Genomic DNA, 56,149 nt, shown 5'->3' with positions numbered 1-56,149 from the left:
CCCAGTCTCATGGGGTGTCGGGATTACTCGGCTAGAGCGCTCAGAATCTCATGGGCAATTTTGATTCGTTCCGGGTTCGGGTAGTTTTTGTTGGCCAGGATCACGATGCCGATGTCCTTCGCCGGGATAAAGGCGACATAGGCGCCAAAGCCACCGGTTGAGCCGGTTTTGTTGATCAGCACGGTGTCGCGCTGCGGTTGCGGTGGGTTCAGCCACCGGACTTCATGAGCCTCAAACGCCATTTGCGACGAGTTGCCCGCCAGCAATGTATCGAGCGTTACCGGGTAATTGTAGAGCTCCCATCCCAACCCTTGAGTCATCTCGCCGACGGTGTAGTAACCGGTGTGAGTGATGGCGATGGCTTGCTGCAGGGGCTTTTCCAGCGACGCCGGATTCATATTCGCTTCAACATAGCGAAGCAGGTCCGAGGCGCTGGTTTTCACGCCATACGCTTCGGAATCCAGTGCGCCCGGTCCGACCCGCACAGGCTTGTCGTCCTTGTTGTAACCCTGGGCGTAAAGCGCCATCTGATCCTGCGGCACCTTGAGGTAGCTGTGCCTGAGGCCGAGTTTCGGCAGCAAGGTTTTTTCCATCAGCTTATCGAACGGCGCCCCCATGCTTTGCGCCGCCAGATAGCCGAACAACCCAAGGCTGGGGTTTGAATATTGGCGATGAGTGCCAGCGGCGTAGGTCGGTTTCCATTGTTTGAAGTAGCCAAGCATTTTGTCCTGATGGTCTGCCTCACTGGGGAATTGCAGCGGCAGGCCACCGGCGGTGTAGGTACCGAGTTGCAGCACGCTGATGCTGTCGAACGCGCTGCCACGCAATGTCGGTAGAACCTGACTGGCGTTGTCCGACAGGGCCAGTTTGCCTGTCGCCTGCGCGTAGGCGGCGAGGGTGGCGGTGAAGGTTTTGCTCACCGAACCGATCTCGAACAGGGTGTCTTCGGTGACGGCTTTGCCGTTTTCTTTCGAAGCCACGCCGTAGTTAAAGTAATGAGGTTGGCCATTGACGGTAATCGCGACCGCGACACCGGGGATCTGCTGTTGCTGCATCACCGGTTCAATAGCGGTCTTGACGACGGCTTCGATGCGATCGTCAGCAAAGCTGTGGCTAACGCCGAGCAGAAGTGCGAAAGCGCTGTAAGACGCGAGTTTTCTCTGATTCTTTTTAGGCATGATTGAATTACTTTCCATGAGTTTCTGTGGTGTTAACCGCTACACTCCGAGTGGTTTTCAAGCTGGTCCGTCGCTGGGCGAGCCAAATCTATGCAGTTTGGCGAAGACCGACAAACGACGATATTTCGGATGAGCCATTAGAAAATTTTGGGAGTGGGCATGATTCGACCTCATCTGCCGTTGAATGCGCTGCGCGCTTTCGAGGCTTCGGCACGCCATTTGAGTTTCACACGGGCGGCGGTGGAGTTGTGTGTCACGCAGGCGGCGGTGAGTCATCAGGTCAAAAGCCTTGAAGCCCAGCTTAACGTGACTTTGTTCAAACGCCTGCCCCGAGGCCTGATGCTGACCAGCGAAGGTGAAACCCTGCTGCCGGTGTTGCGCGAATCCTTCGACCGGATCGCCGAGACCCTGGGGCGTTTCGAGGGCGGGCATTTTCGCGAGGTGTTGACGGTAGGGGCGGTGGGGACGTTTGCGGTCGGTTGGCTGTTACCGCGGCTGACGGATTTTCAGGCGAAATATCCGTTCATCGATTTGCGCCTGTCAACCAACAACAACCGGGTGGACGTGGCCGCTGAAGGCCTGGATTACGCCATTCGCTTTGGCGCGGGGGCGTGGCATGGGATCGAAGCGGTACGGTTGATCGAGGCGCCGCTGTCGGTGCTCTGCGTTCCCGAGATTGCGCGACAATTGCACACACCGGCCGATCTGTTGCCGCAAACGTTGTTGCGCTCCTATCGCACGGATGAGTGGCCGGAGTGGTTTCAGGCTGCCGGGCTCTCAATCCATGCGGCACCGCCGAGAAGCATCGTCTTCGACTCGTCGCTGGCGATGATGGAGGCTGCGCTGCAAGGGGCAGGCGTTGCATTGGCGCCGCCGCTGATGTTTGCCCGGCAACTGGCGGCGGGCGCAATCGAGCAACCGTTTGCCATCGGGATTACCACCGGCAGCTACTGGCTGACCCGCTTGCAGTCGCGCCCTGAAACGTCGGCGATGACCGCGTTCAAGGACTGGTTGCTGCAAGCTTCGCTTTAATACAAAACCCTGTGGGAGCGGGCTTGCTCGCGAAGGGGGCATCACATTCAACATTAATGTTGACTGACACACCGCCTTCGCGAGCAAGCCCGCTCCCACAGGGATTGAGGTGCTTTCAGAAGCCTACCGCACCAGACACGGCCGCTTGTTATCGAACTTCCACCCCGGAATCAGAAACTGCATCGCCACGGCGTCATCCCGCGCGCCCAGCCCCATGCCTTTGTACAGCTCATGGGCCTTGGCCAGTTGATCGATGTCCAGCTCAACCCCCAGGCCAGGTTTTTTCGGTACCTGCACACAGCCATCGACGATTTGCAGCGGCGCTTTGGTCAGGCGTTGGCCGTCCTGCCAGATCCAGTGGGTGTCGATGGCGGTGATTTCACCCGGGGCGGCGGCCGCGACGTGGGTGAACATGGCGAGGGAAATATCGAAGTGGTTGTTCGAATGCGAGCCCCAGGTCAGGCCCCATTCGTGGCACATCTGCGCGACTCGAACCGAGCCCTGCATGGTCCAGAAGTGTGGGTCCGCCAAAGGAATGTCCACCGATTGCAGCTGAATCGCGTGGCCCATTTCCCGCCAGTCGGTGGCGATCATGTTGGTCGCGGTTTTCAGGCCCGTGGCCCGACGGAACTCGGCCATGACTTCCCGGCCCGAATAACCATTTTCCGCACCGCACGGGTCTTCGGCGTAAGCCAGAACGTGATGCTGATCCCGGCACAGGCGGATCGCTTCTTTTAGCGACCAGGCGCCATTCGGATCAAGGGTGATGCGCGCGTCGGGAAAGCGCTCGGCGAGGGCGGTGACCGCTTCGATTTCCTCGTCACCACTCAACACGCCGCCCTTAAGTTTGAAGTCCTTGAAGCCATAACGGGCGTGGGCAGCTTCGGCCAGGCGTACCACGGCGTCGGCGCTCATGGCTTTTTCGTGACGCACACGGAACCAGGCGTTGTCGGCATCCGGTTCGCTACGGTAGGCCAGATCGGTTTCGTTGCGATCACCGACATAAAACAGATAACCAAGCATCTTCACTTCGTCGCGCTGCTGGCCTTCGCCGAGCAGGGCCGCGACTGGCACATCCAGGTGCTGACCGAGCAAGTCGAGCAGGGCGGCTTCCAGGCCGGTGACCGCGTGAATGGTGATGCGCAGGTCGAAGGTCTGCAGGCCGCGACCACCGGCATCGCGGTCGGCAAAGGTCTGGCGCACTTGATTGAGGATCTTCTGGTAAGTGCCGATCGGGCTGCCGACCACCAGTGCGCGCGCATCTTCCAGCGTCTGGCGAATACGCTCGCCCCCCGGCACTTCGCCGACGCCGGTGTGGCCGGCGTTGTCCTTGAGGATCACAATGTTGCGGGTGAAAAACGGACCGTGGGCGCCACTCAGATTGAGCAGCATGCCATCGTGGCCGGCCACCGGCACAACCTGCATGCTGGTGATGATCGGGGCTTTTGCGGTTTCTTGTGGGTTCATTTTTATGTCCTTAAAAAGCAGGTATTCAGGCGTGACGAGGCGAAGGCTTACCCAAGGCAGCGGCCGGAGCTGGTTTCGGTTTATTGCGTGCGGCGAAGACGATGATCGCGGCGATGATCGAGGTGGCGGCCAGTCCGTACAGCCCGCCCTGAATCGACCCGGTGTGTTCTTCCAGCAGGCCAAAAGTGGTCGGTGCAACGAAACCACCGAGGTTGCCCACCGAGTTGATCAGTGCGATCACGCCTGCAGCAATCCGCGCATCCAGATACGCCTGGGGAATCGGCCAGAACAGCGACGATGCCGATTTGAAACCCAGCGCGGCGAAGCAAATGGCGACGAAGGCGAAGATCGGCCCGCCGGTGGTGGACATGAACATTCCGGCGGCAGCGATCAGCAGTGCACCGGCGACCCAGGCTTGCTGGTGTTTCCATTTGGCCGACAGCGTGGCGAAGGCGTACATGCCGACGATCGACAGCAACCACGGAATCGAGTTGAACAACCCGACCTGAATGTCGCTCAGGTCGCCCATCTTCTTGATGATGCTCGGCAGCCAGAAGGTCGCGGCGTAGATGGTCAACTGGATGAAGAAGTAGATCAGGCAGAACAGGATGATCTGGCGATCCTTGAGCAGCGTGCCCAGCGACGGTTTGATTGGCGTCGCGGCTTCGCGGGCCAGTTGTTCGTCATCGATGGCTTTGACCAGTGCGTCCTGCTCAGGGCGGGTCAGCCATTTGGCGTCGTGAGGCTTGGAGTCCAGCCAGAACCAGACGAACACGCACAGACCGACCGAGAACATCCCTTCAATGAAGTACATCCACTGCCAGCCGTGCATGCCCAAACCGCTGATTTGCAGCAGCAGCCCGGACAATGGGCCGGAGATCAGCGACGCGATGGCCGAACCGCTGAGGAAGATCGCAATCGCCTTGCCGCGTTCGACGCCGGGTAGCCAGCGAGTGAAGTAATAAATCACCCCAGGGAAGAAACCGGCTTCGGCCACGCCTAGTAGAAATCGCAGGATGTAGAAGTGGGTTTCGTTCTGAATGAACGCCATGCAGGCGGCCACCAGGCCCCAGGTCAGCATGATGCGGGTCAGCCAGATTCGCGCGCCGACTTTTTGCAGGAGGATGTTAGAGGGGACTTCGAACAGCGCGTAACCAATGAAGAACAGACCGGCGCCGAGGCCGTAGGCGGCAGCGCCAATTCCTAAGTCGTGTTCCATATGGGCGCGGACGAAGCCGATGTTCACACGGTCGATGTAATTGACGATGAACATGATCACGAACAGCGGCAGGACGTGGCGTTTCACTTTCGAGATGGCGGACTTCAGGACCGAATCGGCGCCATCGTTCATCCCGGATATGGATGTATTCACTTCTTTTTCTCCCACTCGTTATTTTTATGCGGGGTGTGGCTGGGTGCTGCATTGTTGATAGACATCATACAACTAGATTTTTCGGACCGACAAGTACTGTCTCTCAACAAAATGGCGTTAGGCGGGCGGGTTTTTATTCTTTTTTTGATTTTTTGTGCTGCATTTGCTGGGTTTTGTCGGGATTTATTCAATCGGTGATGTTCTCTTTATCTCGACGAGGAGTCTGGGTTCTATAGGTCTAAATCGTCTGTTTCAGCATGATGATTGAGTGTTGTCATACAAGCTGAGCGGCTTTTTGTTGAGATTCCCGTCACCAAGAAACGAGCGCAGTGCTACGATCCGGATACCCGCTCTACGGATAAATCACCATGCAAGAAGACATCGACGCACCTGCCCGCAAGCGTGCCCACAACCTGGCCCATGATCTGGTGAGCAAACTGACCCAGAGCATCCTGCTCGGCCAGATGGTACCGGGGGACAAGCTGCCGTCGGAGAACTCGATTGTTCAGGAGCATGGCGTCAGTCGCACGGTGGTGCGCGAAGCGATCTCGAAGTTGCAGGCTTCGGGATTGGTGGAAACCCGTCATGGCATTGGCACTTTTGTTCTCGAGCGTGCACCGGATCAGGGGCTGCGACTGAATGTCGATACCGCACTGGGCGTGCGCAGCATTCTGGAGTTGCGCATGGGGCTGGAAACCCAGGCAGCGGCGCTGGCAGCGGTTCGTCGCACAGACCAGCAGTTGGCGCAGATGCGTGAAGCGCTGGATGACTATCAAAGCCTGTTGGCCAACAACGACAGTTGCGTCGAGGCGGACAAACGCTTCCATCTGCTGATCGCCGAAGCCACCGGCAACGTGTGCTTCACCGAGATCATGCAGCACCTGGGCAGCGCCATGATCCCCCGGACCCGCGTCAATGCCGCAGAGCGCGGGTCGGCGGATTTGAGCAAGCTCGGGCACCTCGCCAACCTTGAACACGAGGCGATTCTCAACGCCATCAAACGCCAGGATCCAGATGCGGCGCGGGCGGCAATGTGGTTGCACCTGACTAACAGCCGCGACCGCTTTTCGGCTGATCGGTAGCCGCCGTTTGTCTCCTCGATAGCACCCCGTTTGCAGGCTCGTTTCCAACCTGTACGGCCCAGATTCGCTGGACCTCATCAGTGAGGTGCGTCATGGCTAACGAGCAAATCCTTCAAGGTGGTACTTTTGATAACGACCCTGTCAGACCCACTCCCGATGTGGACGATCCATCGATGGATCAAGACGCACCACCCGGCATGGACCCTTCGCGAGACCCGACCGATACGGATATTGATCGTCCTGAAGACTGGAGGGACCCGGCTCTGGACCCGGCTGTGGATGACGACATTCCAGCGCCGGATGAAGAAACGCCATTGTCCGACGACAGGCGATAAACGAAACCCGGCCGATGTGCCTAATGCTGGTCAGTTAAGCGCAATCCATGTGGGAGCGGGCTTGCTCGCGAAGACGGCGGTACAGTCAACATTGATGTCGCCTGATACATCGCCTTCGCGAGCAAGCCCGCTCCCACAGTGACCTCATGAACATTGGATATCACCTGTAGGAGCGAGGCTTGCCCGCGAAGGCGCCAGACGCATCAGCACCGATCAGCGATCAAACACTGGCCACTTGAATCCCAAAAAACCGCCGCTCCAGATTCAACGCCAACACACTGACCAGCACCACCACCGCACCCATCACCACCATCAACGTCGGCTGCTCGCCCAAGCCAACAGACGCTATGGCCATCGCAGCAGGCGGAATCAAATACATCGTCATCGTCGCCCGGCTCAAATCCACATGAGCCAACACAAACGCCCAGGCCAGGTAGGCGAGGGCGCTGGGAAACACGCCCAATGCAACCACTGCCCATTGCACATGAAGCGGCGCGCTGACGATTTCGCTGGCCAGCCCCGGCAGATAAACCAGCAATAACGCCGTCCCCGACCAGACGGTGTAGCAGACCAGCGTCAACCCGTCGTAGCGCCCGGACTGATGCTTCTGCAACGCAAAGTAGAAACTCCAGGACACCGCCGCCAGCAAAATCAGCAAGCCGTGAGCGTCGATGCTCCCCAATCCATGATCACCAGCCACCACAATCACCACGCCGGTCAAACCCAGAAACACGCAGCCCCAGCGCCAGACACTTACCCGGTCCTTGAAGACGAAGCGCGCCAGCAGCGTGCTGAACAAGGGCGTGGTTTGCGCGAGCACACTGGACGCCCCGGCGCTGACCCCTTGCTGGCCGAAATTCAGCGCGACGTGATGCAAGCTCACGGCAAAAAAACCGAGCACGATCAGCAACGGCCAGTCGCGTATGTTCGGCAGGCGGATACCCCGGAACACGGCGACTACTGCCATGAACACCGAGGCCACCAGAAACCGCAGCAGCGCCAAATGCCCCGGGTCATAGGCCTGCAAACCGATATGAATACCGGTCGGGGAATACCCCCAGCAGGCGACGACAAACGCCATCGCCAGAATAATTTTGACGGAGAGATGAGAGGAGGGTGTGAGTGGCTTCATGGTCGGCACCTGTGGGCGTATGCACCGAGTATCGGAAGCCTGACCGTTCGCCACAACTGACTTATACTGCGTCAATTGTTCACTTTAGGTGATGTATGGAGCTGGCGCAGATTCGCATGTTCAAGACCGTCGCCGACGTCGGCAGCATCGCCCGGGCGGCCGAGTTGCTGCACTGTGTACCGTCGAACATCACAGCGCGCATCAAGTCGCTGGAAACCGAGCTGGGTGTCGCGCTGTTTCTGCGTGAGGGACGAGGGTTGCGCATCAGCCCGGCGGGGCAGACCTTTCTGGCTTACGCCTCGAAAATTCTCGCGCTGACGGCTGAAGCCAAACGCGCGCTGGACCCTTCGGCCGAGCCATCCGGGCCGTTGCGCATTGGCGCTATCGAATCGTCGGCGACCGGTCGATTGCCGCGGTTGCTGGCCAAGTTTCACAAGCGCTATCCGGGCGTTGCGCTGGAACTGACCACCGGTAGCTGGGGCCAATTGCTCGATGACACGCTCAATCACCGACTCGACGGCGCAATCGTCGCGGTGGATGTCGAGCGCTCACACCTCAAGCGCACGCCGATGTACCGCGAAGAGCTGCTGCTGATTGCTTCGACATCATTGGGGCCGGTGCGCGATATCACGGATTTGCAGGACAAGACCGTCTTCATGTGGCCTCAGGGTTGTCCTTACCGGGCGGCGCTGGAGCATTGGTTGTTGCATCAGGGGCAGGCGTTGCCGATCGTCAGTCTGGCCAGTTATGGCGCGATTGTCGGCTGTGTCAGCGCCGGGGCCGGCGTCGCGTTGGTGCCTAAAGGGATCTTCGATCAGTACGCTAAAGGGGCGGGGTGCGCGGGGTATGAATTCCCCGAGCTGACGGCGATCGACAACCTGTTTTACTGGCATGAAAACGCTGGTGTTCACCCGGCGCGAGAGGCGTTTGTGGGAATGTTGCGGGAGGAGTTTGTGTGATTACTCAAGGCTTGCTCCAATGCCAGTCAGTCGAGCGCAATCCATGTGGGAGCGGGCTTGCTCGCGAAGGCAGTGTGTCAGGCGATATCAATGTTGACTGTGCCGCCGCCTTCGCGAGCAAGCCCGCTCCCACAGGTTTTATGCCTTGCCTTTGATGATTTTCAACTCTCGCCGACATCCCGCATCAACAACCCAAACTGCAAATCCACCGCATCCGGTATCGGCAAATACACCGTGTGCCCATCCCCCGGCGCCACTTCAACCGCCTTGCCTTTGGCGTTCTGCAGTTGATGCAAATCGAAGTGGAAGTTGCCCTGGGGCGTCATTAGTTCCAGGTGATCGCCCAGACCAAAGCGATTCTTCACCCGCACCTCGGCCAGCCGATCCCGGCGTTCGCCGGTCAGCTCGCCCACGAACTGCTGGCGCTCTGAAACCGAGCTGCCGTTCTGGTAATTCTGATATTCGTCATGCACGTGCCGACGCAGAAAACCTTCGGTGTAGCCACGCTGGGCCAGGGATTCCAGATCGGTCATCAAGCTACGATCAAATGCCCGACCAGCCACCGCATCATCGATCGCGCGGCGATACACTTGAGTGGTGCGCGCGCAATAGAAGTGCGATTTGGTCCGACCTTCGATCTTCAATGAATGCACGCCCATCTGCGTCAGGCGTTCGACGTGCTGGACGGCGCGCAGGTCCTTGGCGTTCATGATGTACGTGCCGTGTTCATCCTCGAATGCCGGCATCAGTTCGTCAGGGCGATTGGCTTCTTGCAGCAGGAACACTTGATCGGTCGGCGCACCGATGCCCAGCGTCGGTTCGGGTCGGAACTGCTGAACGATTTCGCCGAGCTGATTTTCGCTGGCCGGCGTCGCCGAGTATTTCCAGCGGCAGGCATTGGTGCAGCTGCCCTGATTGGCGTCGCGCTTGTTCATGTAGCCCGACAACAGGCAGCGCCCGGAATAGGCCATGCATAAGGCGCCGTGGACGAACACTTCGAGCTCCATCGCCGGGACGTGCTGGCGGATTTCGGCGATCTCTTCCAGCGACAGTTCACGGGACAGAATGATCCGGCTCAGGCCCTGTTGCTGCCAGAACTCGACGCTGGCCCAGTTCACCGTGTTGGCCTGTACTGACAAGTGGATCGGCATCTGCGGGAAGTGCCGGCGCACCAGCATGATCAGGCCCGGATCGGACATGATCAGCGCATCCGGCGCCATGGCGATCACCGGTTCCAGATCCTTCAAGAATGTTTTGAGCTTGGCGTTGTGCGGAGCGATGTTCAGCACCACATAGAAACGCTTGCCCTGAGCCTGGGCCTCGGCGATGCCAAGCGCGAGGTTGGCGTGATCGAATTCATTGTTGCGCACCCGCAGGCTGTAGCGCGGCTGGCCGGCGTACACGGCGTCGGCGCCATAGGCGAAGGCATAACGCATGTTTTTCAGGGTGCCGGCAGGGGCGAGCAGTTCTGGAGGCGTAAGCGTCATGGCGCAGGTCATGGCAGTGTCGATCGCAAAGCCGGCAAGGGTAAGCGGCTTGCCCGCGGGGTTTATTGATCTGGATCTATGCTTGATGAAAAACGGATGGCACTCGCGCGAGCCGTGGCGGACTAAATATCAGGATGCGCAATCGGCGCCCCTGCGCACTGACATGGATCGGACATGAACGAAACGAAACTGCAAAACACCTCGTTGATGGTCTTGCTGACGCTGGTGAGCATCGCCTTCATCTGGATTCTGCTGCCGTTTTATGGCGCGGTGTTCTGGGCGGTTATCCTCGGCATTCTGTTTGCGCCCTTGCAGCATCAGCTGCAACGCAGGTTCGGCTGGCCCCACAACCTGACGGCCCTGTTCACTTTGTTTCTCTGTGTGGTGATCGCGATCCTCCCGGTGATCACCATCAGTACCTTGCTGGTTCAAGAAGGCGCGGCGCTTTACAACAGAATCGAAAGCGGTGAGCTGGACATTGCCGGGTATGTGTCGCAGTTCAAACAAAGCCTGCCGCCGTACGTTCAGTACTTGCTTGATCGTTTCGGTATGGGCGAGCTGAGCGGGCTTCGAGAGAAAATCATCAAGAGTACGATGCAAGGCAGCCAGTTTGTCGCGACCAAGGCGTTCAGTTTTGGTCAGGGGACATTCCAATTCGTGGTGAGCTTTTTCGTCATGCTCTATCTGCTGTTTTTCTTCCTGCGGGACGGGTCTGAACTGGCGCGCAAAGTACGCGCGGCGATACCGCTGGAAGATACCCAGAAGCGCCGTTTGCAACTCAAGTTCAATCGCGTGGTGCGGGCCACCGTGAAGGGCAATGTGGTGGTAGCGATCACGCAAGGGGCATTGGGTGGTTTTATTTTCTGGTTTCTGGACATCCCGAGCGTGCTGCTCTGGGCGGTGTTGATGGCATTTCTGTCGCTTTTACCGGCGGTGGGGGCGGGTATCGTCTGGATACCGGTGGCGGCGTATTTTCTGTTCAGTGGCGCGATGTGGCAGGCCACGGTGCTGACCTTGTTCGGAGTGTTCGTGATTGGCCTGGTGGACAACGTCCTGCGACCGATCCTGGTGGGCAAGGACACCAAAATGCCAGACTACTTGATCCTCATCTCGACCTTGGGCGGCCTGGCGCTTTTTGGTCTGAACGGTTTTGTCATCGGGCCGTTGATCGCGGCGCTGTTCGTGTCGAGCTGGGCGATTTTCATCGATTCCAAGCCCAAGGTTCAGCTGCCTTAAGCGCTGAGCTGGCCTGAGTCGATACGTTGTGACAAGGCTTGGGCGGCGGGAAGCGAGGTGAGCGGGCCGCTGATCGGTTCGCCGTCCTGCACCAGATACCAACAGGCAAGCAATCCTCGCGCTCTGAGCTGTGCGGGAACGGCGCTGCCGATAACTGACATGATCTGAACCTGGGCCATAAGTACCTCCATTAAATCTATGGAGCTACCTTACGGATCGGACGCTTGAACGGACAATCAACGCTTTCGATAGTCGTCATTGATGCCAATGAGTTCTGCGGTCAATCCACCACTAGATCGAGCATATGTACTACTTCCTGCTCATTGAGCAGGCCTTTGCGCACCAGGTTTTCTGCCAGCAGCGAGAGGAATTTTGCGCTGCGATGGCCTTCCAGGTGTTTGAGTTCGGTCAGTGCGTTGTACACCTTGCTGGAAGTGCACAAGCCGACAATGCGATGCGGGTTTTGTGTGGGCATGAGGTCGTCCTTGTTTTTATCAACCTGTTGTTTACGGACAGGTCCAAGCTTGCGGACCGGACATGACATAAATATGACCAACTTTACCTGTCGGTACTGTTCCGACAGCGACCTTGACGAGATTTATTCAGACTTCGTCCAGCCCGTGGTCATAAAAAAGGCCCCGCTGTTACAGCGGGGCCTGATGAGCGTGTTACCAGCGGTCGCCACGATAATAACCATGGGGAGGGCCGTAATAGCCGCGTGGTGGACCATACCCGCGTGGCGGACCGTAATAGATCGGTGCCGGGCGGTAGTACATCGGTTGTTGAACGTAGACCGGCGCCGGTTGGTAATAAACAGGCGGTGGCTGCACGTACACCGGTTGTGGCTGAACGTAAACCGGTTGTTCCACATACAATGGCCGGTCACGACCGATAATTGCTGAGCCGATGATTGCCGAGCCGACGATCGCACCAAACACAGCCGGACCTTCCCAGCCACGACCACCTGCTTCTGCCTGCCCTGCGATAGCGAGAGCACCGATCAGCAAGGCTACTGTGGGGATTTTACGGATCATGATAAGTCCTCGGTTCTTCGACCCGGCGCTCGCGTCTGCAATAGACACAAGTTGTCGCGGGGATACTTCTAAGACAGCATTTTTTTGAAAATCAGCACAGCCGTTGGGTAAATTTTGTGTAAGGTCTGTACCGGCTTCTTTACGGCTGTGTGCCAGGTGCAGACTGGCTTTTATGATCAATCAGAACCGGTGGAGTGGCTAATCCCGTCCATCCGAAAGTGCTATTGAAGGAGATTCCAATGCAGATGAACCCCAACAGAGACACTCAGCTGTGCATGTCACTCTCGGGGCGTCCCGGCAATTTTGGCCTGCGGTTTCATAACCATCTGTACGAACAACTGGGCCTGAATTTCTACTACAAAGCCTTCAGCAGTCAGGACTTGCCGGGTGCCGTTGGCGGCATCCGCGCCTTGGGAATCCGGGGTTGCGGGGTGTCGATGCCGTTCAAGGAAGCCTGTATCGCCTTGGTCGATGAGCTGGATGCATCGGCTGAAGCTATTCAATCGATCAACACTATTGTGAATACCAACGGTCACCTCAAGGCTTACAACACCGATTACATCGCCATTGCCCAGTTGCTTGAAACCCATCAGGTTCCCAAGGATTCGACCTTTGCCCTGCGCGGCAGTGGCGGCATGGCCAAGGCTGTGGCCAGTGCCTTGCGCGATGGCGGCTACAAAAACGGCCTGATCGTGGCCCGGAACGAGCGCGCCGGGCGTGCTTTGGCTGAATCGTTGGGTTACTCATGGCAGGCAGAACTGGGGGGGCAGCGCCCGCAAATGCTGATCAACGTCACGCCCATCGGCATGACCGGCGGGCCGGAAGCGGATCAATTGGCGTTTGAGCCTGACGCTATCGCTGCGGCCGAAACTGTCTTTGATGTAGTCGCGATCCCCTCGGAAACACCATTGATCGTGCGCGCTCGTGCCGAAGGCAAGCGGGTGATCACCGGGCTGGAAGTGATTGCGATCCAGGCGCTGGAACAGTTCGTGTTGTACACCGGCGTACGGCCGACTGATGAACAATTCCAGAAAGCCGTGGCGTTTGCCCGGGGCTGATCATTCCCAAATATTCGTTGGATGTCCCGGCCCTTTCGCGAGCAAGCCCGCTCCCACACTTGACCGCATTAGTCTGAATCAACTTGGTCACCTGTGGGAGCGGGCTTGCTCGCGAAGGCGGAGGCACATCCTGCATCAATGCAACTGGCGGATCGCCGCCCGAGGATCAGCGCTGAACCTGTGGGCGAGCCTGCTCGCGATTGCCGCGACTCGGTCTCCTGCCAATCCCCATTCACTTGTCCTCGAATAACCCCCGCCTATACTGGCCACCAGCAAGCGCAGACTTGCTCTCCAGCCACCGTGACCGAGGTTTTCATGCATCCCGCCATTCTCAACCTGGATCAGGCCGAACTTTTACCGCTGCCCGAAGACTTTGCCCCCACCGGTGATGCCGCCGGCCGCTATCAGCAACGCCTGGCCCGCATCGGTCAGCAATTGGGCGCGCAAAAACTGGGTTATCGGTTGTATGCCCTGGAGCCGGGCATGCGTGGCAGTCCTTTTCATAACCATCGGGTCAACGAGGAGATGTTCTACATCGTGGCCGGGGAAGGGGAGGTTCGCCTTGGCGCCGAACGTTTTCCGATCCGCGCCGGTGACGTGATCGCCTGCCCGGCGGGCGGTCCTGAAGCCGCGCACCAGATCATCAATACCAGCAACGGCGAATTGCGCTATCTGGCGGTCAGTAGCCAACACTCGCCGGATATTTGCGAATACCCGGATTCCGGCAAATACGTGGTGATGGACGACTTCAAGGTCGATGCGCAGGGCAATGCTTCGGGCTTCGTCGCCGTCGCCAGGCAGGCTGATGGTGTGGATTATTGGGATGGTGAGTAGCGTAATCGGTGGGAGCAGCTGTCTTAATTACTCTTGTGATCACTGAAGATCCAATGTGGGAGCGGGCTTGCTCGCGAAAGCGGTCTGTCAGTCATATTGATGCAAGATATGCCGCCGCCTTCGCGAGCAAGCCCGCTCCCACATTCAGAATGTCGCGACCAGTCTATTCGAGGCGTGCCAGTCGCTCTTCCAGCGCCGCAATCCGCGCTTCAAGCTCTTCGATTCGCTCAACCGACACACCGCCACTGGTGCCGCGTTCCGCCGGATTCTGCCGGGCAGCCAGGATTGCTTCGATATCCGCCGGATCGCCCAGTGCATGCATGTAACGGTCTTCGCGCTGGCCAGCCTGGCGCGGAATCAAAAGCGCCAGCCCTCTGGCGATCAAACGTTCCAGCTGGTGCACCACCTGCTCGGCATCTTCGAAGTCATGCATGCGGCCGCTGCGGGTCAGCAGTTCGTTGACCGTCTGCGGGCCGCGCAGGAACAACAACCCCGTCAGAATCACCTGCGCCGGCACCAGTTCCAGCGCCTTGTCGACCCGATGCTCCCAGCGGTCGGCACGGCTGCCCATCACCAGCCTGGTAAAACCGCGACCTTCCAGAACGCGCAGGCTCTGGCCGACCTGGCCCTGGCTGAGGTTCATCACCGGTTCGCGGCTGGTTTTCTGATTGCAGGCAATCACCAGCGCATTAAGCGTCAGCGGATAGGTTTCCGGGCTGGTGGCCTGTTTCTCGATCAACGAGCCCAGAATGCGGATTTCCGTGCTGTTGAGCCGCGGTTCGTCGGAGGTCGTTTCTTGCTCAGTGCTCATCGCGCTTTTCCCTATGCAGTCGAAGCATGCAGTCGAAGCCGCCTAGCCTAATCCTTGCAGGATAAAAGACAAGCCGCAGGGCGGTCGGGCATGGCTATAATCGCTCCACGTTTTTACTCCTGTCACCACACGAGACCATCATGACTATTTCCCTGTACGCCGCTTCCGTTCCGGTTTTCCAGCAAATGCTCAATGCCTTGAGCAACAACCTGAGCAAGGCCGAAGCCCACGCTACCGCGAAAAACATTGATCCGAACGCATTCCTGCAAGCCCGTCTGTACCCGGACATGTTCCCGCTGGTGCGTCAGGTGCAGATCGCCGTTGATTTCGCCAAAGGCGTTTCGGCGCGTCTGGCTGAAGTCGAACTGCCGAAATATGACGACACCGAAACCACCTTCGCCGAACTGCAAGCGTTGATTGCCAAGGTCCTGGCCTTCATTGGCGAGATCAAGCCTGAGCAGATCGACGGCAAGGAAGGCATCGAGATCGTTACCCGTCCAGGCACGCCTAAAGAGAAGCGCTTCACTGGCCAGGCTTATCTGCTGAGCTACGGTTTGCCGCAGTTCTTCTTCCACGTGACCACCGCTTACGCACTGCTGCGTCACAACGGTGTGGAAGTGGGCAAGCGCGATTACATGGGCGCGTTCTAAACCGCCCAGGTACAAAAAAGCCCGCCAAGGTGTAAGCCTTGGCGGGCTTTTTTACATGCGTTGCTGCGGCGATCTTTTGATCTTTTTATGCCAGACGCTGGGCTTCCCGGGCTTTCTGGGTCTTCTGTTCCTCACCCTGGCATGCCGCCGCGGTGAACAGCACGTCGGTGGAGGAATTCAGCGCGGTTTCCGCCGAGTCCTGCAACACACCGATGATGAAGCCGACCGCCACCACCTGCATGGCGATTTCGCTCGGGATGCCGAACAGGCTGCACGCCAGCGGAATCAGCAACAGCGAACCGCCTGCCACGCCCGAGGCGCCACAGGCACAGATCGCCGCGACGATGCTGAGCAGGATGGCTGTCGGAATATCCACGGCGATGCCCAGGGTATGCACGGCAGCCAGGGTCAGCACGGTGATGGTGATCGCAGCGCCGGCCATGTTGATGGTGGCGCCGAGCGGGATCGACACCGAATAGGTATCTTCATGCAGGCCCAGACGCTTGCTCAACTCCAGGTTGACCGGAATGTTCGCCGCCGAACTGCGGGTGAAGAAGGCAGTGATACCGCTCTCGCGCAGGCAGGTGAGTACCAGCGGATACGGGTTGCGACGTAGCTTCCAGAACACAATGGCCGGGTTCATCACCAGCGCCACGAACAGCATGCAGCCCAACAACACGGCCAGCAGATGCATGTAGCCGATCAAGGCACCGAAACCGGAGGTGGCGAGGGTCGAGGCCACCAGGCCGAAGATCCCCAGCGGCGCAAAGCGAATCACCAGACGCACGATCAAGGTCACGCCATTGGACAGGTCGCCCAGTACTTCGCGCGTCGTCTCGCCTGCATGGCGAATCGCAACGCCCATGCCGATCGCCCAAGCCAGGATACCGATGAAGTTAGCGTTCATCAGCGCGCTGACCGGGTTGTCGACCACGCTGAGCAGCAGGCTTTGCAGCACTTCGCTGATGCCGCCCGGTGCGGTCACCGCGACGTCCTGGGCCGACAGCACCAGACTCGACGGGAACAGCGTACTGGCGATCACCGCCACCACGGCCGCCGCGAAGGTGCCCAGCAAATACAGAAACAGAATCGGCCGGATATGGGTTTCCTGGCCGTGCTTATGGTTGGCAATCGAGGCCATGACCAGCACGAACACCAGAATCGGCGCGACAGCCTTGAGCGCCGACACGAACACTTTGCCAATGAAGGCGGTGGATTTGGCCAGCTCAGGCGCGAACAACGCCAAGGCAATCCCGGCGATCAGGCCGATGATGATTTGCGTGACCAGGCTACTGCGTTTCAGGCGTTGCAAAAGAGAAGGGGATGAAGCGGTCATAACGGCATCTCTGATTTTATTAGGGTGCAGGGTTCTGTTCATGCAGCAAAAAGCCGGGCAGGCCACATGGAGGGAACCGAAGGGTCGCTGCATCAATGCCAATGAATGGCCGATGAGCAAAGTGTAAGTACCGCAGGCCGCGGACTTTATCACAGCGTAGGCGTGATCCTTCAGACCTGTGACGATCTGCCACCCGATTGCTCAACGCGATTTGCAGGTTCGTGCAACTTCGTCCGGAAACACTCTGTTAAGCTTCGCCATCCTCATTTTCAAGTTCTGCCAGTGAGCCTTCGGGCTGTCGCTGGTGTCGTCGTTTTCCTGGAGTTCTGCATGCTGTTGCCCATTCTTCTGTTGTCCGCCGCCGGTTTTACGGTGCTGACAACGGAATTCATCATCGTCGGCCTGTTGCCGGCAATCGCCCGAGATCTGGACGTCAGCATTCCTCAAGCGGGTTTGCTGGTGACCCTGTTCGCCTTCACCGTGGCCGCTTTCGGGCCGTTCCTGACGGCGTACTTCGCAAGATTTGAACGGCGCAAACTGTTTATCAGTGTGCTGATCATGTTCGGTCTGGCCAACACGCTGGCGGCGCTGGCGCCGAACATCGGGGTGATGGCCATTGCGCGACTGATTCCGGCGCTGGGGTTGCCGGTGTTCTGGGCGTTGGCCAGTGAAACCGCAGTGGACATCGTCGGGCCGGACTATGCCGGGCGGGCCATCTCCAAGATCGGTTTCGGCATTGTCTGCGCCACGGTGTTCGGTATTCCGGTGGGTACGCTGATTTCCGATGCGTTCGGCTGGCGCAGTGCCTTTGGCATTCTGGCGGTAATCGCGTTTGCCAAGGCGTTGCTGCTGTTTATCTACTTGCCGAAAACCAACCTGCACCAACATCAAGTGAGCTTCCGTTCGCAGTTCAGAATCCTGCGTAGCCCGTTGATGCTGGGGCATGTGCTGTTATCGATCCTGGTGTTCAGCGGCATGTTCACCGCTTACACCTACCTGGCAGACATTCTTGAGCGACTGGCCGGTTTCAACGGCACCGTCGTCGGCTGGTGCCTGATGGGCTTCGGTGCGGTCGGCTTGATCGGCAATTCGTTGGGCGGTCGCGCGGTGGATCGGCATCCGCTAATTGCTTCAGTAACGTTCTGTGCCTTCATGATCGCCGGCATGGTGGCCTTGGTGCCGAACATTCATTCGCCCCTCGGTCTGGCGGCAGCGATGGGGATTTGGGGCGTGACTCAGGCCGCGCTGTTCCTGGTCAGCCACGTGCGTCTGATGAAGGCTGCGCCTGAGGCACCGGCCTTTGCTGCATCGCTGAACATCGCCGGGGCCAATCTCGGCATCGGTCTGGGCGCGATGGTCGGTGGGCGGGTGATCGACAGTGTCGGCCTGGGCGGCCTGGGTTTCGCGGCGGCTGGTTTTATCCTTGTCTCGATCCTGTTGGCGATGGCGCTGATGACCTTTAAACCTCGCGAAATCTGCGCCTGACACCTCATATCGCGGTAAACAGCTCGCGGCGAGCACCTTCGGTAATGGCGACAATGCCGGGGTGCTTGACCTTGCGCTCCACCGAGATGGCGTAGAACGACTCGCGCACCGCGTCGGTCTGGCCAATCAACTCCACGCCGCATTGGCGTCTCACTTCGTCGGCAATCACGCTCGGGCCGATGAATATCCCGCTGCCGGATTGGCCGAAAGCCTGCATCAAGGCGCTGTCGTCGAACTCGCCGACGATCTGTGGCTGGATCTGCTGTTCGGCAAACCAGCGTTGCAAGCGACTGCGCACCACGGTTTCCGGCCCGGGAATCAGCAGCGGGGCGCCGTGCAGGCTGCGGGGGAAGTCCTGGCCATATCGCGCCGCCAGTTCGGCTGTGGCGAAGAAGCTGATGCCGCATTCACCGAGTTTCTGGCTGTAGCCCTTGATGTCCAGATGCGAGGGCATCGGGCTGTCGGAAATCACCAGATCAAGGCGCTGAATCGCCAGGTCGGCAAGCAAACGTTCCAGTTTGTCTTCGCGACAGGTGATACGCAGGGGCTCGCTCAACTCCATGGTCGGAGCGATCAGGCGATAGACGATGGATTTGGGCACTACGTCGGCGACTCCTACCCGAAACAGGATTTGTTGTTCATTGGGCTGCGCCCGCAGCATCAACTCCAGTTCGCCCCCGAGCTGAAACATCTGCTCGGCGTAGGGCAGGGTCTGACGCCCGGCTTCGGTGAGTTCCAGCTGCCGGCCGACCCGACGAAACAACTCGATGCCATAGGTTTGCTCGAGCAGGGAAATCTGCCCGCTGATGGTCTGTGGCGTCAGGTTCAGTTGCTCGCAGGCGCGCACGATGCTGCCCGTCTTGGCCACCACCCAGAAGTAATGCAGCTGTCGATAATTAAGCATCTATTTATATTCCGGGGCAGGAGCTGCAGATGAAGATATGGATTCGTTAAAACCGAAGTATAGCCGCTAAAAATACGAATTTTCCTGAAGTGTTTACTTCCTTAGAATGCCTCGCTATCGACGGATCGCCTTTCCGGTTCTGTCTGTTCTATTTGAGGGAAGCATCATGAAGCTTAAAACCACGGCACTGCTGATCACGTCTTTACTGGTGTTGGCCGGTTGCGACCAGGCCGAGAAAAGCGCTCAGCAATTGATGGGCAAGGCTGCCGAAACCGCTAAGCAGGCAATTGACGATACCCACAAAGCGGCCGAGCAAGCGCTCAGCGATGCCACGGGCGGTTTGATCACCAAGAAAGAACAACCGGCCAAAGAGACGGACAAATCCGAATCTTCGTCCCAGGAAATCTAAACCGTCTACAACGAGTCAGGACTGACCCATGGAATACCTTTTAGAACTTGCTGCAAGCCCCACTGCCTGGGTCGCCTTGGCCACGCTGGTGGTGATGGAAATCGTGCTCGGCATCGATAACCTGATCTTCATCTCGATCCTCACCAACAAACTGCCCGAACAGCATCGCCAGAAGGCGCGGCGCATCGGTATCGGCATGGCGTTGATCCTGCGCCTGGCACTGTTGAGCACCATCGCTTTCATCGTCCAGCTGACGGAGCCTGTGATCGAGATTCTCGGCCACGCGTTCTCCTGGAAGGACATGATCCTGATCGCGGGTGGCCTGTTCCTGTTGTGGAAGGCGACCACCGAGATCCATCACAGCATGGATCCGGCGCCGGATGATCCGACGTCGGCCACCTCGACTGTGACCCTGGGTTTTGCCGCTGCGATCGGTCAGATCCTGCTGCTGGACATGGTGTTCTCCATCGACAGCATCATTACCGCTGTCGGCATGACCGAGCATTTGCCGATCATGATCATTGCGGTGGTGGTGTCGGTACTGGTGATGTTGTTGGCAGCTGACCCTCTGGCCAAGTTCATCAACGACAACCCGACGGTGGTGATGTTGGCGCTGGGCTTCCTGATCATGATCGGCATGACGCTGATCGCCGAAGGTTTTGGCGCCCACGTACCGAAAGGCTACGTCTACGCGGCCATGGCGTTCTCGGCCACGATCGAAGGCTTGAACATGCTGTCTCGTCGGGCCAGGCAGAAGCGCATCGCCGCAGAAGCTTAACCTTCGTTAAACGAAACGGCCGCCTGAACTCGAAAGAGCCCAGGCGGCCGTTTTTGTTTGGGCGACCGAAAAGCGCCGGTCAGTGCGCGGTGGCGGGGTGGGCAGCCGGCTGATCGGTTTTCGCCACAGGCGCCGATTGAACCGGGTGATGATGGTGCCGGCGGGTAATACGTAAAACGCCCCACAGCATGGCGGCGGCCACGGCCAGCCAGCCGGAAATCAACATTACAATGGTCATTGTCAGGCTCATCAGTGCCTCCTCTTTGCCCTGCATCGGGCACACACTCTTCCTTGGTAAGTGACAGTTTAGCCGCTGCTGTATTTCAGACTATTGACCAAAGGTCGCCTGTCACCAACCAGTTCGCTCTATCGAATGTAATCAACTGCCCGTTAAGGCTATACCGCTGCCGCGCGGCATCCTATGATCGACGGCCAAGCCGGGAGTGTGAATACCTGGCGTCTGAACAAGAGAGTGATGATGGTGCGGGTAGTTTCTCGAATTCGATCTTTGGTATTGATCGTTGGCTGCGTTGCCGGTCTGGCTGGTTGTGCGGGGAGCGTGGCGCCTGAGATCAAGCGTCTTCCTGAGCGGGTCGAACTCAGCGGTACGTTCTACCGTGGGCAAAGTTATCAAAGCGGGCCTCAGGTTCTGGCCAGCCTGCTGTCCCAGCAAGGCATCGTGATAACCCCAGGCTTACTAGACAAACCTCTGCATTTGCCGGGTGCCGAAGACCGCTTGCAGCAGAACATGCAGGACCTCGCGCGCGAGTACGGGATGGTGGTCTATCCCCTCGACAGCCATTTGCCAGCGCTGCTGGCCCAGGTTGCGGCCGGTTATCCGGTAATGGTGCGCTTCACCGAAGGCTCGGCGTTTTGGGCAGAGCCCCGATACGCCATTCTCGCCGGTTACAACCGTCAGAAGCAGACCGTGCTGCTGCGCGCCGGGATGGATCGTCGGTTGCTGATGGGGTTCAGCGCCTTTGAATCGGCGTTCGAGAATGCCGGTGGCTGGGCCGTATTGATCCAGAAGCCGGACCAGATTCCGGCCAATGTTGATCAGCAGCGCTGGCTGAAAGCGGCGAGCGATCTTGCCCAGTCAGGTCAGGAGCAGGCGGCAGCCAGGGCGAAGAAGGCGTTGAGCGCGAAGTAAGTTCCGCTCGTCATCGGCATGGCACTGCCACGCTATGCTGGAGTCTCACGTAGAGGGTCCGGACTTTTCCGGGACCATGATCAGGAGGCGCCATGGCACATTCCAATACCCCCACTGGTCCGCACTCGTCTGAGCATTCGTCCGATAATGAGTTGGGGTTCGACCCCGATTCCCCGGACGTTGCCGATCCTCAGGTCGATCCCATCGGGCCCGCCAAGGCGCCCAGGGATGTAAAACCGGGTGAGGAGGGCAAGAAGGCCCCGGCAAAGCCTTACGATCCACTTGGCGATCTGAAACCCAAGCCCTAGTGTGAGGTGCATATGTCTACCGATTCGAGCTTCGACGACAAACGTCCTGATCCTCCTGACAGTGTTCCAACAACCCCCGAAGAAGATCTGGATCCGGTGATGGATCCGGACAGTCCGTTACGGGACCCCTTGGCCAGACCGACCGTGGTACCAACAAAGCATCCGCAAGGCTGGAAAGACCCGAGTGCCGGGGATGGCATTCCGGATGACGATCAGATGCCGTTGCCTAATGATTAATCCGGACAAAAAAAAGCCCCGAATATTCGGGGCTTTCTTTTGGAGGCGTTTCGACTTATTTCGATGCTTCAACCACGCCGCTCTGGCGATGCTTGAGATTCTTGTCGGACTTGTACTGCAGGGCGACGGACGGCACGTTGGCGCTCTTGCCGGTTTCGACCCAGCTACGAATCCGGCTGGCATCGGCAAAGTGCGTGTACTTGCCGAAGGCGTCGAGAATCACCAGCGCCATCGGACGATCACCCATGTGGGTGACCAGCACCAGGCAGTGACCGGCCGCGTTGGTAAAGCCGGTTTTGGTCAGTTTGATGTCCCAGTTAGGCTTGTTGACCAAATGGTCGGTGTTGCGGAAGCCCAGGCTGTAGTTGGGTTTACGGAACGAAACGGTTTTTTCCTTGGTGGTGCTCAGCTGAGTCAATAGCGGGTGCTTGTGTGCGGCGATCAGCAGTTTGCTCAGATCGCGGGCGGTGGACACATTGCGAGGGGAGAGGCCCGTCGGTTCGACAAAGTGGGTGCTGGTCATTCCCAGCGCTTTGGCTTTGGCGTTCATGGCGGCAATGAACGCGACATAGCCGCCCGGATAGTGATGGGCCAGACTCGCAGCGGCACGGTTTTCCGACGACATCAGGGCAATCAGCAGCATCTCTCGGCGCGGCAATTCGCTTTTGAGTTTGACCCGGGAAAACACGCCTTTCATTTCCGGGGTGTCGCTGATGTTGATGGAAAGGTATTCGTCCATGTTCTGCCGGGCTTCTACCACCACCAGGCCGGTCATCAGTTTGCTGACGGACGCGATTGGCACTACCACGTCAGGATTGCTGGCATAGATCACTTTGTTGGTTTGCATATCCATCAGCAAGACACTGCCGGAAGCGATCTTCAGTTGTGAAATGTCTCGGGGTGCGGCGGTGGTTTCTGCGGCGTTGATCGTTGGCGCGGTGAAAGTCCCTGTAAATGCAAAAAATAGACTCAGGATTGAAAGACGGATTTTCACGCTGGCGGACTCATAAAGGGTGGATATGCCGTTTTGTAACGGGCTGTTTCTTTAAAAAGCGACGCATTTTAGGAGTATGGCTGAAGAACTGTCGATGGTTGTTCTATGTTCAGGGGAAAGTGCTTGGAAGCACGCTTTTCCGGCAGATGGTCGAGCTTTTTCTGCAGGCAAAAAGAACCCCGCGATGGCGGGGTTCTTTTATGCGGCGCTGCAAGCAAGCGTGAACTCAGCCGTGCAGGGTTTCCGCGGCGTACAGCGTGTTTTCCAGCAGGCAGGCGCGGGTCATCGGGCCAACGCCACCCGGAACCGGCGTGATCCAGCCGGCGCGGGGCAGGGCGGTTTCGTAGATCACGTCACCGACCAGCTTGCCGTCTGCCTGGCGATTGATGCCAACGTCGATCACGATCGCGCCTTCCTTGATCCATTCGCCTTTGACCAGGCCCGGCTTGCCGGCTGCAACCACCACCAGGTCGGCGCGACCGACATGGCCCGCCAGATCCTTGGTGAAACGGTGGGTAACGGTCACGGTGCAACCGGCCAGCAGCAGTTCCATCGCCATTGGACGGCCAACAATGTTGGAAGCCCCGACAATGACCGCGTCCATCCCGTAGAGGTCGGCACCGGTGCTTTCCAGCAACGTCATGATGCCTTTAGGGGTGCACGGACGCAGCAGCGGAATGCGCTGGGCCAGACGGCCGACGTTATAAGGGTGGAAACCGTCGACGTCCTTGTCAGGACGAATGCGCTCCAGCAATTTGGAGGCGTCCAGGTGTTCAGGTAAAGGCAGCTGAAGCAGGACGCCGTCAATCGCCGGGTCGTCGTTCAGGCGATCGATCAGGTCGGTCAGTGCTTCTTGAGTGGTTTCGGCAGGCAGGTCGTAGGCTTGGGAAAGGAAGCCGACCTCTTCACAGTCTTTACGCTTGTGCGAGACATAAACCTGAGAGGCAGGATCGCTGCCGACCAGGATCACCGCGAGGCCGGGTGTGCGCAGGCCTTGCTGGCGACGCTCGGCGACTCGTTTGGCGATCTGCTGGCGCAGGCTGGCGGCGATCGATTTGCCGTCGATTAGTTGTGCAGTCATTGCGCGTGATTAACCATCGAGAGGGGAAAAAAAGAGAGCGCATTCTCGCATGTCATGAGGTGAGGGCAAAGGCGCTTGGTCTGCAAATTCCCCTAACCCCTTTAATTAAATGAATTTTTTTTAAAAAAGAGTTGACGACCTTCAGGCTCACCTATAACATTCGTCGCACTTGTCGGGCACAGCCTAGCACTGGTTAAGAAGGTCGAGCAGAGTTGATGTTTAATTCGGTGAGACTGAAAGCACTTAGTTTGTAATCGTCCAAGAATACAGATTAACAAGGCGCCCGTAGCTCAGCTGGATAGAGCATCCGCCTTCTAAGCGGATGGTCGCAGGTTCGAGTCCTGCCGGGTGCGCCAATTAGGCAGCTTTGGCACAAGTAACGCAACATGGCAATATGGTGGGCGTAGCTCAGTTGGTAGAGCACGGGATTGTGACTCCCGTTGTCGAGGGTTCGATCCCCTTCGTCCACCCCATATTTAGAAAGGCGCCAGATTAACAGTCTGGCGCCTTTGCTTTAAAAGTTTGATGCGGATGTGGTGGAATTGGTAGACACACTGGATTTAGGTTCCAGCGCCGCAAGGTGTGAGAGTTCGAGTCTCTCCGTCCGCACCATTACAAACAGCTATTTAATAGCAGAAAACGGCGCAGCACCTGAAAAGGGCTGCGCCGTTTTTGTTTTAGAAATCTGAATTTTCAAAACAACCGCATGTTCCGGGTTGAAAGGGCGGGTAGGGTCGTCGAATTTATGTATCTCGATGATGCTGATTCGCCCGTCGGTCCCCTCGTGGGGTCGGCTGTCAGGGATGGATTGCCGATTTCTTCTATATATAGAAGGATTGGCGCAGAGCCCTGGCATGACTGGCTGTATTTGCTAATAGGGCGAGGCACAACCGTTTGTCCCCGCCTATAAATTGCCTGCTGCTTTTTTACCCGTTTTCAGTAGGGTGACTTCTTGAGTATGACCCACTAGAATGCATGCCCTTGGTGCGACACGCGTGGCGTGTCTCCTAAACTTCGAGGTGTAGAGTCATCTTGAAGGGTTTTCGAAAGAGAACCGAGAGCTTGGGTGCCCAATCCCAAGAAACAAAACCCTCCCAGAAGTCCAATGCCTTCAAGGACTTGCCGCAGCGGCGGTGGCAGACCCAAGGTCGATTAGCGCTCGGTGGCTCGACCACAGTACTGGATTTCCGGTATTGGAGTGCCTACTACATATCAGCCCTATTCAGGGCTAAACCCATGCGGGAGAGAATCCCCGCTGGGGTTCCCTCCTGCTTTTGAAACAGGAGGTAACAATTCTTTGAGCATGCTGCCTCGGCAGTCCCTGTTCACATCAAACCGGAGACATGAGCGAAAGCTCTGTCTGTCATTGTCCAACCATTGCCTGTTTGGAGTGGCAGCGGACTCGTTGTGCGACCAACGATAGCCTAGGAAGACATGCGTCACTGGTAACGGTGGGGTGTGAAGCTCTTCCAACAATGTAGCCCCCTGTATGGGTGCGTCTTCGCCGTGAGGCGGAGCGCAGATGCTCGGAGCAGTACCGGGTTGAGGCGCTAGGCTGGCTGGTATGGGTAACACAAGTGAACTGCTAATAAACGTCGTCAGCATTACGGTGCCTAATCTGCTGATAGGCATTAACCAAAAAGGTGATGCGACCGGTTGTTCTGGTCAAGGGTCGGAACACGTCGTCACAAAAGGTCGCCGGCGAATAGGCAGACTCTAACCCAGTCGTGTGACAGGCAGGGAACGTGGTAAGCCCGTATAGCTGCCTTCGGGCAGGTGAGCCGCAAGGTGATCCGTTGGCTGTGCGGGTATGGGATCGCAGAGAAAGCGAAAGCCGGGCTGTAATGGCCCGGATAGGGGCTGGAACATTGCTTCACGGGAAACCGGGCAGACTTCTGCGTGGTCTTTCGTCGCATGAACTCTGAGTGAACCTGTCTCAATAAACCTAGAGATCCAGTTGTAACGGATCTTCTATTAATCCAACCCTGGCGGGAGCGTCCATTCCCGTCAGGGGATGTGTGCGTCTTTCGCTTGGGGCAACTTGAGAGGAAGGCAGCATGTTAGAACATAGCCAATTGGCCGTGTCTGCGCCTTCCGGCGCTCCGCAACAATGGCATGACATCGATTGGTGGCGTGTTCAGCGGAATGTCCGGGCGATGCAGATACGGATTGCGAAGGCTTGTCGGGAAGGCAACTGGCGCAGGGTGAAAGCCTTGCAGCGGATGCTGACCCGCTCACGCTCGGCCAGATACTTGGCCGTACGGCGAGTCACTGAAAACCAGGGTAAGCGCACGGCGGGAGTCGACCGCGTGCTCTGGGATACACCCGATGCCAAATGGAAGGCGGCAAATGGGTTGAAGCGCCACGGTTATAAGCCACGGCCTTTACGACGTGTGTTTATTCCGAAGTCAAATGGAAAGGAGCGCCCTCTGGGCATTCCGACCATGACGGACAGGGCAATGCAGGCGTTGTATTTGCTTGCTCTGGCACCCATTGCAGAAACCACCGGCGATCCAAACAGCTACGGCTTTAGGATCGAGCGATCTACGGCGGATGCAATGGGGCAGTTGTTCGTATGCCTATCCAAGAAGGTTTCGGCCCAATGGGTTTTGGAGGCGGACATCAAAGGCTGCTTTGACCATATCAATCATGATTGGCTTATCACCAACGTCCCAACGGATAAGGTGACTCTCCGAAAATGGTTGAAAGCTGGCGTGATTCATAAAGGCCAGCTACAGGCAACGGATGCCGGTACGCCACAGGGCGGGATTGTCTCGCCCAGCTTGGCGAATCTGGTGCTGGATGGGCTGGAGTCACAACTTAAGCAACATCTGGGTGTGACCAAGGCCAAGAAGCTGAAAATCAATGTGGTGCGTTACGCGGATGACTTTGTGATAACCGGAACCTCGCGAGAGGTGCTGGAAACTGAAGTCAGACCTTGGGTAGAGCAGTTCCTAGCAGTGCGGGGGCTGCAGTTGTCACTCGAGAAGACGCGTGTCGTCCATATAAAGGAAGGCTTTGACTTTCTAGGTTGGAATTTCCGCAAGTACGATGGGAAGCTTCTGATCAAGCCAAGCAAGAAAAACGTGAAAGCGTTCTATAGCAAGATAAGGGAGGTCATCAGTACCAGCAAAACGGTAAGGCAGGAGGATCTGATCCGACAGCTGAATCCGATACTGCGTGGCTGGGCGTTCTATCACCAGCCTGTGGTAGCCAAGAAAGCGTATAGCCGCATGGATTACATGATCTTTCTGGCTCTATGGCGTTGGGCAAAACGGCGACACCCTAAGAAAACACTCCAGTGGATCGGAGCAAAATACTTTAAACCCATGAAGGGGCGGAAAGGGGTGTTTGCTACCGCGACGATGAATGACAAGGGAGAGATGCGAACGATCGAGTTGTACTCGCTAGCGAGCACTCCGATCGAACGACACAAGAAGGTGAGTGGGGAGTACAACCCCTTCGATCCTTCTATGGAGGAAATGGGTGAGAAAAGGCGTATGGAACAGATGCTCAAAAGGCTGGCGTACCGTAAGCAAATTTTGAGCCTTTTCCAGAGTCAGAAAGGATTGTGTCCAATGTGTAAGTTACCGATTACGAAGGAGACGGGGTGGCATGATCACCACATTCTGTACCGCACAAAAGGCGGTGGAGACTCCCTAAATAACCGGGTACTATTGCACCCCCTTTGTCACCAGCGGCTACACGCTCGCGGATTGACAGTGAACAAACCGGCTCCCCTTACCGGGGGTTTTGATTAGGCCCGAGCCGTATGCGGGGAAACTCGCACGTACGGTTCTTAGGGGGAGGTGGGCCAGTAATGGCCCATCTCTACCCGACATTCTGGGGTCGGAAACGGCCGGCTAACGTCTGTGCAACGAGGAATATCCATGCAAGTTTCTGTTGAAAATACTTCTGCTCTTGAGCGCCGCATGAGCATCACCGTGCCGGCTGAGCGCATCGAGACTCAGGTCAACAAGCGTCTGCAGCAGACTGCCCAAAAGGCCAAGATCGCTGGCTTCCGTCCAGGCAAAGTGCCTATGAGTGAAATCAAGCGCCGTTTCGGTGCTGATGCACGTCAAGAAGCCGTGGGCGATGTGATCCAGTCTTCCTTCTACGAAGCTGTTGTCGAGCAGAAGCTGAACCCGGCTGGCGCTCCTTCGATCGAGCCTAAATCGATGGAAGCTGGCAAAGATCTGGAATACGTCGCAATTTTCGAAGTTTTCCCGGAGTTCACCGTTGCCGGTTTCGAAGGTATCACTGTCGAGCGCCTGAGCGCTGACGTGGCTGATGCCGATCTGGACAAGATGCTGGAAATCCTGCGCAAGCAGAACACCCGTTTCGAAGTTGCCGATCGCGCTGCTCAGAACGAAGATCAACTGAACATCGATTTCGTCGGCAAAGTCGACGGTGAAGTGTTTGCTGGCGGTTCCGCCAAAGGCACCCAGCTGGTACTGGGTTCCGGTCGCATGATCCCTGGCTTCGAAGACGGTCTGGTTGGCGCTAAAGCTGGCGAAGAGCGCGTTCTGAACCTGACCTTCCCAGAGGACTATCAGAACCTCGACCTGGCAGGCAAAGCCGCTGAGTTCACCGTAACCGTGAACACCGTTTCCGAGCCTAAACTGCCTGAGCTGACCGAAGAGTTCTTCGCTCAATTCGGCATCAAGGAAACCGGTCTGGAAGGCTTCCGCACCGAAGTTCGCAAGAACATGGAGCGCGAACTGCGTCAGGCGATCAAATCCAAGGTCAAGAATCAGGTTATGGACGGTCTGCTGGCCACCAACCCGATCGAAGTGCCAAAGGCTCTGCTGTCCAACGAAGTTGACCGTCTGCGCGTGCAGGCTGTTCAGCAGTTCGGCGGCAACATCAAGCCTGACCAACTGCCGGCCGAGCTGTTTGAAGAGCAAGCCAAGCGCCGCGTTGTGCTGGGTCTGATCGTGGCTGAAGTGGTCAAGCAATTCGACCTCAAGCCTGACGAAGCCCGCGTTCGCGAGATGATTCAGGAAATGGCTTCGGCTTACCAGGAGCCTGAGCAGGTTGTGTCTTGGTACTACAAGAACGACCAGCAACTGAACGAAGTCCGTTCGGTTGTGCTGGAAGAACAAGTTGTGGATACTGTTCTGCAGAAAGCTAGCGTGACCGACAAATCGGTCTCTTACGAAGAAGCGGTCAAGCCGGTAGAAGCTCCACAAGCCGACTGATTGTTTTTGCGGTAAGAAGTACACACCATAAGCCAGCCTTCGTGCTGGCTTATGCGTATTCAAGACATAACTATTTGGGAGTGACTGCAGAGCATGTTCCGTAATTCGTATATTCAGCAGAACTCTGATATCCAGGCCGCAGGCGGCTTGGTCCCGATGGTTGTCGAGCAGTCTGCTCGTGGCGAGCGCGCCTATGACATCTACTCGCGCCTTCTCAAGGAGCGAGTGATTTTTCTGGTTGGTCCGGTAGAGGACTACATGGCCAACCTGATCTGTGCGCAACTGCTGTTCCTTGAAGCGGAAAACCCGGACAAGGACATCCATCTCTATATCAACTCGCCGGGCGGTTCGGTGACGGCGGGCATGTCGATCTATGACACCATGCAGTTCATCAAGCCAAACGTGTCGACCACCTGTATCGGTCAAGCGTGCAGCATGGGCGCGTTTCTGCTGACGGCCGGTGCCCAAGGCAAGCGTTACTGCCTGCCGAACTCGCGTGTGATGATTCACCAGCCACTGGGCGGTTTCCAGGGCCAGGCCTCGGATATCGAAATCCATGCCAAGGAAATCCTCTTCATTCGTGAGCGTCTCAACACGCTGATGGCCAAGCATAGCGGGCGCACTCTTGAAGAAATCGAGCGCGATACCAACCGCGATAATTTCATGAGTGCAGAAGCGGCGCGTGAATACGGGTTGATCGATGAAGTGATCAACCAGCGCCCCGCTTAAAATAAGCAGCTCAAAATAGGGTTGGTCAGCTGGTCTGATCACCGGCGGGCTTGAAAAAGCCCGCAATAGCCTTCATCTTGTGTTGCAAGCCTATCGGATTTGGATCGAACGAATGACTGACACCCGCAACGGCGAGGACAACGGCAAGCTGCTCTATTGCTCCTTCTGTGGCAAAAGCCAGCATGAAGTACGCAAATTGATTGCCGGCCCCTCGGTCTTTATCTGCGACGAGTGCGTCGACCTGTGCAATGACATCATCCGTGAGGAGGTGCAGGAAGCCCAGGCCGAAAGCAGCGCGCATAAATTGCCTTCGCCTAAAGAAATCAGCGGCATCCTTGATCAGTACGTGATTGGTCAGGAACGTGCGAAAAAGGTTCTGGCCGTAGCGGTGTACAACCACTACAAGCGTTTGAACCAGCGTGACAAAAAGAATGACGACGTCGAACTCGGCAAAAGCAACATCTTGCTGATCGGCCCGACAGGCTCGGGTAAAACCCTGCTTGCCGAAACACTGGCCCGCTTGCTGAACGTTCCGTTCACCATCGCCGACGCAACCACCCTCACCGAGGCGGGTTATGTCGGTGAAGATGTCGAGAACATCATTCAGAAGCTGCTGCAGAAGTGCGATTACGATGTAGAAAAAGCCCAGATGGGCATCGTCTACATCGATGAGATCGACAAGATCTCGCGCAAGTCTGACAACCCGTCGATCACCCGGGACGTTTCCGGTGAAGGCGTGCAGCAGGCCCTGCTCAAGTTGATTGAAGGCACGGTCGCTTCCGTTCCACCTCAAGGTGGTCGCAAGCACCCGCAGCAGGAATTCCTTCAGGTCGACACCCGTAACATCCTGTTCATCTGCGGTGGTGCGTTCTCCGGTCTGGAAAAGGTTATTCAAAACCGTTCCACCAAGGGCGGCATCGGTTTCAACGCGGAAGTTCGTAGCAAGGAAGAAGGCAAGAAAGTCGGTGAGTCCCTGCGTGAAGTCGAACCTGACGACTTGGTCAAGTTCGGTCTGATCCCGGAATTCGTCGGTCGTCTGCCGGTACTTGCCACGCTGGACGAGCTTGATGAGGCTGCGTTGATGCAGATTCTCACCGAGCCGAAAAATGCTCTGACCAAGCAGTATGCCAAGCTGTTCGAGATGGAAGGCGTGGACCTGGAATTCCGGGCCGACGCGCTGAAATCGGTCGCCAAACGTGCTCTGGAACGCAAAACCGGTGCCCGTGGACTGCGCTCGATCCTCGAAGGTGTATTGCTCGACACTATGTATGAAATCCCCTCGCAGTCCGAGGTGAGTAAAGTAGTGATCGATGAAAGCGTTATAGAAGGTAAGTCCAAGCCACTGTATATCTACGAAAACAGTGAGCCGGCTGCCAAGGCAGCGCCAGACGCCTAAGCGTCACACTGCTGAAATAAAGAAGGGGCCTTCGGGCCCCTTTGCTTTTAACGCGTTTTAACATTTTATTTGCGCTTGTTTTTTTTGAAAACAGCCCCCATCTTGGTTTCAAGCTTACATCCATCTGTTTACGGCCTTATGGCCGCCGTAGAGGCGAAATCATGAAGACAACCATCGAATTGCCTCTCCTGCCATTGCGTGATGTCGTGGTTTATCCGCACATGGTTATCCCGCTGTTCGTGGGGCGCGAGAAATCCATCGAAGCCCTCGAGGCAGCGATGACGGGCGACAAGCAAATCCTTCTGCTGGCTCAGCGAAATCCCGCTGATGACGATCCCGGTGAAGAAGCACTTTATCGCGTAGGCACCATCGCTACCGTTCTGCAGCTGCTCAAGCTGCCTGACGGCACGGTCAAGGTTCTTGTCGAAGGCGAGCAGCGGGGCGCCGTGGAGCGCTTCAGCGAAGTCGACGGCCACTGCCGTGCCGAAGTTTCGCTGATCGACGAAGTCGACGCGCCTGAGCGCGAGTCGGAAGTGTTTGTCCGCAGCCTGCTGGCTCAGTTCGAACAATATGTGCAGCTGGGCAAGAAAGTCCCCGCTGAAGTCCTGTCGTCGCTTAACAGCATCGACGAGCCAGGTCGCCTGGTTGACACCATGGCCGCGCACATGGCCTTGAAGATCGAGCAGAAGCAGGAAATCCTCGAAATCATCGATTTGTCGGCCCGGGTCGAGCACGTTCTGGCGTTGCTGGATGCCGAGATCGATCTGCTGCAAGTCGAAAAACGTATTCGCGGCCGCGTTAAAAAGCAAATGGAGCGCAGCCAGCGCGAGTACTACCTGAATGAGCAGATGAAGGCCATTCAGAAAGAGCTGGGCGACAGCGACGAAGGCCACAACGAAATCGAAGAGCTGAAAAAGCGTATCGATGCCGCTGGTCTGCCGAAAGATGCATTGGCCAAGGCCCAGGCCGAACTGAACAAGCTCAAGCAAATGTCGCCAATGTCCGCGGAAGCGACGGTGGTGCGTTCGTATATCGACTGGCTGGTTCAAGTGCCGTGGAAGGCTCAGAGCAAGGTGCGTCTGGACCTTGCCCGTGCCGAAGACATTCTCGACGCCGACCACTATGGTCTGGAAGAAGTCAAAGAGCGGATTCTCGAATACCTCGCCGTGCAGAAGCGCGTGAAGAAGATTCGTGGTCCTGTGCTGTGCCTGGTGGGTCCTCCAGGGGTGGGTAAAACCTCTCTGGCGGAGTCGATCGCTCACGCCACCAACCGCAAATTCGTCCGTATGGCCCTCGGTGGTGTGCGCGATGAGGCGGAAATTCGTGGTCATCGCCGGACTTATATCGGTTCGATGCCAGGAAGATTGATTCAAAAGATGACAAAGGTGGGTGTCCGCAACCCGCTGTTCCTGCTCGATGAAATCGATAAAATGGGCAGTGATATGCGTGGCGATCCGGCGTCGGCGTTGCTGGAAGTGCTCGATCCCGAGCAGAACCACAACTTCAACGATCACTATCTGGAAGTCGATTACGACCTGTCCGATGTGATGTTCCTGTGCACCTCCAACTCGATGAACATTCCGCCAGCACTGCTGGACCGAATGGAAGTGATTCGTCTGCCGGGTTACACCGAAGACGAGAAGATCAACATCGCTGTCAAATACCTTTCGCCGAAGCAGATTACGGCCAACGGTCTGAAAAAAGGCGAGCTGGAATTCGACGCCGAAGCGATTCGCGACATCATTCGCTACTACACCCGCGAAGCCGGTGTACGTGGGCTGGAGCGCCAGATTGCCAAGGTTTGCCGCAAGGCGGTCAAAGAGCATGCGATGGAAAAACGCTTCTCGGTGAAGGTCACTGCCGACATGCTCGAGCACTTCCTGGGCGTGCGTAAATTCCGCTACGGCCTGGCTGAGTCGCAGGATCAGATCGGTCAAGTCACAGGCTTGGCGTGGACCCAGGTGGGCGGCGAATTGCTGACCATTGAAGCCGCGGTCGTGCCGGGTAAAGGCCAGTTAATCAAGACGGGTTCTCTGGGTGACGTGATGGTCGAGTCGATCACCGCAGCCCTGACCGTTGTCCGTAGCCGTGCGAAGAGCCTGGGGATTCCTCTGGACTTCCATGAGAAGCGCGACACGCATATCCATATGCCTGAAGGGGCAACGCCGAAAGATGGCCCTAGCGCCGGTGTAGGCATGTGCACGGCCTTGGTATCAGCATTGACTGGCATTCCTGTGCGCGCAGATGTTGCCATGACCGGCGAAATCACCTTGCGTGGTCAAGTGCTGGCGATCGGGGGTTTGAAGGAAAAACTGCTGGCGGCTCACCGTGGCGGAATCAAGACGGTGATCATTCCGGAAGAGAACGTACGCGATCTGAAGGAAATTCCTGACAATATCAAGCAAGATCTACAGATTAAACCAGTTAAATGGATTGACGAGGTCCTGCAAATTGCGCTGCAATACGCGCCGGAGCCCTTGCCGGATGTGGTTCCGGAGATCGTTGCAAAGGATGAAAAACGCGAGTCTGACTCTAAGGAAAGAATTAGCACGCATTAGTACGCATTTGCCTGGGGGGCTTGTTGACAGTTTTTTAGAGCCCTTGTTATAAAGCGGCTCTTAAGTGTCTGTAGGCCATTCAGCACTCGTTTTTTTGCTTTCACCAAAAAACTTAGAATCAAACTCAAAATAGATATAAGGGGACTTAGAGTGAACAAGTCGGAACTGATTGATGCTATCGCTGCATCCGCTGATATCCCGAAAGCTGCTGCTGGCCGTGCGCTGGACGCTGTAATCGAATCCGTCACTGGCGCTCTCAAGGCTGGCGACTCTGTTGTTCTGGTTGGTTTCGGTACCTTCTCCGTGACCGATCGTCCTGCTCGCATCGGTCGTAACCCACAGACCGGTAAGACGCTGGAAATCGCCGCCGCCAAAAAGCCAGGTTTCAAAGCCGGTAAAGCACTGAAAGAAGCTGTCAACTAAGTTCGATTCAGGTTTTTGCCTATCCGGGTCGGGGTCATTCCTGACTTGGCAGCGGAGCGGTAGTTCAGTCGGTTAGAATACCGGCCTGTCACGCCGGGGGTCGCGGGTTCGAGTCCCGTCCGCTCCGCCAGTTACGAGAAGGCGCATCCTCGGATGCGCCTTTCTTCTATCCGGATTCTACCCACGCTCCACGGTTGCCTAATTTTGAAGTTCAACCGTTTCTGGGGGACGCATGCTGCAGAATATCAGGGACAATTCACAAGGCTGGATTGCCAAGACCATTATCGGGATCATCGTTGTACTGATGGCTTTCACCGGTATCGAGGCCATTTTCCAGGCGACGACCAACAGCCAGGATGCGGCCAAGGTCAACGGTGAAGAAATCAGTCAAAACGAGCTGAACCAGGCGGTTGATATGCAACGCCGTCAGCTCATGCAACAGCTTGGCAAGGATTTCGATGCTTCCTTGCTCGACGAAAAAATGCTGCGCGAATCGGCCCTCAAAGGCCTGATCGATCGCAAACTGCTGCTGCAAGGCGCAGAAAAGTCGAAATTCGCTTTCTCCGAAGCGGCTTTGGATCAGGTGATCCTGCAAACGCCTGAATTCCAGGTGGATGGCAAGTTCAGCGCCGAGCGCTTCGATCAGGTGATCCGTCAACTCGGTTATAGCCGTCTGCAATTCCGCCAGATGCTGGCTCAGGAAATGTTGATCGGTCAGCTGCGCGCGGGCTTGGCCGGTAGCGGCTTTGTCACTGATGCGCAGGTTCTGGCCTTCGCCCGTCTGGAAAAACAGACCCGCGATTTCGCCACCCTGAACGTCAAGGCAGATCCTGCGGCGGTGAAATTGACTGACGACGAAGTCAAAGCCTACTACGACGAACACGCCAAGGAATTCATGACGCCGGATCAGGTGGTCATCGATTACCTCGAATTGAAGAAAGCGTCCTTCTTTGATCAGGTCAGCGTCAAGGACGAAGACCTGCAAGCGGCGTATCAGAAAGAAACCGCGAACCTGTCCGAGCAACGCCGGGCTGCGCATATTCTGATCGAAGTGAACGATAAGGTGACCGAGGCGCAAGCCAAGGCCAAAATCGAAGAAGTGCAGGCGCGTCTGGCCAAAGGCGAAACATTCGAGGCCCTGGCCAAGGAATTCTCCCAGGATCCAGGCTCGGCGAACAATGGCGGTGACCTCGGTTATGCAGGTCCAGGCGTCTACGATCCAGCGTTTGAAAAAGCCCTGTATTCGTTGGCCAAGGATCAGGTTTCGGAGCCGGTTCGCACTGACTTCGGTTTCCACCTGATCAAGCTGCTGGGCGTTGAAGCCCCTGAAGTGCCGACATTCGCCAGCCTGAAAGACAAGCTGACCCGCGAGCTGAAAACCCAGCAGGTCGAGCAGCGTTTCGTCGAGGCGACCAAGCAGTTGGAAGACTCGTCGTTCGAGGCCTCCGACCTGGCCCAGCCAGCACAAGACTTGAAGCTGACTGTCCACACGTCCGCGCCATTCGGCCGGGAAGGTGGCGAAGGTATTGCGGCCAACCGTGCCGTGGTGACCGCTGCGTTCAGTCCTGAAGTGCTGGATGAGGGTGCCAACAGCACCGCCATCGAGCTGGACCCGGAAACCGTGATCGTGCTGCGCGCCAAGGAACACCGCAAGCCTGAGCAACTGCCGCTGGAAAGCGTGGCTGCCAGCATCCGTGCGCAACTGACCAAGGAGCATGCCAGTGCTGCCGCCAAGACCAAGGCTGATCAACTGATCGTCAGCCTGCGCGATGGCAAGACTGCACTGGACAAGGCGATCGATGGCCAGAACTGGAAAGTGACTCAAGCTGCGACTCGCGCTCAGGAAGGGGTCGACCCAACCGTGCTGCAAGCGCTGTTCCGTATGCCGAAACCCGCTGCCCAAGACAAGCCGACCTTCAGCAGCGTGACCCTGGCCGATGGTAGCCTGGTGATTGTGCGTCTGAATGGCGTGAACGAAGCTGCGGCACCGACCGAAGAAGAGAAGGTTCAATACCGTCGCTTCCTCGCCTCGCGCATTGGCCAGCAAGACTTTGCGGCCTACCGCAAACTGTTGGAAAGCGAGGCGGAGATCAAGCGTTTCTGATGCTTGACTGAGCTTTGCGCGACACAAAGACCCCGGCCGAAAGGCTGGGGTTTTTTATGGGTGAAACAAAAGCGGCATGAGCTACCCGTCGCCTGCTTATTTACCGCGCGACTTTTTCCTGTCAGTAACAGTCAGTAGACTTGTAACTGTTTCAAGACACTAAACGGTGCGACGCTAAGCATCGATCTGTTGCACAATACGCCCCGAACCGTTTTCCTCAGGATGTTCAATGTTTAAATCAATTCCCATGCGTATTGTCGGGCTGGCCTTGGTGCTGGCCGCCGCTGCCGGTTGTTCGTCGAAGAAAGCCGCCATCTACGAGCATGAGAACTTCGACGATTCCGGAACGTTCTCGCGCAATTACCCGGTGAGCGATAAGCAGACCTGCGAGGCCGCCCGTCGGGCTTTGCTCAGCCAGGGTTACATCATCACCAGCGCCGATCCGAAGCTGGTCAGTGGACACAAGAGCTTCCAGCAGACTGGCGAGACCCACATGGAGATCAGCTTCAGCGTGGTTTGTGCCGATGACGGCAGCGAAGGGCATCACGCGACGATGTTCGCCAACGCCTTGCAGGACCGCTATGCGCTGAAAAAGACCAACAACTCCGCCAGCCTTGGTGTCGGTGTATTGGGCTCGGTGTCGATGCCGATCGGCTCGTCCGACGATTCGATGGTCAAGGTCGCCAGTGAAACCGTATCCTCGGCCAAGTTCTACGAGCGTTTCTTTGCCTTGGTCGAGTTGTTCCTGCCGCCGGAAGCGAAGAAGGCCGCGCACATTACCGAGAAGCCGAAGACTGATCTGGGTGTGCCTGAAACCAAGGCTGCGCCGGCTCAGTTGGCGCCGACCCCGGCGGCAGAACCTGCACCTGCTCCAGCGCCGGCAGCTGAACCTGCACCAGCCGAAACCGCTCCATCCAGTTCGGAGCCTGTTGCACCACCTGCTGAAACGGCGCCGATCACTCCGGAGCAGGGCAGCGAGCCGGCTTCGTCCACAGAAACGGTGACGCCACCGGCAGACTCAAGCACCATGCCCCCTCCGAGCGAGCCAATTTCGGCCATGCCTGTCTCCGGCCAGTAAAAGGCTGATGTTACGGATCGGGTCAGACGACTCCGATCCCGTAACACCTTTCAAGATTGATCCACATCAAATCGAGCCGTATTCCTGCAGCTCGTATCGAAAAAATCCTGTGATAAATTCCTGACCACCTAATACGTTTTATTCAGTAGCGACGTAGTGTCATACCCGCGTCATTTTTCTTTCATGCGGGCACTTTATGCTCAGGGCACTAGTCATTTATTCAGACGATTTTTTCAACAAGCGATGGGGGTTTAATAATGGACGATTATCAAGAAGAACTGCTCGAGTATCAGGCGTTTGAACTGGACCCGCTGGAACCGGCCGAAGACGCTACCGAGCTTTAGGGGGCGTTCTCAATTAGTTTCCCCGCCGCGCCCCCTAACCTTACGCGGATTGGCGATGACTGCGGCGAAACTCGCCGGGGGTCTGGCCGTTCCAGCGTTTGAAGGCCCGTTGGAAGGCTTCGGCTGAGGCAAAACCCAGCAGGTAGGCGATTTCCCCGAACGCCAGTTCGGTGTCGCGGATGTAGGTCATGGCGAGGTCGCGGCGTGTATCGTTGAGAATTGCACGAAATTGCGTGCCTTCCTCGGCGAGTTTGCGACGCAACGTCCAAGTTGGCAGCTTCAGGCGTGCCGCCACTTCTTCCAGGTCGGGCTCCCGACCACCATTGAGCAACGGCCCCAGTAACTGAGTGATGCGTTCACGCAGGCTGCGGGTGCGTGTCAGTTGCTCCAGTTCCCGTTCACACAGTTGCAGCAGGTGCCGCCAGGTGCTCGGGCAGTGCTCCGGGTTGCGCTGGGCGAGGCTGTCCAGGCTCAGGCGCAGTTGGTTCTGTTCGGCGCCAAACTGAATCGGACAATCCCCCAGCACGGCGTATGCCTCGCGGTAATCCGGCGCCTGGAATTCGATCTCGATCCGTTCAGCGCGTAGCGGGGCAGGGCTTACGCTGGATAATTGCTGCAACCAGCCGGCGATGATCGAATCCACCACGAAGCGGTTGTAGGCGTTGTAGGGGCTGATGGAATAGAACCGCAGCCAGGCACCTTGGGCGTCTTCGTGAAAGCTTGACTGGCCGCGATAGTTGGAGCCGTACAGTGCTTCGAAGCGAATCAGGCAGCGCGCCGCTTCCCGCACGGTGGGGGCTTGGGCGGCGGTGACTCCGGCCAGGCCGGCCTGGCTCAGGCGACTGAGCTGGCCCATGCGCAAACCCAATGCCGGGTCGTCGGTCAGTTGAATGGCGCCGTGACCCAGGCGCATGTAGCGCGGGATCGAGAGACGGGCGCCGGCTTCGGCCAGCCGTGCGGCATCGAGGCCGTATTGTTCAAGCAGTGGTTGTGGGTCCAGGCCATGGCTGCGCACGGCGTCGGCCAGGCTATGGACAAAGCCCACCGACAAATCCCCGAGACGCATCGGCTGCGGTTTCATCGGCTTACAGCCAGAGGTTCAGCAAACGCGCGCCCCGGGCATCGCCGTCGGCGAATTGTTGCCCGTTGCTGCTGAGGAAGCTCTGACCGGCGCTGCCCTTGTCCCAGAACTGACCGCGCAGGAACACGCTCATACCGGCGATGGCCTGGCTGCCGGACGGTTGGGCGATCAGCGTCAGCCGATGCCAGGCCTGACCTTCACTGAGTTCGCCAGCTTTGAGGCTCACAGAGTTCGGCGTGGACTGGCCTTTGTAGCCAGGCCACGGTTGATCCCAAGACCCGTGTCCGACGACGAACGCCGGGACCGCCACCAGTTGCGCGCCTTGATCGTCGAGTTTGCGATAGTTGTCCGGATACCAACTGTCGCTGCCGATCAGCACGCCCAGGCGTCCGGGCGGTGTATCGACGACGTTGATCGTGTGCTCGGAATTGGCTTCGACAGTGTCGCGTCCAGCGAAAGTCGGGTGCATTTGCCGCTGAGGCTGGCCGATCGGCAAACCATCGCGACCGAACACTACGCTGCTGTTGTACAGGGCACCGCGGCCAATCTTCAGGGTGCCATCGCTGATACTCGGCTCGGGCAACACGATGGAACCCGCCACCAGCGTCACGTGGAAGTCTTTCGCCAGGCCGCCGAACAGTGCCTGATAATCCCTGGCCATTTTCTTGGCTTTCATCCGCAAGTGCGCATCGTCGAGACGGCTACCGCCCTCGGCGCTGATCAGGGCGCGGATGAACTGCAACGGGTTGCTCACCGCCAACCAGTTCATGGCTTCCTTGAGCGTAGCGGCCTGGTACAACTCGTCTTTTTCGCCGCTGATCATCAGCCAGGTGCCGACATGTTCGGGCAGTACGACGATGGTTTTTTCATTCAGCAGGCCTTGATCCTGAGCCTTCTGCAAGTAGGCCGCGAGCTTGCGGTGCAAGCGTTCGGGGCTTTGATAATCGGTGGGGAACAACTCGGGCTGGATACCCAGAAGATTGCCGCGATCGGCGGGAGTGCCCTGATCGACCGCGAGACTGATGCGCAGGTCCGACAGGTAATGACCCACCGGACGGTCCGCGGCCCACATGGCGTAGGTCGTGAGGGCGGCGATCAACGCCATGGAGAGGGTCAGGTACAAAAGTTTGCGCATGGGGAAACAGTCAACGGCCGTGTGCAGGGTTCGCGACTAGGGTAGGGCTCATGCCCGCGCTTGCCAAGGGGCGCTGCACATTTGGATCAATAAGTTGTCAGTTACGGTCATTGAGTGACAGCAGTGCGACTCTTAGTCTGTCGAACATGACTGACGGGGGCCGAAGAGCTCCTGCACTTTTTCCGTGATCGCTCGTTGTGGAGTTACCGATGGCCGCCGCTCATTACCCGCACCTGTTGGCCCCGCTGGACCTGGGTTTTACCACGTTGCGCAACCGCACCCTGATGGGCTCGATGCACACGGGCCTTGAGGAAAAGCCCGGCGGTTTCGAGCGCATGGCGGCGTATTTCGCCGAGCGTGCCCGTGGCGGTGTAGGCCTGATGGTTACCGGCGGTATCGGCCCGAACGATGAGGGCGGGGTTTACTCCGGCGCGGCCAAACTCACCACCGAGGAAGAAGCCCTCAAGCACCTGATCGTCACCCGAGCGGTGCACGAGGCGGGCGGCAAGATCTGCATGCAGATTCTTCATGCCGGGCGTTATGCCTACAGCCCGAAACAGGTGGCACCGAGCGCGATCCAGGCGCCGATCAACCCGTTCAAGCCTAAAGAGCTGGACGAGGAAGGCATCGAGAAACAAATCAGCGATTTCGTCACTTGTTCGACCCTGGCGCAAAAAGCCGAGTACGACGGCGTCGAGATCATGGGCTCCGAAGGTTATTTCATTAACCAGTTCCTTGCGGCCCACACCAACCATCGAACTGACCGCTGGGGCGGCGCTTACGAAAACCGCATGCGCCTGCCGGTAGAAATCGTCCGCCGGGTGCGCGAAGCGGTCGGCCCGAACTTCATCATTATCTTCCGCCTGTCGATGCTTGATCTGGTGGAAGGCGGCAGCAGCTGGGAAGAGATCGTGCAATTGGCCAAGGCCATCGAGCAGGCCGGTGCGACGATTATCAACACCGGCATCGGCTGGCACGAAGCGCGGATTCCGACCATCGCCACCAAAGTACCGCGTGCGGCGTTCAGCAAGGTCACGGCCAAACTGCGTGGCTCGGTGAATATTCCGCTGATCACCACCAACCGCATCAACACCCCGGAAGTCGCCGAGCAGATTCTGGCCGAAGGCGATGCCGACATGGTGTCCATGGCACGGCCGTTCCTCGCCGACCCGGATTTCGTCAACAAGGCTGCGGCCGGGCGTGGCGATGAAATCAACACCTGTATCGGTTGCAACCAGGCATGCCTGGATCACACCTTTGGCGGCAAGTTGACCAGTTGCCTGGTGAACCCGCGGGCCTGCCATGAAACCGAGCTCAATTACCTGCCGGTGCAGCAGATCAAGAAAATCGCCGTGGTCGGTGCCGGCCCCGCAGGGCTGTCCGCCGCGACCGTGGCTGCTGAACGTGGTCATCAGGTGACGTTGTTCGATTCGGCCAGCGAAATCGGCGGCCAGTTCAACATCGCCAAGCGTGTACCTGGCAAGGAAGAGTTCTTCGAAACCCTGCGTTACTTCAACCGCAAATTGCAGACCACCCACGTCGAGCTGTGCCTGAACACTCGTGTGGATGTGGCGCAGCTGGTCGAGGGCGGTTACGACGAGATCATCCTGGCGACCGGCATTGCCCCACGGGTGCCGGCGATTCCGGGCGTCGAACACGCCAAGGTGCTGAGTTACCTGGACGTGATCCTCGAACGCAAACCGGTGGGCAAGCGCGTCGCGGTGATCGGCGCCGGTGGTATCGGTTTCGACGTGTCGGAATTCCTCGTTCACGAGGGCGTGGCCACCAGTCAGGACCGCGAAGCGTTCTGGAAGGAGTGGGGCATCGATACACACCTCGAAGCGCGCGGCGGTGTTGCGGGAGTCAAGGCTGAGCCGCATGCGCCGGCCCGCGAAGTGTTCCTGCTGCAACGCAAGAAATCCAAGGTCGGCGACGGTCTGGGCAAAACCACTGGCTGGATTCACCGCACGGGACTTAAGAACAAGCAGGTGCAGATGCTCAACAGCGTCGAGTACCTGAAGATCGACGACGAAGGCCTGCACATCCGCATCGGCGAAAGCGGCGAACCGCAGGTGCTACCGGTGGATAACATCGTGATCTGCGCCGGACAGGATCCGTTGCGTGAGTTGCAGGACGGTCTGATTGCGGCCGGGCAGAACGTGCATTTGATCGGCGGCGCGGACGTGGCGGCGGAGCTGGATGCCAAGCGCGCGATCAACCAGGGTTCGCGGTTGGCGGCTGAGTTGTAATACGCAGGTTTAAGGTGCCAATGGCCATCACGAGCAGGCTCGCTCCCACAGGTTTTGTGGTGTTCACGTATTTTGTGACCGACGCAAATCCAATGTGGGAGCGAGCCTGCTCGCGATGGGTTCCTTTGAGCGACTAGAATGCGGGCTCTATCTGAGAACGATCAGGCGCCAATGCTTTCCCCACCAACAAACTGGCTCCCCCAGGCCCCTCTCGAATCCCTTCACCTCGACTGGCTCACCACTGCCGGCATCGAAGTAGCCATCCTGCGTCTGGACCAGATTGACCCGCTGATCAGTGGCAACAAGTGGTTCAAACTCATCGAACACCTGAAAGCCGCCGACCAGAGCGGCGCCCAAGGCATCATCAGCCTGGGCGGTGCTCATTCCAACCATCTCCATGCATTGGCCGCTGCAGGCAAACGCTTCGGTTTCACCACGGTCGGCCTGCTGCGCGGGCATCCGCAAGACACCCCGACGGTGAAGGACTTGCAAGTGTTCGGCATGCACTTGCATTGGTTGGGTTATGGCGGTTATCGAGCGCGGCACGAACCGGGCTTCTGGCAGCCATGGCGGGAGCAATACCCTGAGCTACATCCAGTGCCGGAAGGTGGTGGCGGCTTGCTTGGGGCGAAGGGTTGCGGGCAGTTGGTGACTCTGGCCTGCGAGCAATTGAGCGGTCTGGGCTGGAGCCACTACGACGGCTGGTGGCTGGCCTGCGGAACGGGCACCACCCTGGCCGGGCTGGTTCTGGCCGAGGCGGGCGAACATCCGGTGTATGGCGCGTTGGCGGTGCCTGACGATCACGGCGTAGTGCAGCAGGTCGAGAGGATTGTGCAGGAGGCCGGTCTGATCGATCCCGCCTATGAACTGCTGGACGCCAGCCGTGGCGGTTTTGCCAAAGTCGATCCGCCGTTGCTTGCATTCATCGAGCACACTGAACAGGCCAGCGGCATTCCCCTCGAACCGCTGTACACCGGCAAAGCGCTGCTGGCGCTCAAGCAGCAAGTCGAGGCGGGTAAATTTGCCCGGGGCACGCGCTTGATCTTCATCCACACCGGCGGCTTGCAGGGCCGCCGGGGTTTCAGTTCACACACCTTTGTGGCGAGGGGGCTTGCCCCCGTTGGACTGCGCAGCAGTCCCAAAACCTAAAAATGCGGTGTGTCAGGCTCGACACGGTCACAGATTATGGGGCCGCTTCGCAGCCCAACGGGGGCAAGCCCCCTCGCCACAGGGATCGGTGGTTTCGGTAACCTGGCTCAACCGCGCTTGGGCACCATCCGCAACAAGGTGTTATCGCGCACCACATAGTGGTGATAAAGCCCGGCCACGGCGTGCAGCCCGATCAGCCAATAGCCGATCGTCCCGCCGAGCACATGCCAGCCCTCAAGTTGCTTGGCCAGCGGTTTGTTTTCTTCCATCAGCAACGGCAGATCGATGCCATAGAACATCACCTGATGCCCCTCGGCGCTGGTAATCAGCCAGCCCAGAATCGGCATGGTGATCATGAAAATATACAGGGCCCAATGCATCAGTTTGGCGAGCAGGGTTTGCCAGCGAGGGGAGGCGGGGAAGATCTGCGGTGCCGGTCCCAGGCTGCGGGCGAACAGCCGTAGCCAGACCAGCACGAACACCGTCAGGCCGAGCATGAAGTGGGCTTCTTTGATCAGCGTCCGGCCGCCGCTGCCCTTGGGGAATATCCCGCGTAATTCGATACAGGCGTAAACCACTATTAGCAGCACCAGCATCAACCAGTGCAGCGCGATCGATACGGTGCTGTAGCGTGATTCTGAATTCTTCCAGGGCATACGGCGTTCCTCACAGGTCTGGTCTGAAGTCACCGTTCTTGTTCGACGGCGTGGGGTTAACTGTAATCCTGTTTGGTGGGTTTGCCTGAGGTAAAGGGGCTGTTCAATGCTCTGGATCAAGTGATCGGCCACAAAAAAACGCCAGTTCCGTTAAAGGAGCTGGCGCTTTTTTATGAAGCGAGAGGTGTAATCAGTCGGTTTGCGGCATCTCGCCCTTGGCCAAGCGCTTGTTGATGTCGGCGATCACCTCGGGCAAGTCGGTGATGGTGTCGATCATGTAGTGCGGCCGCGAGCCTTCGAACATCGCGTGAATGCGCTTGCGTTCGCTGGCCAGTTTATCGCTGCCCAGGGCGCGATAGCCTTCGTAGTCCAGGCCCAGCGCGTTGCCGGAGCAAATCAATGCCACGGTCCACATGCCGGCGCGGCGACCTTCGAGAATGCCCGGCACGGTGTCGTCGATCTTCACGCAGGCCGCGACGTCGTCGATGCCCAGGGCAATCACGTTGGCCAGTGCCTGAGCCGGCCATGGGCGGCCGTTGGGCACTTCGTCGGTAGCGACCACGTGATCGGCGACGTAGCCGTTGGTGGCGGCCAGTTCGACGACTTTGTCCATGACCTGTTTCGGGTAGCCGGAGCACGAGCCGATCTTGATCCCTTGCTGGCGCAGGTTGTCGATGGTGTCCAGGGCGCCCGGAATCAGGGCCGAGTGTTCGGCGATTTTTTCGATCTGCAGCGGCATGAAGCGTTTGTAAATGGCGGTGACGTCATCGTCGGTCGGAGTGCGACCGAACACTTGGCGATAACGCTCGGCGACTTGCGGCTGATCGCACAGGGTACGAATGTGGTCCCACTTGCCCATGCCCATCGGCCCGCGGGCTTCTTCGATGGAAACCTGGACGTCGAACTCGGCGAAGGCTTCGACAAAAATCTGCGTCGGGGCGAAAGAACCGAAGTCGACCACGGTGCCGGCCCAGTCGAGGATGGCGGCTTGGAGTTTGATTGGGTTTGTATAGTTCATGGTGATCAAATCCTGTGGCAACTGGCTAATAGGGGAGCTGCTTTTGGTGGGAGCGGGCTTACTCGCGAAGGCGGTGTGTCAGTCGACATCAATGTTGAATGTCAGTCCGCTTTCGCGAGCAAGCCCGCTCCCACAGGGATTGGGGGTGAATCAGATGTCGAGTACTTCCATCTCGCACAGCACCTCGGCGACCGCCGCCACCGCTGCGTGCATTTCGGCCTGGTTGACGTGGCCGATGCAGCCGACGCGGAAGGTTTCGACCTGGGTCAGTTTGCCGGGGTAGAGGATGAACCCCTTGGCCTTGACCCGCTCGTAGAATTCCTTGAACTGATAGCGCGGGTCTTTCGGCGCGTGGAAGGTGACGATGATCGGCGCCTGGATCGCGGCGGGCAGGAAGCTGCGCAGCCCCAGTTTGGCCATGTCATCGAGCAGCACCTGGCAGTTATTGGCGTAGCGCTGATACCGTGCGGGCAAGCCGCCTTCTTCGTTGTATTGCAGCAGCGCTTCGTGCAGCGCCGCGACCACGTGGGTCGGCGGGGTGAAGCGCCATTGGCCGGTCTTGGCCATGTAGGTGTGCTGGTCAAACAAGTCCATCGCCAGTGAGTGCGAGTTACCGGCGGCATTGGCCAGCGCTTCTTTGCGCGCAAAGACGAAGCCCATCCCCGGCACACCTTCCAGGCATTTGCCCGAGGCGGCGATCAGTGCGTCGAATGGCACGTCTTGGGCGTCGATCGGCAGGGCGCCAAACGAACTCATGGCGTCGATGATCAGGCGTTTGCCGTGTTGCTCGATAACGTGGGCGATTTCCGCCAGCGGGTTGAGGATGCCGGTGCTGGTTTCGCAGTGAATCAGCGCGACGTGGGTAATGCTGGCATCGGCCTTCAGCAGGCGGTCGACGTCGGCGGCGGTGGTCGGTTCGTCTTCGGCGGTTTCGAAGGTGCTGAACGAACGGCCGAGTACTTCGCAGATTTTCGCCAGGCGTTTGCCGTAGGCGCCGTTGATCAATACCAGCACTTTACCGTCGCGAGGCACCAGTGTGCCGATGGCCGCTTCGACCGCGAACGTGCCGCTGCCTTGCAACGGCACGCAGTGATGGCTGTCGCCGCCGTTGATGATCGTCAGCAGTTGTTCGCAGAGGCTGGCGGTCAGTTGGTTGAAGCGGTCATCCCATGAGCCCCAGTCGACCATCATTGCCTGACGGGTGCGGCTCGATGTGGTCAATGGGCCGGGGGTGAGCAGGATGGGCTCGGCAGTACTCATTCTTGTGTCCTCGCAAAAGCTCAGTGGGATGAAGCTACGGGACATAAATTGCAATTCGGTGAGCTATCAATCAAATTGTTTGTTGTTATGCCAGTCATCAGTGAGGGTTATTCATGAATCTGTTTCAGCTGCGGGCCTTCGACGCTGTGGCTCGGGAAGGCAGCTTCACCCGCGCCGCCGAGCGCCTGTTTATCAGCCAACCGGCGGTCACCGGGCACATCAAGACGCTGGAGGAGCACTACCAGATCACCTTGCTGCGACGCACCGCGCGGCGCGTCGAGCTCACGGAAGAGGGCACCAAACTGGCAGCGATCACTCGGGCAATGTTTGGTCTGGCCGAAGAGGCGCAGGTGATGCTGGAGGCGAACCGGCAGTTGCTGACCGGGCGTCTGGAAGTGGCGGCGGACGGGCCGCACATGGTCATGCCGATGCTCGCCAGTTTGCGTGCGCGTTATCCGGGGATCACCGTGAATCTGCGGTTGGGCAATGCTCAGGAGACGTTGGCCGCGTTGTTGTCAGAGCATGCCGACGTGGCGGTGCTGACCGAAGTCGAGCCGCGCAAGGGGTTGCATCTGCAAGCGTTGAGCGAGTCGAGGATTTGCGCGTTGGTGCCTGCTGGCCATCCGTGGGCGCAGAAGTCAAAAGGGATGCCGCTCAAGGATCTGGACCAGGTGATCATGGTGTTGCGTGAACCGAGTTCGATTACCCGACGCACATTCGACGAGGCGTGCGCTCAGGCCAACGTCAATCCACGGGTGTTGCTGGAACTGGACAGTCGCGAGGCAGTGACCGAGGCCGTGGCCGCAGAATTGGGCGTGGGCGTGGTGTCGTCGGTGGAAGTCAGCCACGACCCGCGGGTGGCGGCGGTGCCGATTATTGGCGAGGGGTTGGTCAATCGGCACATGATCGGGTGCATGGAGCGGCGGCGGGATTTGCGCTTGATACAGGCGTTTTTTGGGTTGGCGCCTGGTAGATAGACCGAGGCGCGGCCTTCGCGAGCAAGCCCGCTCCCACATTTGATCTTCAGCGGACACAAATTGTGTGTACGACAGAGATCCACTGTGGGAGCGGGCTTGCTCGCGAAGGGGCCGGACCTGCCCTACACAAGACTCTCGCGAACCATCTCCAGAAACGTCGCCACCACTCGCCGCGAACTCTGTTCGCGCAAGCACACCAGTGTCTCCGTCAGCCTGCGTGTGCAATCGGTAATTGGCAACGCACACACCCGCGAATCCGCGCCGAATTCAGCGGCCGACACCACCCCCACGCCAATCCCGACCACCACTGCCTCGCGCGCCGCTTCCCGGCCTTCGACTTCAATCGCCGGGCGGATGCGAAACCCGGCCCGGGCCATTTCCTCTTCCAGGGTTTGCCGCGTCACCGAGCCGATTTCCCGCAGCACCAACGGTGTGTCGTCCAGGTCCGCGAGGCAGATGGATTCGCGATCGGCCCACGGATGATGACGCGAAACGAACGCCACCATCGGGTCATTGCGCAGCGGCAACGAGAGCAAACGGTCGTCGCTGACATCGCGCCCCAACAGGGCCAGATCGGCCTGATAGTTGAACAGCCGAAACAGTGATTCGTCGGTGTTGCCGGTTTCAATCTTCACGCTGATGCCGGGGTAGCGCTCACAGAACCGCGCAATCTGCGGCAGCACATGCACCGGCGCGTCCACCGCCAGAATCAGGCTGCCGGTTTGCAACGCCTGAGACGCGTGAAGCAACTCCTGCGCTTCGGCTTCGATGACGAACAGCCGCTGGGTGATGCTCAACAGGCGCTCGCCCAGATCGGTCAAGCGCACGGAGCGTTTATTGCGGTGGAACAGCAACACACCGAAACGCTCTTCGAGCTTGCGCACTTGGTCGGAAATCGCCGGTTGCGTCAGAAACAGCCGCTCGGCGGCCCTGGTAAAGCTTCCGTGAACCGCGACGGCGTGGAAGGCTTTGAGCTGGGCGTGGGATACCGACATTGAACTCTCCAGTAACGAGCTTAGCCAGTAACAAGCTGAGCTTATATTTGAAATACGATAAATCGATTTCACTTATTAATCAGTAATTGTTTTTATCCGCTTCAGCCCCGGTGACTGTTCAGTCGAACAGCTCGGTGGCCATGAGCCCTTGCGTGCAATCAGCAGGACTCATCTGACCGGTATCGCCTCAGGGAACAGGCGATACCGCAGTGCTCAACAATAAAAACACAGGCGTTTTCTTCCAATTCTGCCGGCACACTCACACCCTGAGGTCAGAACCACAATGAACAGTCCCATCGGTACCATCAAGCGTTGGCGCGTGCAGATTTTTGCCATCACCTGGCTCGCGTATGCCGCGTTCTACTTCACCCGCAAAGCCTTTTCCGTGGCTAAACTGGGGATCGCCGAAGACCCCACCTTCACCCTCGACAAAATGGCCATGGCCAACCTCGACGCCATCTACCTGGCGGCTTACGCCATCGGGCAATTCACCTGGGGCATCCTGGCCGACCGCTTCGGGCCCCGGGTCGTGGTGCTCGGCGGATTGCTGATTTCCGCGGTGGCCGCGTTGGTGATGGGCAGCTTTGCCACGTTGCCGATTTTCGCCACTTGCATGCTGATTCAAGGGCTGGCGCAGTCCACCGGATGGTCGGGGTTGTGCAAGAACATTGGCAGTTTCTTTCCCGCTGAGCAGCGTGGGCGGGTGTTGGGTTTATGGAGCTCCTGCTACGCCTTTGGCGGGCTGGTGGCCTCGCCGTTTGCGGGTTGGTGGGCGTATACGCTGATCGGCACCTGGCATGCGGCGTTCATTTCCAGTGCGGCGGTGGTTGGGCTGGTCGCCGTGCTGTTTTTTATTTTTCAACGTAACAAACCCGAAGACGTTGGCTTGCCAGCGGTGGAGCCGGAACCTGCGTTAACCGCCGAAGAGGCGCACGCTCAAAGCAAGATCAGCGTTCTGGAGCCGCTGCGGGAAATTCTGCGCAACCGCACGGTGTTGGTGCTGGGGCTGGCGTACTTTCTGTTGAAACCGGCGCGCTACGCGATTCTGCTGTGGGGGCCGGTGATCGTCTTCGAGCAAATGCCCACGGTGGGCAAGGTCGGCGCGGCGATCATTCCCACCGCGTTCGAACTGGCCGGGTTGCTCGGGCCGATCCTGCTGGGGCTGGCCTCGGACAAACTGTTCGGCGCCCGACGCATGCCGGCCTGTGTGCTGAGCTTGTTGGCGCTCACCGTTTCCCTGGCGCTGTTCATGGGCGCCCTGCATACCGGCAGCGTGTTGTTGGTGGTGGCTCTTCTGTTCGTCATGGGCCTGACCCTGTACGGACCGGACTCGATGATCAGCGGCGCGGCGGCGATCGATTTCGGTACCGCCAAGGCCGGCGCCACGGCGGCGGGCTTCGTCAATGGTTGCGGTTCGGTCGGAGCGATTCTTGGCGGGCTGCTGCCGGGTTACTTCGACTCGGTCACGGTATTCATCGTCTTTGCCGGCTGCGCGTTGTTCTCGTCGCTGGTGCTGATTCCCCACTGGAACAGTCGCCCGGCGGGTCTGCGTCCCGAAAGAGCATTTGTGCCTAACCAACCGATGACCGTAAAACCCCTGCGTACATAAGGATTACCCCCATGAGACCTTACTGGCTGGAACAGGCGCTGGCGGCCGAGTCCTGCGCGTCGTGCGAACCTTTATCCGGTGATACCCGCGCCGACGTATGCATTGTCGGTGGCGGCTACACCGGGTTGTGGACCGCAATCATGCTCAAGCAGCAGAACCCCGAACTGGACGTACTGCTGATTGAAGCGGATATCTGCGGTGCCGGTGCCAGTGGGCGCAACGGTGGTTGTGCGCTGTCGTGGTCGGCCAAGTATTTCACCCTGGAACGGTTGTTCGGCGTCGAAGAAGCCGTGCGCTTGGTCAAGGAGTCCGAGCGCAGCATCCACGCCATCGGCGCCTTTTGCGAACAGTACGCGGTGGACGCCGATTACCGCCTCGACGGCACGCTCTACACCGCCACCAATCGCGCCCAATGTGGCTCGACCGACGCGGTGATTGCGGCGCTGGAGCGCAACGGCATCAACTCGTTTACCCAGCGGCCACTGGCGGATGTACAGCGCATGGCCGGTTCCAGCAAACACCTGGAGGGCTGGTTTTCCCCGGCTGCTGCGAGTGTTCAGCCGGGCAAACTGGTGCGCGGCCTGCGCCGGGTGGCCTTGCAGCTGGGGGTGAGGATTCATGAAAACACCGCGATGACCGGCCTGGTGGAAGGCAAGCCTGCGGGAGTTAAAACCCCCAACGGCACGGTCCGCGCCGATGGGGTGGTGCTGGCGATGAACGCCTGGATGGCCCGGGCGTTCCCGCAGTTCGAACGCAGTGTGGCGATTGTTTCCAGCGACATGCTGATCACCGAACCGCGGCCGGATCTGCTCAGCGAGATCGGTTTGACCAGCGGCGTGACAGTGCTCGATTCGCGGATTTTCGTGCACTACTACCACAACACCCCGGACGGTCGAATCATGCTCGGCAAGGGCGGCAATACCTTCGCCTACGGTGGGCGAATGCTGCCGGTATTCGACCAGCCGTCGCCCTATGCCGGCCTGTTGCAGCACAGCCTGAGCGAGTTCTTCCCGGCGTTCGCCAAGGTCAAGGTCGAGGCCACCTGGAACGGGCCTTCGGATCGCTCGGTGACGGGGCTGCCGTTCTTCGGCCAGATGAGCACCAGCGGCAATGTGTTCTACGGTTTCGGTTACTCCGGCAGCGGTGTCGGGCCTTGCCATATGGGCGGGCAGATTCTCGCCTCGATGGTGCTGGGGCTGGACAATGCCTGGACCCGCTCGCCGTTGGTGAATGGCCCGTTGGGCTTTTTTCCGCCGGAGCCGATCCGTTACCTCGGCTCATTGATGGTGCGCAACGCCATCCGCCGCAAAGAGCGCGCCGAGGATCACGGGCATCGGCCACGGCACCTCGACGTGCGGCTAGCGAAGTTTGCCGCGGCGGCGGGCAAGGCCGACAAGGGATGAAACTCAAGGTGCGAGATCCGAGCGATTGATCAGCCAATCGAGCAGTAGACGACCATCGCGACGTGGCTCCGGAGCGGGGCGGGAAGGCTGGGGATGGCCCATGCCTGCACACAAAACCGGTCGGTCCGGGTCGCTGTCGAGGAAACTGACCAGCACGTCGGTGCCGGCCATGGGCAATCTGGACGGATCGATCCGACCGTCCGGCGTTGCGAGGGCGACCGGTAGCCAGAGACCGTCGGATTCATCCGCCTCGAACGCCGGCGTCGGCCATAACCTGACCTGTATCCGGCCCTGGTCATCGAGCGCCGCCGGTTGCCCGACGGAGCCCAGCACTTGGGCGGTCTGATAGCCCGGGATGCTCGGCCTGGCGTGTTTGAGCGCCGGTCTGAACACCGTTGACCAGGGAATGGCCGTGAACTGATTGCTGTAGCGCCGGGCACTGCCGGGCTGGCCCTCGGCGAGAATCGACGGCTGCTGTCCTTGGTGCCGGATATCGGTGAGCAGCCACTGATCGTTGAAACTCGAGAGTGGGTGCTGCGCCACTTGCAGGATCTGTCCGCTGCACAGTTCGCTCTGGTTGCTTTGGCCGTGGATCTGCCGTTGCTGGCAACGCAGGCGTTCCAGCCGTCGGCGGCTGAGCTGGTCGTGATGAAGCTGTTCGGGCGCGGGGCGTGCCGTCATCGGGCCCGTTCTGGTGAGCGGGTGATTGGCCGCTCCATCGCCGATCACCTGCGCGCCGCGGTTTCTGGCCTCCCATCGTGTCGGGGCGAGGTCCGGGTCATGGCGCTGGAACAGTTCGCTGATCACCGGCAAGGCGAAGTCGTTGAATGCGTCGTCCTGGAACGGCATCAGCAGCGGCTCCTGAGGGAAACTCAGGCTGTCATCGGCCAGCACCAGCACGTGCCCGTCGTGCTGATGTTCGAAGTGATAGTGGATGCCTTCTTCCTCACACAGCCGCTGCATGAAGGCCAGATCGCTCTCATCGTACTGAATGCAAAAAGGTCGGGGCGGGTAACACCCGTTTGCCAGTTCGAAGCGGTAGCTGTGTTCGGGTAACTGATGTTCCTCCAGCAACTGGCGCACGATCGCGGGCACGCTGAGACGATGAAACACCCGACGCGAGCTGTGCAGGTGAAGTTGTTGAAGATGGGGTGCCAACACCAGGGAGTAGCCGATCCGGTGCTTGCCGCGATGTTCGCGACTGACGCTGTGGATCACGCCGTGAATGCCCTGGTCCCCCGCTAGCCGCAAAAACGCCGGTTGTTGCAGCCATTGGTCGAGGCGCATCGCCGGGGCGAGGCCGATCACGTCGATGTCGAATCGATAGGGCTGGTTGAGACCTTCACGGCCACTGAACTGCAACACCTGCAGACTCAAACCGCCGTCCAGGAGTGTCAGGGTAAAGGGGCTTTCCTTGTCGTTGTGCATCGAGCGCGCTTCTGCCAGGGAGGATGGGCGCAGAGGGTACGAAACCACAGCCCTGAAGCGTCACCGCAAATCGACTTTTCAGAATCGCCCTACAAACACTGGTGAAGATGTCGATTCGTCACGGGGTGAAGATCTTGGAATTTTTGGTCGATTGGCATCTTTAGGCCGTATAAACTTGCGCAATGCGTCGGCCAATAGATGTCTCGGCGCCACAGATCAAGAGAGTGAGTAATGGGCGCACAGTGGAAGGTTAAACACAAAGAAGCGGCATCCAACGCCAAGGGCAAGATCTTCGGCAAACTGGTGAAAGAAATCACCATCGCTGCCCGCAACGGTGCCGATACCGCCACCAACGCACACCTGCGTCTGGTGGTCGAGCAGGCCAAGAAAGCCTCGATGCCCAAGGAAACCCTGGATCGCGCGATCAAGAAAGGCGCGGGCCTGTTGGGCGAAACCGTGCAATACCATCGCGTGACGTATGAAGGGTTCGCACCGCATCAGGTGCCGCTGATCGTTGAATGCGTGACTGACAACATCAACCGCACCGTCGCTGAAATCCGCGTCGCGTTCCGTAAGGGCCAGTTGGGCGCTTCCGGTTCGGTGGCCTGGGACTTCAACCACGTCGGCATGATCGAGGCGTCCCCGGACAGCCCTGACGCCGATCCGGAAATGGCTGCGATCGAAGCCGGTGCCCAGGATTTCGAACCGGGTGAAGACGGCGCGACGCTGTTCCTGACCGAACCTGTGGACCTGGATGCGGTACAGAAAGCGCTGCCGGAGCAGGGTTTCACCGTGTTGTCGGCCAAGTTGGGCTATCAGCCGAAGAACCCGGTCAGTGGTTTGAGCGACGAGCAGATGGCAGAAGTCGAAGCGTTCCTCGAAGGCCTCGATAATCACGATGACGTGCAGGACATGTTTGTCGGGTTGGCGGGTTAAGTCTGTGTGTCATTGACGGCTTGTTGCCTGGCAGGCCGTCTTCGCGAGCAAGCCCGCTCCCACATTCGATCTGTGGCGTTCACAAATCCTATGTGGGAGCGGGCTTGCTCGCGAATGACCGCGCAGCGGTCACCGTCCCTTCAACTCCCGCACAACCTCGCTGAACCCTGGCCGCGCCAGCACATCCGGCTGACAGCAGCGCTGCTGCAACGCCTCTAACGCCTCACGCCCTTCATCGCTCAGCCCCGAGTCGATCCGCGCCAGCAATTCCCCCAGCAGCACTCCGAACGCCCGCACCTCGATCCGTTGCAACGCGCGGCTTTCAAGGCTGTCCGAAGTGGCATGGAAAGACGCCGCGCCAAAATCGCCCAACAGGCAATCACCGTGCTCGTTCCACATGATGTTGTGACCATAGAGGTCACCGTGGGTGATGCCTTGGCGGTGCAAATGTTCAGCCACTGAAGCAATGCCACTGGCGATGCGCAGCGCCACGTCAGCGTTGAATCGGGTGTCGTCGGCATAGACGTCGCGGGTGCAGGACGCCAGGCTCGGCAGCCCGGCCAGGTTGCGGTAACTCGGATCGATCAGTTGCATCACCAACCCGGCCTGCGCCTGCGGATGGCCGACAATCCGCCCTTCGACCCGGATCAGGTTGGGGTGGATGCCCGCGGTGATGCAGGCGTTCATTTCGTGCAGCGGCGAGCCATCGCTGGTCATTTCGCCTTTATAGAGTTTTACCGCGACCTGTTTCGTCTGCTCCCACAACGCCTGATGAATGACCCCCGACGCGCCTTCGCCGAGTTTTTTCGCCAGGCTCAGCTGGGACCAGGGAATGCTCGCCGTGGCTTCGAGGGCGGCGGCATCGGCTTCGGTTTCCAGTGGGTTACCGGCGTACGCCAGCCAGGTCAGGCTCGGCAGGGTCAGCAGCCACTCGGGAAGCTCGGTGAGCTGATTGGCGGCGATGCGGATCAGTTCGAGTCGATGGCAATGGCTCAGGCTTTCGGGGAGACGCTGTAACTGGTTGCCGGCGAGCATGAGCTTTTGCAGATGCGGGCGTTCACCCAGTTCGGTCGGCAGATCCGTGAGGCGGTTGTCGGTCAGGATCAGCCAGCGCAACAGCGTCGGCAGGGCGGCGCCCGGCACGTTTTCGATGGCGTTGGCCTTGAAGCCGATCATCGTCAGCGCGGTGCATTGGCCGAGGCAAGCGGGCAGTTCAGTGAACTGGTTGTCCGAGCAGAACAGCACGCGCAAACGGGTCAGGCGGTGCAGGTCGTCCGGCAGGCTGCGCAAGGCGTTGCCGCTGAGGTTGAGCACTTCGAGCGAGTCCGCCAGGTCGAAGATTTCCCGGGGGAACTCGGTCAGGCCGCAGGACAAGTCCAGACGGGTGATGCCCGACAGTTGGCCGGCGCGCAGTTGTGCGAGGGTATCCATGGGCAGGTTCGCTATTGATCAGGAGGAGGGCGTGGGGGCCTGGAAATGGGCGACATGATAGCGGGAAAGTCGGGGTGCTTGTCAGGCCGCCATCGCGAGCAGGCTCGCTCCCACAAGGATCTCCATTGTTCGCGGATTTTGTAGCCACTGGAAATCCAATGTGGGAGCGAGCCTGCTCGCGATGAGGCCGGTGCTGCACCATCAATCCCTGCGGTCAAGCCGGATCCCTGACCTCCACCAACTGCCCCAACCGACTGCGCGATCGAATTAGCGCTCGATACTGCGATTCCACCGGGCATTCCACGCCGGGCGCTGTTCGTTGACCTGATCCCAGTCGATGGCGATCGCGGTGGTCAGATACTGTTTCATCGCCTCGACCTGACCGCGGGTCTTGTCGGTGGTTGGCGTATTCGGGTTGGATGGAATCTGATCGCCATCTTCAAGCGCAGCGGCTTGCGCTTCGGGCGTCAGCAGGAAGGCGGCGAGTTTTTGCGCCAGTTCCGGTTGGGTGTTGTTGGCGATGGCGCATTCGGCGACGTTGAGCACCACGGAGCCTTCTTTCGGCTGTGCATATTCCACCGGCATGCCCTTGAGCTTCAGCGCGGTGACCTGGGTCGGCGTCAGTGGGAACAGCGCCGCT

Annotated in this window: 51 protein-coding genes and 4 tRNA genes (1 of these 55 cut by a window edge); 32 read left to right on the top strand and 23 right to left on the bottom strand. The window is 58.5% G+C overall.

Translation table 11 applies throughout. The features are described 5' to 3' along the window. Positions 1-23: 23 nt before the first annotated feature. Positions 24-1,178, bottom strand: a complete 1,155-nt coding sequence (gene ampC / locus KVG95_RS17060; protein WP_302470591.1) for a class C beta-lactamase — start codon at positions 1,176-1,178, stop codon at positions 24-26. 159 nt (positions 1,179-1,337) lie between these two features. On the opposite strand from ampC, the gene KVG95_RS17055 reads away from it, so the two are divergent. Then, positions 1,338-2,210 carry a LysR family transcriptional regulator gene (locus tag KVG95_RS17055; RefSeq protein WP_217857248.1) on the top strand — a complete coding sequence of 291 codons (873 nt, stop codon included), beginning with the start codon at positions 1,338-1,340 and terminating at the stop codon, positions 2,208-2,210. A gap of 123 nt (positions 2,211-2,333) precedes the next feature. Here the strand turns inward: KVG95_RS17055 and gudD are convergent, their stop codons facing one another. Both gudD and KVG95_RS17045 read right to left on the bottom strand, forming a co-directional pair. Then, positions 2,334-3,677: a glucarate dehydratase gene (gudD, locus tag KVG95_RS17050; protein ID WP_217857247.1), complete on the bottom strand. Its 1,344-nt coding sequence runs from the start codon at positions 3,675-3,677 to the stop codon at positions 2,334-2,336. Between the two features lie 25 nt (positions 3,678-3,702). Next, on the bottom strand, positions 3,703-5,049 hold the full coding sequence (locus tag KVG95_RS17045) for an MFS transporter (RefSeq protein ID WP_217857246.1): 1,347 nt from the start codon (positions 5,047-5,049) through the stop codon (positions 3,703-3,705). 368 nt (positions 5,050-5,417) lie between these two features. Between KVG95_RS17045 and KVG95_RS17040 the strand changes: the two genes are divergently transcribed. Next, positions 5,418-6,131: a FadR/GntR family transcriptional regulator gene (locus KVG95_RS17040; RefSeq protein WP_217857245.1), complete on the top strand. Its 714-nt coding sequence runs from the start codon at positions 5,418-5,420 to the stop codon at positions 6,129-6,131. 92 nt (positions 6,132-6,223) lie between these two features. Then, complete coding sequence (locus tag KVG95_RS17035) at positions 6,224-6,466, top strand: hypothetical protein (protein WP_217857244.1); 243 nt, start codon at positions 6,224-6,226, stop codon at positions 6,464-6,466. Positions 6,467-6,686: 220 nt separating this feature from the next. Here the strand turns inward: KVG95_RS17035 and KVG95_RS17030 are convergent, their stop codons facing one another. Next, positions 6,687-7,598 (bottom strand): DMT family transporter, encoded by a 912-nt coding sequence (locus KVG95_RS17030; protein WP_217857243.1) that lies wholly within the window; start codon positions 7,596-7,598, stop codon positions 6,687-6,689. Between the two features lie 95 nt (positions 7,599-7,693). On the opposite strand from KVG95_RS17030, the gene KVG95_RS17025 reads away from it, so the two are divergent. Continuing rightward, a complete protein-coding gene (locus KVG95_RS17025) occupies positions 7,694-8,557 on the top strand; it encodes a LysR family transcriptional regulator (protein WP_217857242.1) in 864 nt (287 codons plus the stop codon). A 161-nt stretch (positions 8,558-8,718) separates the two neighbouring features. Here the strand turns inward: KVG95_RS17025 and trhP are convergent, their stop codons facing one another. Further along, positions 8,719-10,044, bottom strand: a complete 1,326-nt coding sequence (gene trhP / locus KVG95_RS17020) for a prephenate-dependent tRNA uridine(34) hydroxylase TrhP (RefSeq protein WP_217857241.1) — start codon at positions 10,042-10,044, stop codon at positions 8,719-8,721. 174 nt (positions 10,045-10,218) lie between these two features. Here trhP and KVG95_RS17015 point away from each other — a divergent pair, with 174 nt between their 5' ends. Next, positions 10,219-11,280 carry an AI-2E family transporter gene (locus tag KVG95_RS17015; protein ID WP_217857240.1) on the top strand — a complete coding sequence of 354 codons (1,062 nt, stop codon included), beginning with the start codon at positions 10,219-10,221 and terminating at the stop codon, positions 11,278-11,280. Here the strand turns inward: KVG95_RS17015 and KVG95_RS17010 are convergent. From KVG95_RS17010 to KVG95_RS17000, 3 genes are all read right to left on the bottom strand, one after another. Next, a complete protein-coding gene (locus tag KVG95_RS17010; protein WP_007901757.1) occupies positions 11,277-11,459 on the bottom strand; it encodes a hypothetical protein in 183 nt (60 codons plus the stop codon). The two genes, KVG95_RS17015 and KVG95_RS17010, sit on opposite strands and share 4 nt — an antisense overlap. A gap of 101 nt (positions 11,460-11,560) precedes the next feature. Then, positions 11,561-11,755, bottom strand: a complete 195-nt coding sequence (locus KVG95_RS17005; protein ID WP_003179723.1) for a hypothetical protein — start codon at positions 11,753-11,755, stop codon at positions 11,561-11,563. Between the two features lie 193 nt (positions 11,756-11,948). Beyond that, entirely contained in the window at positions 11,949-12,314 is a 366-nt protein-coding gene (locus KVG95_RS17000; protein WP_217857239.1) for a hypothetical protein, read from the bottom strand. A gap of 239 nt (positions 12,315-12,553) precedes the next feature. Here KVG95_RS17000 and KVG95_RS16995 point away from each other — a divergent pair, with 239 nt between their 5' ends. Continuing rightward, positions 12,554-13,372: a shikimate 5-dehydrogenase gene (locus KVG95_RS16995; RefSeq protein ID WP_217857238.1), complete on the top strand. Its 819-nt coding sequence runs from the start codon at positions 12,554-12,556 to the stop codon at positions 13,370-13,372. Between the two features lie 315 nt (positions 13,373-13,687). Next, positions 13,688-14,206 (top strand): cupin domain-containing protein, encoded by a 519-nt coding sequence (locus tag KVG95_RS16990; protein WP_217857237.1) that lies wholly within the window; start codon positions 13,688-13,690, stop codon positions 14,204-14,206. A gap of 163 nt (positions 14,207-14,369) precedes the next feature. Here the strand turns inward: KVG95_RS16990 and KVG95_RS16985 are convergent, their stop codons facing one another. Further along, the gene (locus KVG95_RS16985) at positions 14,370-15,017 is read right to left on the bottom strand and encodes a YceH family protein (protein WP_217857236.1); all 648 of its coding nucleotides are present in this window, start codon (positions 15,015-15,017) and stop codon (positions 14,370-14,372) included. Between the two features lie 140 nt (positions 15,018-15,157). Here KVG95_RS16985 and KVG95_RS16980 point away from each other — a divergent pair, with 140 nt between their 5' ends. Further along, entirely contained in the window at positions 15,158-15,667 is a 510-nt protein-coding gene (locus tag KVG95_RS16980) for a DUF1993 domain-containing protein (protein WP_007901777.1), read from the top strand. 85 nt (positions 15,668-15,752) lie between these two features. Here the strand turns inward: KVG95_RS16980 and sstT are convergent, their stop codons facing one another. Next, the gene (gene sstT / locus KVG95_RS16975; RefSeq protein ID WP_217857235.1) at positions 15,753-17,003 is read right to left on the bottom strand and encodes a serine/threonine transporter SstT; all 1,251 of its coding nucleotides are present in this window, start codon (positions 17,001-17,003) and stop codon (positions 15,753-15,755) included. A gap of 330 nt (positions 17,004-17,333) precedes the next feature. Between sstT and KVG95_RS16970 the strand changes: the two genes are divergently transcribed. After that, a complete protein-coding gene (locus tag KVG95_RS16970) occupies positions 17,334-18,488 on the top strand; it encodes an MFS transporter (RefSeq protein ID WP_052967280.1) in 1,155 nt (384 codons plus the stop codon). A 4-nt stretch (positions 18,489-18,492) separates the two neighbouring features. On the opposite strand, the gene nhaR is transcribed toward KVG95_RS16970, so the two are convergent. Next, positions 18,493-19,392 (bottom strand): transcriptional activator NhaR, encoded by a 900-nt coding sequence (nhaR, locus tag KVG95_RS16965; RefSeq protein WP_052967281.1) that lies wholly within the window; start codon positions 19,390-19,392, stop codon positions 18,493-18,495. Positions 19,393-19,558: 166 nt separating this feature from the next. Between nhaR and KVG95_RS16960 the strand changes: the two genes are divergently transcribed. After that, positions 19,559-19,801 carry a hypothetical protein gene (locus KVG95_RS16960; RefSeq protein ID WP_038982399.1) on the top strand — a complete coding sequence of 81 codons (243 nt, stop codon included), beginning with the start codon at positions 19,559-19,561 and terminating at the stop codon, positions 19,799-19,801. Positions 19,802-19,829: 28 nt separating this feature from the next. Beyond that, a complete protein-coding gene (locus KVG95_RS16955) occupies positions 19,830-20,579 on the top strand; it encodes a TerC family protein (RefSeq protein WP_008011416.1) in 750 nt (249 codons plus the stop codon). A 79-nt stretch (positions 20,580-20,658) separates the two neighbouring features. On the opposite strand, the gene KVG95_RS16950 is transcribed toward KVG95_RS16955, so the two are convergent. Beyond that, positions 20,659-20,829 carry a hypothetical protein gene (locus KVG95_RS16950; RefSeq protein ID WP_187326411.1) on the bottom strand — a complete coding sequence of 57 codons (171 nt, stop codon included), beginning with the start codon at positions 20,827-20,829 and terminating at the stop codon, positions 20,659-20,661. Positions 20,830-21,000: 171 nt separating this feature from the next. On the opposite strand from KVG95_RS16950, the gene KVG95_RS16945 reads away from it, so the two are divergent. The 3 genes from KVG95_RS16945 (at position 21,001) to KVG95_RS16935 (ending at position 22,274) form a co-directional block, all read left to right on the top strand. Next, the gene (locus KVG95_RS16945) at positions 21,001-21,729 is read left to right on the top strand and encodes a cysteine peptidase family C39 domain-containing protein (protein WP_217857234.1); all 729 of its coding nucleotides are present in this window, start codon (positions 21,001-21,003) and stop codon (positions 21,727-21,729) included. Positions 21,730-21,821: 92 nt separating this feature from the next. After that, on the top strand, positions 21,822-22,037 hold the full coding sequence (locus KVG95_RS16940; protein WP_052967284.1) for a DUF6021 family protein: 216 nt from the start codon (positions 21,822-21,824) through the stop codon (positions 22,035-22,037). Between the two features lie 12 nt (positions 22,038-22,049). Further along, positions 22,050-22,274, top strand: coding sequence for a hypothetical protein (locus tag KVG95_RS16935; protein WP_217857233.1), 225 nt, complete (start codon positions 22,050-22,052; stop codon positions 22,272-22,274). A gap of 55 nt (positions 22,275-22,329) precedes the next feature. Here KVG95_RS16935 and pbpG read toward each other — a convergent pair whose 3' ends face one another. Both pbpG and folD read right to left on the bottom strand, forming a co-directional pair. Then, positions 22,330-23,268, bottom strand: a complete 939-nt coding sequence (gene pbpG, locus KVG95_RS16930; RefSeq protein ID WP_123720359.1) for a D-alanyl-D-alanine endopeptidase — start codon at positions 23,266-23,268, stop codon at positions 22,330-22,332. Between the two features lie 226 nt (positions 23,269-23,494). Beyond that, positions 23,495-24,349 (bottom strand): bifunctional methylenetetrahydrofolate dehydrogenase/methenyltetrahydrofolate cyclohydrolase FolD, encoded by an 855-nt coding sequence (folD, locus tag KVG95_RS16925; RefSeq protein ID WP_217857232.1) that lies wholly within the window; start codon positions 24,347-24,349, stop codon positions 23,495-23,497. 279 nt (positions 24,350-24,628) lie between these two features. Between folD and KVG95_RS16920 the strand changes: the two genes are divergently transcribed. The 12 genes from KVG95_RS16920 to KVG95_RS16865 all read left to right on the top strand — a co-directional run bounded on the left by KVG95_RS16920 (position 24,629) and on the right by KVG95_RS16865 (position 37,838). Then, positions 24,629-24,705, top strand: a tRNA-Arg gene (locus KVG95_RS16920). Positions 24,706-24,746: 41 nt separating this feature from the next. Continuing rightward, a tRNA-His gene (locus KVG95_RS16915) sits at positions 24,747-24,822 on the top strand. Positions 24,823-24,876: 54 nt separating this feature from the next. Beyond that, positions 24,877-24,961: transfer RNA gene (locus KVG95_RS16910), tRNA-Leu, on the top strand. Between the two features lie 1,445 nt (positions 24,962-26,406). Next, entirely contained in the window at positions 26,407-28,110 is a 1,704-nt protein-coding gene (gene ltrA, locus KVG95_RS16905) for a group II intron reverse transcriptase/maturase (protein ID WP_217857231.1), read from the top strand. A 129-nt stretch (positions 28,111-28,239) separates the two neighbouring features. Further along, positions 28,240-29,550, top strand: a complete 1,311-nt coding sequence (gene tig, locus KVG95_RS16900) for a trigger factor (protein WP_052967287.1) — start codon at positions 28,240-28,242, stop codon at positions 29,548-29,550. 93 nt (positions 29,551-29,643) lie between these two features. Continuing rightward, positions 29,644-30,279, top strand: a complete 636-nt coding sequence (gene clpP, locus KVG95_RS16895) for an ATP-dependent Clp endopeptidase proteolytic subunit ClpP (RefSeq protein WP_007901795.1) — start codon at positions 29,644-29,646, stop codon at positions 30,277-30,279. A gap of 112 nt (positions 30,280-30,391) precedes the next feature. Continuing rightward, complete coding sequence (clpX, locus tag KVG95_RS16890; protein WP_007946893.1) at positions 30,392-31,675, top strand: ATP-dependent Clp protease ATP-binding subunit ClpX; 1,284 nt, start codon at positions 30,392-30,394, stop codon at positions 31,673-31,675. Positions 31,676-31,836: 161 nt separating this feature from the next. Beyond that, entirely contained in the window at positions 31,837-34,233 is a 2,397-nt protein-coding gene (lon, locus tag KVG95_RS16885; protein ID WP_007901802.1) for an endopeptidase La, read from the top strand. Positions 34,234-34,383: 150 nt separating this feature from the next. Further along, on the top strand, positions 34,384-34,656 hold the full coding sequence (locus tag KVG95_RS16880) for an HU family DNA-binding protein (protein ID WP_002552737.1): 273 nt from the start codon (positions 34,384-34,386) through the stop codon (positions 34,654-34,656). A 53-nt stretch (positions 34,657-34,709) separates the two neighbouring features. After that, positions 34,710-34,786: transfer RNA gene (locus tag KVG95_RS16875), tRNA-Asp, on the top strand. A gap of 102 nt (positions 34,787-34,888) precedes the next feature. Next, positions 34,889-36,760 carry a SurA N-terminal domain-containing protein gene (locus KVG95_RS16870; protein ID WP_052967288.1) on the top strand — a complete coding sequence of 624 codons (1,872 nt, stop codon included), beginning with the start codon at positions 34,889-34,891 and terminating at the stop codon, positions 36,758-36,760. Positions 36,761-36,989: 229 nt separating this feature from the next. After that, complete coding sequence (locus KVG95_RS16865) at positions 36,990-37,838, top strand: DUF2242 domain-containing protein (protein WP_217857230.1); 849 nt, start codon at positions 36,990-36,992, stop codon at positions 37,836-37,838. A gap of 384 nt (positions 37,839-38,222) precedes the next feature. Here KVG95_RS16865 and KVG95_RS16860 read toward each other — a convergent pair whose 3' ends face one another. Together KVG95_RS16860 and KVG95_RS16855 are read right to left on the bottom strand one after the other, a co-directional pair. Further along, positions 38,223-39,263, bottom strand: coding sequence for an AraC family transcriptional regulator (locus KVG95_RS16860; protein WP_217857229.1), 1,041 nt, complete (start codon positions 39,261-39,263; stop codon positions 38,223-38,225). Positions 39,264-39,267: 4 nt separating this feature from the next. After that, positions 39,268-40,398 (bottom strand): carbon-nitrogen hydrolase family protein, encoded by a 1,131-nt coding sequence (locus KVG95_RS16855; RefSeq protein ID WP_217857228.1) that lies wholly within the window; start codon positions 40,396-40,398, stop codon positions 39,268-39,270. Positions 40,399-40,607: 209 nt separating this feature from the next. Here KVG95_RS16855 and KVG95_RS16850 point away from each other — a divergent pair, with 209 nt between their 5' ends. Together KVG95_RS16850 and KVG95_RS16845 are read left to right on the top strand one after the other, a co-directional pair. Continuing rightward, positions 40,608-42,647 carry an NADPH-dependent 2,4-dienoyl-CoA reductase gene (locus tag KVG95_RS16850; RefSeq protein ID WP_217857227.1) on the top strand — a complete coding sequence of 680 codons (2,040 nt, stop codon included), beginning with the start codon at positions 40,608-40,610 and terminating at the stop codon, positions 42,645-42,647. A gap of 171 nt (positions 42,648-42,818) precedes the next feature. Beyond that, positions 42,819-43,796, top strand: a complete 978-nt coding sequence (locus KVG95_RS16845; RefSeq protein WP_217857226.1) for a 1-aminocyclopropane-1-carboxylate deaminase/D-cysteine desulfhydrase — start codon at positions 42,819-42,821, stop codon at positions 43,794-43,796. Positions 43,797-43,903: 107 nt separating this feature from the next. On the opposite strand, the gene KVG95_RS16840 is transcribed toward KVG95_RS16845, so the two are convergent. From KVG95_RS16840 to KVG95_RS16830, 3 genes are all read right to left on the bottom strand, one after another. Then, positions 43,904-44,452, bottom strand: coding sequence for a cytochrome b (locus KVG95_RS16840; RefSeq protein WP_217857225.1), 549 nt, complete (start codon positions 44,450-44,452; stop codon positions 43,904-43,906). 190 nt (positions 44,453-44,642) lie between these two features. Then, positions 44,643-45,470 carry a phosphonoacetaldehyde hydrolase gene (gene phnX / locus KVG95_RS16835; protein ID WP_217857224.1) on the bottom strand — a complete coding sequence of 276 codons (828 nt, stop codon included), beginning with the start codon at positions 45,468-45,470 and terminating at the stop codon, positions 44,643-44,645. 150 nt (positions 45,471-45,620) lie between these two features. Further along, entirely contained in the window at positions 45,621-46,730 is a 1,110-nt protein-coding gene (locus tag KVG95_RS16830; protein WP_217857223.1) for a 2-aminoethylphosphonate--pyruvate transaminase, read from the bottom strand. A 113-nt stretch (positions 46,731-46,843) separates the two neighbouring features. On the opposite strand from KVG95_RS16830, the gene KVG95_RS16825 reads away from it, so the two are divergent. Beyond that, complete coding sequence (locus KVG95_RS16825; protein ID WP_217857222.1) at positions 46,844-47,707, top strand: LysR substrate-binding domain-containing protein; 864 nt, start codon at positions 46,844-46,846, stop codon at positions 47,705-47,707. A gap of 122 nt (positions 47,708-47,829) precedes the next feature. On the opposite strand, the gene KVG95_RS16820 is transcribed toward KVG95_RS16825, so the two are convergent. Continuing rightward, a complete protein-coding gene (locus tag KVG95_RS16820) occupies positions 47,830-48,702 on the bottom strand; it encodes a LysR family transcriptional regulator (protein WP_048396838.1) in 873 nt (290 codons plus the stop codon). A gap of 283 nt (positions 48,703-48,985) precedes the next feature. Between KVG95_RS16820 and KVG95_RS16815 the strand changes: the two genes are divergently transcribed. Together KVG95_RS16815 and KVG95_RS16810 are read left to right on the top strand one after the other, a co-directional pair. Continuing rightward, the gene (locus KVG95_RS16815; protein ID WP_123720349.1) at positions 48,986-50,311 is read left to right on the top strand and encodes an MFS transporter; all 1,326 of its coding nucleotides are present in this window, start codon (positions 48,986-48,988) and stop codon (positions 50,309-50,311) included. Positions 50,312-50,322: 11 nt separating this feature from the next. Further along, a complete protein-coding gene (locus KVG95_RS16810; RefSeq protein WP_217857221.1) occupies positions 50,323-51,714 on the top strand; it encodes an FAD-dependent oxidoreductase in 1,392 nt (463 codons plus the stop codon). Between the two features lie 3 nt (positions 51,715-51,717). Here the strand turns inward: KVG95_RS16810 and KVG95_RS16805 are convergent, their stop codons facing one another. Continuing rightward, entirely contained in the window at positions 51,718-53,142 is a 1,425-nt protein-coding gene (locus KVG95_RS16805) for a type VI secretion system Vgr family protein (RefSeq protein ID WP_217857220.1), read from the bottom strand. 231 nt (positions 53,143-53,373) lie between these two features. On the opposite strand from KVG95_RS16805, the gene KVG95_RS16800 reads away from it, so the two are divergent. Next, on the top strand, positions 53,374-54,078 hold the full coding sequence (locus KVG95_RS16800) for a YebC/PmpR family DNA-binding transcriptional regulator (RefSeq protein ID WP_217857219.1): 705 nt from the start codon (positions 53,374-53,376) through the stop codon (positions 54,076-54,078). A 129-nt stretch (positions 54,079-54,207) separates the two neighbouring features. Here the strand turns inward: KVG95_RS16800 and KVG95_RS16795 are convergent, their stop codons facing one another. Together KVG95_RS16795 and KVG95_RS16790 are read right to left on the bottom strand one after the other, a co-directional pair. After that, on the bottom strand, positions 54,208-55,509 hold the full coding sequence (locus tag KVG95_RS16795) for a leucine-rich repeat-containing protein kinase family protein (protein ID WP_217857218.1): 1,302 nt from the start codon (positions 55,507-55,509) through the stop codon (positions 54,208-54,210). 267 nt (positions 55,510-55,776) lie between these two features. Continuing rightward, positions 55,777-56,149 carry the end of an ABC transporter substrate-binding protein gene (locus KVG95_RS16790; RefSeq protein ID WP_217857217.1) on the bottom strand. Its footprint extends 674 nt past the window's final position, so the window shows 373 of its 1,047 coding nt (coding positions 675-1,047); its start codon lies beyond the right edge, outside the window; it ends in the stop codon at positions 55,777-55,779.

It is taken from the genome of Pseudomonas farris (assembly GCF_019145235.1).
GTDB lineage: Bacteria > Pseudomonadota > Gammaproteobacteria > Pseudomonadales > Pseudomonadaceae > Aquipseudomonas > Aquipseudomonas farris.
This window is presented reverse-complemented; position numbering and strand designations above follow the sequence as displayed.

Excerpts from the sequence above, each read along its gene's own strand:
- ampC (WP_302470591.1), bottom strand. The coding sequence starts at position 1,178 with ATGCCTAAAAAGAATCAGAGAAAACTCGCGTCTTACAGCGCTTTCGCA.
- KVG95_RS17055 (WP_217857248.1), top strand. The coding sequence starts at position 1,338 with ATGATTCGACCTCATCTGCCGTTGAATGCGCTGCGCGCTTTCGAGGCT.
- gudD (WP_217857247.1), bottom strand. The coding sequence starts at position 3,677 with ATGAACCCACAAGAAACCGCAAAAGCCCCGATCATCACCAGCATGCAG.
- KVG95_RS17040 (WP_217857245.1), top strand. The coding sequence starts at position 5,418 with ATGCAAGAAGACATCGACGCACCTGCCCGCAAGCGTGCCCACAACCTG.
- KVG95_RS17035 (WP_217857244.1), top strand. The coding sequence starts at position 6,224 with ATGGCTAACGAGCAAATCCTTCAAGGTGGTACTTTTGATAACGACCCT.
- KVG95_RS17030 (WP_217857243.1), bottom strand. The coding sequence starts at position 7,598 with ATGAAGCCACTCACACCCTCCTCTCATCTCTCCGTCAAAATTATTCTG.
- KVG95_RS17025 (WP_217857242.1), top strand. The coding sequence starts at position 7,694 with ATGGAGCTGGCGCAGATTCGCATGTTCAAGACCGTCGCCGACGTCGGC.
- trhP (WP_217857241.1), bottom strand. The coding sequence starts at position 10,044 with ATGACGCTTACGCCTCCAGAACTGCTCGCCCCTGCCGGCACCCTGAAA.
- KVG95_RS17015 (WP_217857240.1), top strand. The coding sequence starts at position 10,219 with ATGAACGAAACGAAACTGCAAAACACCTCGTTGATGGTCTTGCTGACG.
- KVG95_RS17010 (WP_007901757.1), bottom strand. The coding sequence starts at position 11,459 with ATGGCCCAGGTTCAGATCATGTCAGTTATCGGCAGCGCCGTTCCCGCA.
- KVG95_RS17005 (WP_003179723.1), bottom strand. The coding sequence starts at position 11,755 with ATGCCCACACAAAACCCGCATCGCATTGTCGGCTTGTGCACTTCCAGC.
- KVG95_RS17000 (WP_217857239.1), bottom strand. The coding sequence starts at position 12,314 with ATGATCCGTAAAATCCCCACAGTAGCCTTGCTGATCGGTGCTCTCGCT.
- KVG95_RS16995 (WP_217857238.1), top strand. The coding sequence starts at position 12,554 with ATGCAGATGAACCCCAACAGAGACACTCAGCTGTGCATGTCACTCTCG.
- KVG95_RS16990 (WP_217857237.1), top strand. The coding sequence starts at position 13,688 with ATGCATCCCGCCATTCTCAACCTGGATCAGGCCGAACTTTTACCGCTG.
- KVG95_RS16985 (WP_217857236.1), bottom strand. The coding sequence starts at position 15,017 with ATGAGCACTGAGCAAGAAACGACCTCCGACGAACCGCGGCTCAACAGC.
- KVG95_RS16980 (WP_007901777.1), top strand. The coding sequence starts at position 15,158 with ATGACTATTTCCCTGTACGCCGCTTCCGTTCCGGTTTTCCAGCAAATG.
- sstT (WP_217857235.1), bottom strand. The coding sequence starts at position 17,003 with ATGACCGCTTCATCCCCTTCTCTTTTGCAACGCCTGAAACGCAGTAGC.
- KVG95_RS16970 (WP_052967280.1), top strand. The coding sequence starts at position 17,334 with ATGCTGTTGCCCATTCTTCTGTTGTCCGCCGCCGGTTTTACGGTGCTG.
- nhaR (WP_052967281.1), bottom strand. The coding sequence starts at position 19,392 with ATGCTTAATTATCGACAGCTGCATTACTTCTGGGTGGTGGCCAAGACG.
- KVG95_RS16960 (WP_038982399.1), top strand. The coding sequence starts at position 19,559 with ATGAAGCTTAAAACCACGGCACTGCTGATCACGTCTTTACTGGTGTTG.
- KVG95_RS16955 (WP_008011416.1), top strand. The coding sequence starts at position 19,830 with ATGGAATACCTTTTAGAACTTGCTGCAAGCCCCACTGCCTGGGTCGCC.
- KVG95_RS16950 (WP_187326411.1), bottom strand. The coding sequence starts at position 20,829 with ATGAGCCTGACAATGACCATTGTAATGTTGATTTCCGGCTGGCTGGCC.
- KVG95_RS16945 (WP_217857234.1), top strand. The coding sequence starts at position 21,001 with ATGATCGACGGCCAAGCCGGGAGTGTGAATACCTGGCGTCTGAACAAG.
- KVG95_RS16940 (WP_052967284.1), top strand. The coding sequence starts at position 21,822 with ATGGCACATTCCAATACCCCCACTGGTCCGCACTCGTCTGAGCATTCG.
- KVG95_RS16935 (WP_217857233.1), top strand. The coding sequence starts at position 22,050 with ATGTCTACCGATTCGAGCTTCGACGACAAACGTCCTGATCCTCCTGAC.
- folD (WP_217857232.1), bottom strand. The coding sequence starts at position 24,349 with ATGACTGCACAACTAATCGACGGCAAATCGATCGCCGCCAGCCTGCGC.
- ltrA (WP_217857231.1), top strand. The coding sequence starts at position 26,407 with ATGTTAGAACATAGCCAATTGGCCGTGTCTGCGCCTTCCGGCGCTCCG.
- tig (WP_052967287.1), top strand. The coding sequence starts at position 28,240 with ATGCAAGTTTCTGTTGAAAATACTTCTGCTCTTGAGCGCCGCATGAGC.
- clpP (WP_007901795.1), top strand. The coding sequence starts at position 29,644 with ATGTTCCGTAATTCGTATATTCAGCAGAACTCTGATATCCAGGCCGCA.
- clpX (WP_007946893.1), top strand. The coding sequence starts at position 30,392 with ATGACTGACACCCGCAACGGCGAGGACAACGGCAAGCTGCTCTATTGC.
- lon (WP_007901802.1), top strand. The coding sequence starts at position 31,837 with ATGAAGACAACCATCGAATTGCCTCTCCTGCCATTGCGTGATGTCGTG.
- KVG95_RS16870 (WP_052967288.1), top strand. The coding sequence starts at position 34,889 with ATGCTGCAGAATATCAGGGACAATTCACAAGGCTGGATTGCCAAGACC.
- KVG95_RS16865 (WP_217857230.1), top strand. The coding sequence starts at position 36,990 with ATGTTTAAATCAATTCCCATGCGTATTGTCGGGCTGGCCTTGGTGCTG.
- KVG95_RS16860 (WP_217857229.1), bottom strand. The coding sequence starts at position 39,263 with ATGAAACCGCAGCCGATGCGTCTCGGGGATTTGTCGGTGGGCTTTGTC.
- KVG95_RS16855 (WP_217857228.1), bottom strand. The coding sequence starts at position 40,398 with ATGCGCAAACTTTTGTACCTGACCCTCTCCATGGCGTTGATCGCCGCC.
- KVG95_RS16850 (WP_217857227.1), top strand. The coding sequence starts at position 40,608 with ATGGCCGCCGCTCATTACCCGCACCTGTTGGCCCCGCTGGACCTGGGT.
- KVG95_RS16845 (WP_217857226.1), top strand. The coding sequence starts at position 42,819 with ATGCTTTCCCCACCAACAAACTGGCTCCCCCAGGCCCCTCTCGAATCC.
- KVG95_RS16840 (WP_217857225.1), bottom strand. The coding sequence starts at position 44,452 with ATGCCCTGGAAGAATTCAGAATCACGCTACAGCACCGTATCGATCGCG.
- phnX (WP_217857224.1), bottom strand. The coding sequence starts at position 45,470 with ATGAACTATACAAACCCAATCAAACTCCAAGCCGCCATCCTCGACTGG.
- KVG95_RS16830 (WP_217857223.1), bottom strand. The coding sequence starts at position 46,730 with ATGAGTACTGCCGAGCCCATCCTGCTCACCCCCGGCCCATTGACCACA.
- KVG95_RS16825 (WP_217857222.1), top strand. The coding sequence starts at position 46,844 with ATGAATCTGTTTCAGCTGCGGGCCTTCGACGCTGTGGCTCGGGAAGGC.
- KVG95_RS16820 (WP_048396838.1), bottom strand. The coding sequence starts at position 48,702 with ATGTCGGTATCCCACGCCCAGCTCAAAGCCTTCCACGCCGTCGCGGTT.
- KVG95_RS16815 (WP_123720349.1), top strand. The coding sequence starts at position 48,986 with ATGAACAGTCCCATCGGTACCATCAAGCGTTGGCGCGTGCAGATTTTT.
- KVG95_RS16810 (WP_217857221.1), top strand. The coding sequence starts at position 50,323 with ATGAGACCTTACTGGCTGGAACAGGCGCTGGCGGCCGAGTCCTGCGCG.
- KVG95_RS16805 (WP_217857220.1), bottom strand. The coding sequence starts at position 53,142 with ATGCACAACGACAAGGAAAGCCCCTTTACCCTGACACTCCTGGACGGC.
- KVG95_RS16800 (WP_217857219.1), top strand. The coding sequence starts at position 53,374 with ATGGGCGCACAGTGGAAGGTTAAACACAAAGAAGCGGCATCCAACGCC.
- KVG95_RS16795 (WP_217857218.1), bottom strand. The coding sequence starts at position 55,509 with ATGGATACCCTCGCACAACTGCGCGCCGGCCAACTGTCGGGCATCACC.